Raw genomic sequence first — 55,632 nt, 5'->3', positions numbered from 1 at the left:
TAAATAAACCTTGCGCATATTTGCTCATTGGTTTACTAAACATTGGATTAGCCTTTTCCCACATATCTGGATTATCAACTTCTTTAGGATCATCTAACTTACATATAAATGGGAATATTCTATCGTCTGTTGTTTCACCTTTTAACAGTGATAATGAACGTTCCTTCATTTTATCTAGGAAACCTTCACGAACATATCCGTCTGTTCCTATAAAGAATTCACGTGGGTGTTCTACTTTACCTAAACCAGAACTAAATACATCCACCGTTTCACTATTTTCATATCGGTGTACCTCATCATATATAACGCAACCTTCACGTCCACCATCTTTAGTACCAGCGTTTGAAGTTCTAAATCTGAATCTCGATTTAGTTTCCTTATCTGTTATAACTAATTTAGTAAGATAAAACATATCTTCTAATTCGTTTCGTTCAATCATGTTATAAGCTTCTTCAAAGGAAGTTTTTGCTTGGTCTTCCGAATTAGCTACAACTGATATGTCATAGTTTGGTATACCATGTAAATATGATATGAAATAGTTAGATAAAGCAGTAATTAAACCGTTTTTACCTCCACCACGTCCTAAAGTAATAAAAAACTGCTCGAAATATAAGAAGTTTCCTTCTTTTTCGAACAGAAATACAAAAGGTATTATGAATTTTTGGAATGGTTGCAATGGGAAGTACCATTTTTCGGTGAACTTGATAAAGTTTTCGATTTGTCTTTCATCAAAATATAGATCATCATTTGTTAAAACATGTTTTTTGATATATTCTATTAATAAAATACGTTCTTTATTTAACTTTATTTTTCCTGTTTCCCATAAATCTATATATTCATCAATATATTTATTATTGATCATTCTAATAAGTCACGACGAATGACAATTTCGTCTTGTTCCTTATCAAAACCAAACGATTTTTCAATCGCTAGTAATGAACCGTTAATTTTATTCTTCTCTGCTACAGCTGGATTAGCTTTCAGAAACGTTTGGGAGGCATTAACGGTTTCAACCATTGTTCCATGTTCCTTGATGTTATCATCCAGCTTATAAAATATTTTCAATAAATTTATATATCTATCCACTTTTTCTAATTGAATAGGGTTTTCTTGCTCTATTTTACCGAGTAAATACTCTTTGAGTGCTTTTTCGTTTTTCATTAGTACCCCCCTAACGTATATTCATTTTTAATTAATCTACGGAGTCGACTACCCTCCACCGGTTCCCACTCAAATTATTTCTCAATCCTTCGAGACCCGGGGGGTGTCACCAAGTTTCGTCTTTCCATTTTTGTTCTCGATATTTAAAATTTGTTTTAAAATTTCTGCCATGAATTTTATTATGACAATCAACACAAAGTGTTTCTAAATTATTTTCATCAAGTGAAAGTTCTGGATAATCTTTCAACTCTTTAATATGATGAACCACAAGCTTTATCTTCTTCCTGTCATTCTTATTCTTCTCATATATATCGAGTGACACCTTACCATTTCTCTTACACTCTTGGCATTCATAGTTATCTCTATCCTTTATATAACTATTCATGTTGCGCCATTCCATACCATTGTAGAAGATTCTACATTCTTGTTTACTTAACACATACATCAACCACCTTATGAGTTAGGCTCATCAGTCCAGATATGTTATCAACATAACGGATCACAATCCCTTCAGCTTCAGTAAGCAAAACAAAAGGACCATACTCGAATGAGTACAGCCCTTGTGATTGACTATAGATAATCTGATTAAATAATATTAGAAAGGAGTAAGTAATTGTTTGGTTAATTGTTATCTATAATCTTTTCTACACTATCATAATAACACCGATTAGGTATCAAAAACTGCCACATAACTGCCACTTACCATTCTCCTAGTTCCTCTGCTAACTTCTTTATAACCTTAGCTTTGATTCTATGTCCTGTTCTTTCTCCTATGAATATGTCATTACATACTTGTATGTGTGAACGTCCACGCTGGTCGAAGTAATAGTTCTTTATGAAGTCTTTCTCTTTAGTAGATGAAGTGTTGTATACTCTCTCTATTGCAATGGACAACTCTTTAAGTCTAGCTATTCTTATATCAGTTAAGTAATTGGTAACTCTCATCTCTGTTATAGATGCGTTACTTGGTTTATGTTCTCCACCTGTATTTGTATCAGTTGGTATCCATGGATTGAATATGTCTTCTCTTAAAACATTTAGTCTTTTGTCATAGTTCTTATAATCATATAGTTCATCCTCTAACTTTCTAACTGTTGATAATCTTAAGCCATACTTCATCTTAGTCATTCGTTGTCCTCCTTGTTCCTTATATCTTTCTCTAACATTACATAGTCGTGTAAGCTATCTACCAATCTATTTAATAATCCTTCATTAGTTCTTACCAAATCTTTATTAACCTTTATCAACCACATACATGTTATCGCTAATAGTATTGTTAGAATTATCCACATATTATTCACACTCCTTTTAAATTTCAGCAGTACGTTAGTACGTATCTGGTACGTTTCTCTAAAAAGTTACGTACCGTGTCAATCCCTTTAGTATCAAGCGTTTCAAGAGTTGAGTACGTAAGTACGTTTGTAAACCCACTCTCTCTTTAAACTTGTGTTACTTTATTGTTGTGATTGTAATAATACACTCTTATATATTATATTTACTTAAAACTCCTTAAGAGTAGAAAAGTAATAGTACTTACGTACCGTAAGCCACAAAACCTTTCATATCAATGGTTACAGCGGTACGTTTCTTTTTTTACTTACGTACTACTTACGTACTTACGTACCGATTTACGTTCTAAAATGCATATTTTTTCTAAATTTAGTAGGTTCGTTTCCAATTAATTAATGTTAGGTACAAAAATATATTTACCTTTATATTCTCCACCAGTTACTCTTTCAGTATCATAACCATATTTTTTAATAGTTGTGGTAAACTTTCTTTGCGTTAAGTTAAATCTATGACCTTCACTTTCGCACCAAGCTAGATAATCTTCGAATACTTCAAATGTTTTTCTTCCTACTATCCCACGCTGTCCTTCTTCATTCATGAATTCTATGAAATTAAGTAATGGATCATTATCTTTCTTGAACTCTGTCATAATAGATTCAGCTGTATCTGGAACAGACATATAACGTTTGTTAATCAATTGTTTTAATGCTTTAATACCTATATTAAGTAAATAACTTCTAGCTTCTTCTGTAGTAATTTTTTCTTCTAAGAACACATCTTGTTTCTTAGTGCCACGTAGTCGTGCAGTCAAAGGCACAATGACTAATCTGTCGAATATACCATCACTATTTTCTAACCATCTTGGTAGATCGTTTGCACTAAATATAAGTTTGGCGTAGTTTCTAAATTCGAAACTGTTCTCACCTTTAAATTCAGCGTTGTTACGTTCGCCAGTTGTGAATTTTTTAAAATCTGATGCATCTTTAACTGATTTCAATGGGATATCATCGCCTGCGTTTAAAAACTTTTGATAGAGTGATGCCTTACTGAAACGCTCTGACAAGTCTTGTAGTGGTACGCTTGATACGTTTTCTTGCCCAACAAACGCACTTAGCATATTGATGAAAGTTGACTTACCGTTACCACCTGGACCAACTAAAAGGAATGACTTCCCTAAAAAGTTTCTTCTATATAAAAGGTAACCAATGATTTCAGTAAATAAATTCATAACTTGAACATCTTCGTTTGCGATGGTAATAAGTGTATCGTTAACTACTTCACTATATGCATCTGGGTTGTAATCAGCATTGATTTTAGATGTAAAAACATGCTTAGGTGAGTAGTTTAAAAATTCATCTGTTTTAATGTTATAGACACCATTTTTTACTGCGATTAAATCGGGATGTTCTCTTTCTTTAAGTGGTGCTGAACTTCTCAAGTATTCTAATACTTCTGATTGTTCTCTGCGTTTAATTGATTTGATTTCTTTAACCATCGCACGTTTGATTAGGCGTTCTTTATCTTCATATATACCGTCTTGATAAATGTGTAGCCTATCATCTAAGTTGATAATATTATATTGATCAATAAGGTAGTCACCAAACACGTCGTGATGGAATTTTTTGGCGCCGTTAGATGAACTTGTATAATACTGTTCTTCTTTTTGTTTTTCTAACTGTTGTTCTAATTTTATTGAGAAATCTAAAGTATTGCTTTCCTTCTCACTATCTTTTGTCTCTGTGTCCGTCATTGCTATGCCTCCTTCCTTACTTTATTGGTGTATACTGCCAACCACGTTTTCCCATTTCTTTTTTTAATATCCCGTTGAAGTCACGCTTTAAATCTTTTTCTTTAATAGGTGGGTTGTTTTTATGTTCATTCCACAAACATGTAAGTTCATAAGCAACGACTGTTGGTATTCTTTTGCCCAGTAAAAGCCCTGCAATTTGTGTGGCTGAATTTGTTCTCATGCCATTGTCTACACCTTGTATGAGGTCTAACCAATATTCATCTTCTTTGGTGTTAGCACGCTTCGTTTTAGTTTTGCTTAAGCTTTCTTTAATTTGTGGCACAATATTCGACACGTCTAAAAACGGTGCGTCTTGATAATAAAACTCATAATGCTCACCATTATCTGGTACTGCTGGTAATGCCATTTGTTGAGATGGTACTCTTGTTTGTGGATCTAAATAAATTGTATGAGGTTTTAATTTTTGATTAGGTTGTTTAATTTTAATACCAAACACCCCACACATTAATTTAACGAGTTCACCATACACATCTCGTTCTACTGGTGATGCTAAAGGTATGCAAACTCTATATTTTGGTGTTTGTTTATTGTGTGAATAAGTTGAGTACATAACAAATGCATATTGAAATTGGTCTTTAAACAATTGGTATAAGTCAGTATTTTCTGGTATATCGTCTATATCAAAGGTAATCATTGTTCGATTAATAATATTCTCATCTTCACGTCTATCTCTTACGATGCCTCCTACAAATCCACCAGCACCATAGCGTTTTGCATTAGTTAATGGTTTTGATAATGTAACAACAAAGTCTTGGTAAGTTATGTGGTGAACTTGTGGGTTATCTACATCGTATAAATCTTTAAAGTATGTGATAGATGTATCTTGGTTGTGTTGGAGATTAATCATTAGAAATCTTCCACCAATACAGTAGTTGCTCTATAACCTTTGTGATTACCAGTAATGAGGTACATGTTGTTAATCGGTTCATTATCTTCAATAGACATTGGTGTATCGTAATACTCTGACCAGCCGTACTCTACTACAAAATTGTTAGCTCTAATACCACAAAAGTAATCATCTTCTTTTGTTACATGATATACTTCTCTAGCATGGAAACCACTTAAAATTTGTGTCTGTTCTTCTGTGAATGGATCATGTACCAAATCACCCATGAAAAACTTATTACCTTTTCTATATAATGTTTCCAAGTATTTTTCCAAAAATTTGTCCATTGTTATTAACTCCTTTTAATTTATTGTGACGTTGAAACTATAATATGTGACGTGTTTCTTCTATATAATTACTCCCCCACAGCTACTATGACTAGATATATAATAATCACGGTTAATAGTGTCATGAATATGGTCATCAACATCTCCCCATTCCACTGAACCACGGCTCATTGTCTTTATATGCTTGTGTACTCTCATAATCTATTGGTGCTTCCACTTCATCGTTCACGCTTGCATACTTATATGTGCGTTTAATGAATGCGTATAGTGTTAATGCTGCTAGTGATAATGTGATTAAATATTTCATTCCTTATTCCTCCTCTAGTAAGTGTGGGTGTTCAAATTTGTTTCCAATTACTTCTATTGAACAATGTGGGTCTAATACATACTCTGTTAATGGCGTGTCAACAAAACCAAGTTTAAGTTTTTCTGAAAATAACCAACCATCTAACCCGTATTGGATATATTCATAATCTAGATATCTACCAAATTTCACTATTCCAACCATACTGTTTTCTTTCAAGATATCCCCCTCGTATATTTCCTTACCATTCTTATCGAATAGTCCTGTTGATTGTAGGAGTACCCAAGCTTTTCCTAAGTCTTCTTTAAAATAAGGAGGGTCTATGTCTTTAAAGTTTTCATCTAAACCTTGCAAGTACCATAATTCTCCTTTTTCACATAGGACTATTCTTCCTAAATTAATCCATTCATTTTCAGTTAAATCATAAGCCTTAAATTTTGGTATCATCTTCCCAGCACCTCTCTCACTCGTTCTAGGATGTCTGGGTGACTTTCGCCACCCTTATCCCTAATATCCACTTGATCCAAAACCTTGAGAACCACGTTCACTTTCACTCTCAAATTCCTCCACTACATTTACTTCTGGTGTGACTATAGGTGTAATCACAAGTTGAGCTATTTTGTCGCCTTTGTTGATTTTGTATGTTCTCAAGAAAACATGATTATTTGTAGTTTCTATCGGCTTGCCATCTACACCATTGAAATGTAACCCTATTTCATTTCTTTGTTGTTCATCATTCTTAATATTCACTTTCACATGACCGTTATATCCTGCGTCTATCTTGCCTGTTTCAATGACTAAATGCGTCTTACTACTTACACCACTTCTGCTAGTCAATAGCCCTACATAACCTTCTGGGATGTCTACTGCTATATCTGTAGCAAGTAATATCTTTTTTTGTGGTTCAATCACAACTGTTTCAGCTGCGTATATATCAAGTCCTGCACTCACACCATATGCACGTGTTGGTACAGTTGCGTTGTCTGATAGTAATTTGATGTTTAGGTTTTTCATATTATTTGTCCTCTCTATTCATATCATCTAGTAAATTACTAAACTCATGTGTGCCGTCTAGTTCACATATTCTTTCAAATACTATCCCGTATGCTTCGTTCATATATTTACTAGGCGTACCTTCTTCTAATAGATATCCGTAAATAAACATTTCACGAATTTCATCTTTTAACTCATTCCATATATCTCTATCTTTCATCAGTATCACGCTCCAACTCATCTATTACATGCACTAGATCAATGTATCTATGAACACCAGGATTGTGTATCGCTTTATCTTTGATGTGTTCTGTGAGGTTGGTGTATTTACTGTTTACTATTCTGTAATCTTCTTTCATTTCCTGTAATTTAAGTTCTAATAAGTCGTTTTCAACTTTCGTATCATGCCACTCTTCAAACCACTTATCCACTTGTTGTTTCAAGTCACTATCTACTGCTAATTCAAGTTCATAGTTATACTTTTTCAGCTCTTCTATTTCCTCTCGCAACTTCTCCACATCTTTGATAAGTGAGTCACGTTGTTTGGTCATGTCGTGTAATTGACCCTCTAACTTATAATTGTCATTACATTCTTTATCTAGCTTATTGCTTAGTTCATCACGTTCTGCTTTATATTGATCTCGTTCATTCTCTAACCTAGTTATATCTTCTCTTGTGTATTTTATTGTTGGCAATCTACTCCACCTCCACATATTCATCATCTAACTTTGCACCATTCTCAATTTGTTTCATCACTTCTCGTAACAACTCTTTACCAAACGAATCTGTCATATTATCTATGTGTAAGTTACCTGTTTTATTTTTGTTCAAGTTATTATTTGCTACTCTTAACTCATCTATTATTGTCGGCATTTTGTTACCTCCTAAAATAATTCCATTTGTTGTTCCTGCCCGTATATCCTTTTGATATAATTTCTAGCACTTTCTTTCTTCTTGGTAGCTATGTTGCAAATTGAAACTACATTGATAGCATATTTTTGACCTTCATCAATCAATATCTCTATTCCATATGTGAACTTGTTTACTTTGAACGCTTTATCAAGGTATTCCATTAATTCATCAAATGTAGGTTTTAAATTGTGTATAATAATTTGACCATTTTTGTATGTCTTGTGTTTCCAGTCATCATGTCTATATGATTTATAGCAATCTATCATTTCAACATGCTCCATATGTCTATCTGCCCATCAGCTACTGGTTCATCATCATGTTCAACCACATAATCATTGTGAGTGAAACCATGAAATACGATTATCTTGTCGTTCTCATCTGCTATTCTGTATATATCGACTGTATCTTTACCAACCGACCATTCTGTAATGTAACCAACGTTGTTCACGCCTACTTGGTATGTGTCGTCTTTGTCAGATATTTTAGTTATCATTGATCAATCACTCCACTTCTGATAAGCACGCTCAATGTACCAACGAGCTTTTTCGATATCTTCTTTGCCATTCTTATGTGGTGCTCTACTTAAATATTTAATAGCGTTCGCAATGTGTACTGCCACAACTGGGTTATAATGTTCTGATACTTGGTCGATGAAATCTATAATCTCAATCTCACCATAGTTATAATGGTCTGGATGGTTGACTGGGTCTGTTGTGTGTTGAACAACTGGCTCTTCCGTATCTTCTTCATCTTCTGCTAGGACGTAGTAGTCCCACCTATTTAATCCGACTTCCCCTGTGTTTGGTTTGAATACAGAACAACATTCAAATCTTCCGTCACTACAATTACTTAAGATAAAAGGGTGTCCATCATTATAATCTTTTAAAGTCGCATAAAAATCTACTTCATTAGTATTCAACCTCGTCACATGCACTCTATCGCCTGCTTTGAATTCCATCAGCATATACCTTCTTTCTTCAATTTCTCTGCAAACTCTGTATTACTTTCAATGTATTTAAGTTGTCTAGGGTTAAGTGGCAAGTCATTTTTAAGGAAGCGTATGATATCTTCTTCTGTTTCGTTATCCACTTCTCTTTTAGCTGCATATCTTTTTTTCATGGATTCGGAATGTCTTTTACCTTTCACACGTTGTGCTTCTTTCTTACTAAGTGTTAACGCATCCCATTTATCAAATCGGCAATAATAGTAACGATAGTAAAACGTTTTGAATGGTACTTTCGCTTGTTCTTTATACAACTCGTAATAGTATGTGTAGCTATCGTGTATTTTCGGTAAACAGTATTCTTCTAACATTTCAAATATTTCTTGTTCATCAGCATGTCTTTTCTTCTTTGCTAAACGAATATACATATAAATTAATTCTTCTCTCGAACTGTTATTCGCCATCATTCCCACCCCTTAAAACATGAATAAAATAATATGTTATAGTATTTATCTCTCACTACTGGTTTAATTTCTGCCTTCTTATATTTAACGGACTTTGTTTTCTTCTCTTGCCAGTCAATGACTGGTGCGTAATGTCTGTATAAACTCATGATTTATCCTCCTAATCAATCCAAAGAATATCTGGATCAAGTTCTTTAATTTTGCCTTCAATCAAATCTGACATTTTATTCTGTGCTAAATTTTCGATGTACTTCTCTGCCTCTTCATCGCTAGTTGCTGGCACATACATTTCCACTCTGATTTTTGCTGTAACGTCCATACCAATATGTCGTTCAGTCTTTTTCACTTAATCACTCCTAAAATTGATATAAAGATAGCGCTAGACTTATATATTGCTAGCGCTTGTATTAAACTATTAGAAAGGCAAATCATCATCATCGATATCAATTGGTCCATTAGCATTAGCAAATGGGTTACCACTGTTATTAGCAGGTTGACTATTACCATTTAATTTCGCTTTCTCATCATCAGTTAAAGGTTCTGGTTTATTTACTACTTCGTCGCCTTTTTCCCATGTTTTAAAGTAACTTAAGCGAGTAAAGAATTTACCTTCATCATCGTTCCACTTTCTTTTAATAACTGCAGTTGCTGCTTTATTTTTTAAATCATTCGTATCAAAAGTTAGATCTGGTAAATCTAATTTAATACCTAATCTACTTAGTAATTGAATGTACTGTTTCTCTTGCCAATCTTGGTTGAATGGTGGTACGAACACGTTATGTTTAAGTTGTTTGTTCTCTTCATTTTCAAGAACAATTGTGAAAAATCTATTTTCTTTATCGTTAAATTCAACATCTACTACTTTGACTGTGAATTCTCCAGCGCCTAAGAAGTTACCTCCACCCATGAATTTCTCTTGATTTGTTTCTTTTGTATGTGTTGCTTGTCCTGTAATTTTCATAATTTAATCATCCTTTTAGTTTATTTTTTAGTTTCCGTTTCGAATTGCGTCTACAACCGTACTTAGTGTGGCGTTCTCAAATCTTTTATTATTAATCGTTACGTTTGGCGAGTGTCTAACTTTCGTTTCAAATAAGTCTGATGGTTCTACCGAAAAGATATATTTAAAATCTTTCTCTCCATTCTGTTCTGTCACTTCAATTAACGTTCTCGCTAACACATCAGATTGACTTACTACTGCTTTTTTAATCTGTTCTTGTGCTTCAATCGTTACAGTTGGATTAAGTGTTGCACCGTCTGTGTCCTTTTCTTTGTTCATAGACTCATGACCCGTTACTGCAAAATGAAATTTATGTTTTTGTTGCAACTTACCAATCAATCTGTACATGCTAACTATTCTTGTAGCTGCTGCGCCCCAGTCATTAAATGACGGTTTACTTGATTTACCTTTCATAATGTCGTCCATTGTGATGTCACGTAACTTTTGAAGTGTTTCAATAACCACGATGTCGATTTGTTTACCTTGCTCCCGTAATGCCTCTAATACTTGTGGTAGGTTGTTAATAACGTATTGCAAATGTTCGAAGTTTTTAATCTCTACAACTGCCCCATCTTCTGTAACAGTCGTACCATCTTCGTTTATATCTAATATTAGTGCGTTGTTTTCTCGTGTAAGGGCTGTTGTCTTACCAGTACCAAAACGACCATATACAACGAATTTGTAATACTTATCTGTGTTACGTTTTGATATATCTTGTATACGTAACTTGCTTAAAATGTCACTCATGTGGTACCTCCTTATATTCAGTTGTTTCCGTTACTATTTTCATAATTGCGATATGATCACTCATATCAATACTTGCGTTATCTAAACCATTAAACTCTCGTGCTCTACTAAAGTTAGTTGAGTAATTTATCTCTGATGTATTGTCTGATGGTTTATTTGTTATATATGCGTCTAACAATTTGTGCTTAATAATATAAGTGGTTGTTTGTTTCACTTACTCCACCTCTTTTACATACTCACTGAACAAATCATCAGTGAAGTCCTTTTTATTTTTCAATGCTTGATATACTTTCATATCAACTGTGCCTTTAACTTTTAATTCATATACAGTTAATCGTTTCTTCATACCTACACGTTGCGCTCGTCCTAATGCTTGTGTGTAATCTTGGTAACTGTATGTTGGTGTGTACATGACACAAAGTGAGTTGTATTGAAGTTCTATCCCAGCACCACCAGCTTGGTATTGAACGATGGTTACACTGTTTTGTAACTTATCCCAATCTTTCTTGTTAGGTAGTGACTTTTGTTGACCACTTACTTCATATACGGTCTTGCCTAACTTTTCAGCTAACTTAACCATTTCTTCTTTCTCTTTTGTGAAATGATAGAAAATCAGTACATTCTCTTTTGTGCCTTCCAGTAACATTTCTAACCAGTTCAACTTTGCTTGTGGATTACCGTAGTATCTTAGTGCTGCTTGTAACTTAGGTTGTGTATCGTACTGAATAATGGTTTGTGTATCTAAGTCGATTAATGCTCTGTCTTTTAATATCTTTTTATAGTCCGTTGACTTAGGTAGTTTAATTTCTTCGAACTGCATTTCGGGCAAGTCGTGGAAATAATCTGTGTCACGACTAACACTGAATGAGTCAAACCATTTCTTTAACGTTCGTTCGTTGATATATCCAGTAATAACTGGGTACTGTTTACCGTCCTTACGTTGTTTCATTTCTTTAATAGCGTACTCACGTTCAAATTGCGTTTTGTTTTTAACGTAACCATTGATGATGAAGTAGTTGATACAATCGCCCCAACCATTACTTGCTGGCGTAGCTGATAACATACACCAACCTGTACTTACATCAATTAACTTTCGAGCAAACTTACCTTGATTACTTGTAGGGTTTTTAATACCTTGACACTCGTCAAATATCACGTAGTAACCTTTATATTGTTTCCATACGTCCTTTTGTCTTAACTTTCCGTAACTCAACATTTCATATGGTATGTCAATGTTGTATCTACTGTTCACAAAATCAATCTCGTGTGACCAACCACCTTCTAAAATCTTGGCAGGTGGTGCAACGATCAATAATTTTTCTCCGTCATTATGCTTCATAAAGTGATGCAACCCCATGAGGCTTTTACCACTAGACGTTCCTAATGCCATCAATGTGTTCTTGGGTAATCCTTTGAGTACTTCTACTTGCGTAGGCTTGAGGATTAGGTTTGTAGATACCATGCTCACTAAGTCCTTGTTTAACTTCATCGAGTGACTTTGCGACAATGCCTATTCCTCCTGTCATGTTAATTTTTATTAAGTTAATAATTTGGTTTGTGCTTAATTCACCTTTGCCATCTGGTCTTTTAACTTCAATTGCTACGAAGTGACCAAAATAACTACATAAGATATCCGGTATGCCAGACTTCTGAAATTGACTACCTCCATGTATTTTGTAAACGACTGTGTGATATGGTGGACCATCTATACCGTTGTATGACTCCAACCACTTAATAATGGTTTGTTCTACCTTCTTCTCTGGACCAGCCATTACGACATCACTCTTTCATAACGTCCTGGTTCATTTAAAAATCGTTCATCAATACGTGCTTTAAAAAATGCGTATTCTTTTTCATCAAGTATGAAACCGTCTTTGTATGTTTCATCTTGGAAATCAATTCTTAAATTGATAGTCATATCTGAATAGCAGTTATCAATCGTGTATTCGAACGTGTATCCATGTAAGTGCAAGTATTGAAACACTTCTTTATTCACACGTTGCAACACATTTAATGGATGCATACTTGATAACCTCCTTGATTAGTTGTATTATTAAAGTTGAATATATTGTTAATCCTTTTACTCTTACTGTCTGCCAACAGTGAGAGTTTTTTTATTTTGATAAATCATGTTCTCACTCCTTTTATTTGGTACAATTAAATTAATTTGTTATGAAAGTGTGGTGAGAAAAATATGGGTAAAAATAAGGACATTAATAAATTTTTCAAAAACATTGAAAAAGATATGAAATCTCATGTGAATAAAGAATTATTAAATACCACTCACGAAATTGAATGTCCAGAATGCAAAAAGAAACGAAAAATAAAATTTAAAAATGGTAAAGGGAAATGTAAATATTGTGGTTCAACTATTAACTTAGACTTAAACTTCAAGAAGTAAGATAATCATTTACAATTTCTTTTAATTTATGCTTATCTAAATCCATTTTTATAAAATATTTTGGTTTCCTAACACTCTTAATCTCCTCCGCCAAGATGATAATTAGGAGTGTTATTTTTATTAGTTGTAACTTTCTCATCCTACTTCCCCTCCACTTCTTTTAATTTTTCGTCCTCAATCATGTCGAAGAATGAATCCCATACGTGATAGATAAGGAATGTCGCCATTACTGTTAGCAGTCCAGCTAAGAAAATATTATCGAATATCCATATGGCTATTAGTGCTATGACAAACTCACTCATCAGAGTTGCTGTGTACCTCATTTAGTCGCCTCCATTTCAAATATTTCTTTGAAATTATCTTCTAAGAACTTTCGCATTTCAGAACCTACGAAACGATATTGATCATTATTGTTTATTGGATAATGTGCGAACTTTTCAATTTCTTTTCTGAATTTAGGTACTTTTAAAATATTATCTTTAACCCAATTTCTAGTACGACCCGTTTCATTCATTAAATCTTCCATGCTCCACCAAGTTTTTGTATACATTGGTTATTCACCTACCTTATTTCTCATTTTTGAGAAATTATTGTTAAAAAAATATTCATCCATACTAATTCTAAGAACAGAACAAATAGCACTTGCTTCTTCAATCGTAAAATCACTTTTATTTCTATTGATTTTCTGACTAAATCTAGAGGGCTTCATTCCTATCATCTTAGCTACTTCAGCATGCTTGATACCTTTTTTGGTTAAGTAAACCTTTAAATTAATATATCGGGTATCTTTCATTTCTTAACTCACCACCTTGTTTTTATTTCCCATTTATGAGATTACACATTGAATGATAAAGCATAAAAAAAGCCAAGTCAACAATTAAATTTCATTTTTGAGAAAAAAGTTTGTAAATTGTGTTGCATTTTTGGGAACAAACTTATATAATAAGTTTGTAAATAACAAACAAGGAGCAAATAAAAATGACAAACTTCCCAGAAAATTTAAGCAGATTAAGAAAATCATACGGCCTGACTCTTACGGAATTAGCGAATAGATTAAATAATAAGTATGATATCAAATTCTCAAAAGCTTCAATCGATAGATGGGAAAAAGGTACAACTAGTCCTTCGATGTCACATGCAAGTGCTCTAGCTGATTACTTTGAAGTAACATTAGATCAATTAAGCGGAAGAGATAAAATAGAAATAAAAAGACCGAACACTATGGCATCACATCTTGAGGGAGAACTAGATGAGGAAGACGTTGAATACATCTTAGGACTGATTGAGCGTCTTAAAAAAGAAAATAAAGGGGATTGATATTTTTGAATCGCTACGAAAATTTAATGAGCAATCATGATGATTTATTAATATTCGAAACTGATAAAATGCCAAATAGTCACAAAGGTTTTTATTCTGATGGCGTGGTATTAATTGATGATAGATTAAATCCGAGAAAAAAGACTGAAGTTTTAGCTGAGGAAATAGCTCATCATAAAATTACTTATGGTGATATTTTAGATGATAAATCTATATATAAAAGAAAATTTGAATTAAAAGCCCGTCGATGTGGTTATGAGTTATTGATTACATTAGACGGTATTATTTCTGCTTATAAAAATGGTGTACACAATCTATATGAACTTGCAAATTATTTTGAAGTTACAGAATCGTACGTAATTGAAACACTAAAACATTATAAAATGAAGTTTGGTTTATCCACCTATCATAAAGGTTGCGTTATTAAATTCGAACCTTTACAGGTGTTTGAATATATAAATTTTAATTAAGAAAGGAAGTTTTTTTATGGGAAGTGTTATTTTTGGGTTACTATGGTTTTTGATTTCAATTGCATTCATAACAATGTTTATTATCACCATTGTTAGAATTGCTAAAAAAGGAAAAATCGTCATTCCTTTAATTAGTTCAATAGTTTTATTTATAATAGGTTTAGTTTGTTTCATAGGTATATTTGTAGCTATACCAGAAAGTGATGACTATAGTGTTAGCGAAAATGATACAGAAACAACAGATAGTGTAGATGATGTTTCAGAAGATGAAAATGAAGATGAAAAAGTAGTAAATGAAAAGAAAACTCTAAAATTGGGTGAAACATTAACTGTAGGAAAAGTTGATGTAACTGTTGAGAAAGCTGAATTTGTTCAACCAGATGATGAATATTCTACTCCAGACAATGACAGTATTTTAAAAGTGTATTATAAGTTTAAAAATAATAGTGAAGATCAAGTTTTTGTTACTGATTCAGACTTTACATTAACTGTTGATGGAGAAACTCAGAATGAATTTTATTTAATGGATGACTTGAATAGTGGCTTTGATCATCAATTAAATAAAAATAACACTGGTAGTGGTTACCTTTATTATGATGTGCCGAATGCCGATGAATATAAAGTAGAAATGGACTTTATGCCATTTTTAACTACTTACAAAGCTGATTGGTCAATTGAAAAGTCTGATATTCAATAAATTCTAACCTCACATCTTGTGAGGTTTTATCAAATAAAAACGCCTAACTAAGTTAGACGTTGAAGGTTGATGATTTAAACGAAGACGAAATGCAAAAAGTATTAGAATATGTGAAATTCTTAAAATCACAACACAAATAGTTAATCGCACCACTTCGGTGGTGCTTAATATAAATATATATAAAAAGGAGAATGTGGAATGGAAGAAAATAAGCCAGAAGAGAATAAATTAGAGAAAAAAGACTGGCTGTTCGGATGTGGTGGATGTTTAGGAATTATATTCATTTTAGGATTAGTATTATTCTTATTCATGGGTTGCATGGCTGATATGACAGAAGAACAAAAGAAAGATGATAACAAACAATTAAGTGAACAAGAAAAAATTGAAGAAACAAATAAACGTTTAGAAGAAAAATCTAAGGAAACTGAAAAAGCACAAGAAAAAGAAGAAACAAAGAAAAAAGAGAAGAAAGAAAAGGATAACGAAAAAATTAAACATAACAAGCAAGATGGATTTGATGTGTATGAAAGAGATGGTGGAATGGCCTTCAGCGAAAATTCTTCTATAAAACATTTTTCTATGGAAATGAGTAACAGACTTAAAAAAGACCACAAAAAAATAGATAACGGCGCAATTTTTAAAGATGTTATGGAATTCGAAGATAAAAAAGGAAATGAAGAAAAAATTGTTGCAATAGTTACTTACGTTTCCAAAGAAACTATAGATGAGATTAATTTCGATAACTGGCCAAATAATCCGGAATCTTTATATGATGTATCAGATGGTGTTGTATTCCATTATTATATAAATGACAATAAAATTGCTAAAACAAGAAATCAAGATGAAATACCTCAACAATTTTACGATATGTTAGGTGAAGAAAAATAATTTTTATAAAGGAGAGTATCGAGTGAAGAAAGTATTATTTTTATTATTCGCAAGTTTATTAGTATTAGGGGCATGTGGACAAAAAGAAGAAAGTACATCTAAAGAAGAAACTACAAAAAAGACAGAAAGAAAAGATACGAAGAAAGAAACTAAAAAAGAAGATAAGGAAACTACTGAAAAATCAGAGCAGAAAACTGAAGAAGAATCAACAGAAGAAAATACGACAGAAGAGCCACAATCAGTTGAAGAAGAAACAGCAGAAGAACAAACACAAGAGCAACAACCTGTGCAAGAAGAAGTAAATACTTCAAATATTACTGATGAAGTACAGTTGCAAAACGTTTTAAACGGTAACTTTAGTGAAGAACAAAAGGTTCAAGCATATAACAGTGCAGTTTCTAACGGTGTAATACCACAAGGAACAGTATCAGAAGGTTCAGCACAAGCTGCATATGAAAGTTCTAAAGGAATCCAAAATGGTGAAACTAAAAAAGACCAAATGGCAGAGAGATACCAATCGTGGATAGATGCTGGTTTAATGACTGAAGAAGAAATGGAAGAAGAATTAGCAAAAATAGATTAATAAACCACCTCACCTAACACGTGAGGTTTTATTATAAGGAGGGGTAATTATGAAAAAGATACCAAAGCTAAAACAAAAGGTTCGAGTATTTAACAAATATGGTGAACAGATAGATCCAGCTACTTATCCTGTACCAGACCATATTAAGGAAGCAGTACAAGTTGTACTAAGAAAGGGTGGCGTGAAATGACTGTAAAAAAATACAAAAATGGGAACTGGGGATATTATTTCGGACACGAAGGTAAACGATACAGAAAACAAGGTTATAAAACTAAACGTGAAGCAGTAGAAGCTGAAACAAAGGCTAAGAATGATTTACTAGATGGTTTTCAATTTGACAATAACGTAACTTTGCACAATTATTTCAAAGAATGGGCTGAAACATACAAGGAACCAAATGTGAGTAAAAAAACGTATGTATCGTACACAACAATAATGAACCATTTAGAGAATGCTACTATTGGTAGAACACCTTTAAAAGATATTACCAAAGTGAAATATCAAAAATTTATAAATGAATTCGCTAAAACACATACAGATGAATCAGTTAGAAAATTGAATGGTAAAATAAGAAGTTCAATCGATGATGCTATATATGAAGGAATACTAAAAAAGAACTTCACATATAAAATAAAATATGTTGGTAAAAATCAATCACAACATGAAGATGATAAATTTATAACCTTGAAACAGTATTCAGATCTAAAGAAGGAATTGAAAACAAAATATACTGATTCGTCTTTAGTACTATTCATCATGGTTGCCACTGGTTGCAGAATTTCAGGTGCTATCAATCTGAAATATGATTATATAGATAGATTTAAAAGAACAATTTATATTAACGAACAGAAAACAACTACTTCACCTAGAACAGTCGAGGTATCTAAAGAAGATATGGACCATATATATAAAGTGTTGGAACATAGACCAGCTACAATGGACGGTTATGTATTCAGTAATGGTATAAGTACTAACGCAGTAAACAAGGCTTTAAAAGGATATTGTGAGCGATTAGGTATTAAGCAAATTACAACACATGCTATAAGACACACTCACTGCTCTTATTTGTTATCCAAAGACGTATCTATACATTATATTTCTAAGCGATTAGGTCATAAAAATATAAAAGTAACATTAGAAGTATATTCACACCTACTAGAAGAAAGTTTCGAAGAAGAGAATAAAAAGGCAGTAGAAGCCTTAAAAGCTTTATAATCTCGTTGGCGTACCGTTGGCGTAAAAGTTTAATTACCGAATATAACGAGGTATATCCATATATAAAGAAATCCCGTCATATCAACGTTTATAGACACGAGATACAACGGGAAATAGGCAAATTACGTCCTGAGAGGGATTCGAACCCCCGACCGACGGCTTAGAAGGCCGTTGCTCTATCCTACTGAGCTACCAGGACATTTATTAACTCATTTATTAACACAAGAATAATTATATCTAATTGCTGCAGTTTAATCAATACTTTTTAAAAAGAAAAAGGTTTATTAAATCGCTTTCGAGGTATTATTACACTCTTTTTGTGAAATTTTGATTTTTTTATTAATCTGTTAGTACGATATCATTTATTTTAACTGTATTTTCTTTATCTGCTCTGCAAATTGATTGATCTTCAAAGATTTCTACTATACTTGCATGTACAAGTCCATAAGCGCTTAATACGTATATATTTTCATTACGATGTACTTCATCTTCTTCACCTTTATTTATACAAAATTTTTCATTGTTTATAAGTGATGTTACACGCGTTCTTTCCATTTATACCCGCTCCCGATTTTGATTAATTGTAAATCTTTTAAATTTACTGTGAATTAATAGTCATATTATAAAACATTTATTTTACAAATGAAAGTTTATTCTTTAATTGTAATTAAAATGAGATATTCTCTTGAATATCTCATGTTTTATTTATAACTATTCATTTATACTTAATTTTTACAAATCATATTATATCTTTTTAAAGTATATTACAGAGCTAGTGATTGTTTTTCTAGTTCTTTATGATCTCTATTTAAGAATGATAAATTTACATTTTCTCTTTTTTCATCGAATTCTAAAATCGCATATGTTTCTTCCCAATCTCCTCTAGTTTGCGATATACTACCAGGATTAATACAATATACTCCATTTATAGATTCACATAATGCAACATGACTATGACCATAAAATGCAAATTGAGCACCTTCATTTGCTGCATGTGCACTTAAAACTTCTCTATTTGATTTAATATCATATCTGTGCCCGTGTGTATAGAAATATTTAATATTCTCTATTTCTCCACTATTTTCTATTGGAAATTGAGGGTCAAAGTCACAATTCCCTTTTACACGCTTGAATAAACTTAATTCACTGTCATCATAATTAAATTCAGAATCTCCTAAGTGTAAAAATAAATCTGCATCTTTATGATAGTCATATAATTCATGAAGTATACCTTGTTCTCCGTGATTATCACTAACAATTATCCATTTCATTGAAATCGCTCCCTTATATCTTCATTCATAAGTTTAATAGCATTTCCTCTATGGCTAATTGCACTTTTCTCAGCTGCAGTTAACTCTGCCATAGTTTTATCTAACGATGGCACAAAGAATATTGGATCATAACCAAATCCATTCTCTCCTCTTTGTTCATCTATTATTTCTCCTTGTACTTTTCCTACATAAGTTACTGTATCTTTTCCTGGTTCACTTACAGCAATAGCACATATAAATTCAGCATTTTTATTTTCTTTATCTTTTAAGTTAGATAATAATTTTTCAATATTAGCTTGGTCATCTTTAGGTTCACCAGCGTAACGTGCTGAGTATATACCTGGCTCACCGTATAAAGCTTCAACGGACAATCCACTATCATCTGCTATCACAATTTTATTTAATGCTTTAGAAGCTGTTTCTGATTTTAAGATAGCATTCTCTTCAAAAGTTGTACCTGTTTCTTCTACATCAAAATCTGGTGCAATTTCTGATATACCTATCACATTTGCTTTAGGAAATATCGCTTTAAAATCTTCAATTTTACCTTTATTATTTGATGCAATTATAATGTCTTTCATAGTAGTCTCCCCTTACAATGTTATTCTTTCTACTTCTACATTTTCTATATGTAACCATTCTGTTATCGTTCGTGTAATGTGCTCAACATCACCATTGGCAAAGAATTTGTGCTGTGGGTTTGGCGTATAATAAGAATGTTCATTGCTAAAAGTTAACAACGCACTTACTTCCCTTGCTGTTTCTAAACCAGATGATATAACAGACTTTTCACCATCAAAATATTGATTGATTTGATTATAAATTAATGGATAATGTGTACAACCTAGAATTACTGTATCTGAATCATCATATCTCCATTGTTTCAATGTCTGATGGATAACGATACTTGTAATCGTCGGGTCTTTATATCTCATCTGTTCAACTAATGGTACAAATCCAGGACAAGCAATGCCTTTCACCTCTACTTGAGGGTTTATAGTCTTAATACTTCTTCTGTATGCTTCAGATTTAATAGTACCTTCAGTACCTAATACAAGAACACGATTATTTTTTGTTGTCATTATAGCAGTTCTTGAACCAGGGTCTATTACACCTACAACTGGTATAGACAGTAATTCCTGTAAAGGTTTTAATGCTACAGCTGTAGCTGTATTACACGCTATAACTAACATTTTAATATCTTTTTTAACTAAAAAATTAGCAAGCTGTATAGTAAACTCTTTGACTTCTTCTCTCGACCTCGGACCATAAGGACATCTACCAATATCACCTAAATAATATATTGTTTCATTTGGTAATTGTCTCATAATTTCCTTAGCTACTGTCAAGCCTCCGACTCCTGAATCTATTACGCCTATTGGTTTGTTCATTGGTCTTCACTTCTCATTCTTTTTAACATGATATCTAAAGCTTCATTAAATTTGATTTTATCCTCGTCATTCATAACAGACAATAATTCTTCAGTATATCTTTGTCTTGCGTGAATCACTTCGTCAATTAAATGCTCGCCTTTTTCTAGTAATTTAACATGGAAAACTCTTTTATCTTCAACAGATTGAATCCTCATTGCTAACTCTTTCTTTTCTAATTTATCAATGATGTCTGTTGTCGTAGAATATGCTAAAAATAATTTTTTAGATAATTCACCTATAGTAAGATTTTCATTTTCATATAACCATTGCAATGTTATAAATTGTGGTGGTGAAATATCATAAAGTTTTAATTGTGTTCTCGCTGTATATTTTGTTCTTTCTACAATATGTCTTAGAGAATATTCAATCTGTTTCGTAATATCTTCCATAATCGATGGTACCTCTTTTCAACTTCTTACTTATACACTTTATAATAACATATCAAATAACTTGAAGTTAATGAAATGCGTTGATTAAGCCTTATTAGTATAGATAAACATCCTTATATTAAAGCATAAAAAGAGCCAGTAAAAATTCAAAAATACAAGAATTTTTACTGGCTTATATAAACTGGACAATGATGTCACAGCACTAATATATAATATTAATATACTTGGTGATCTGAACCAAAGAATGATTTAAACATTTGGAATGTTGCTTCTCTGTTCATTGAAGCAATTGATGTAGTTAATGGGATACCTTTCGGACAAGCATTCACACAGTTTTGTGAACTACCACATTCTTGAATACCACCGTCAGACATCAACGCTTTAATTCTTTCGTCTTTTGTCATACTACCTGTTGGATGTAAGTTGAAAAGACGTACTTGAGAAATAGCTTGTGCCCCCATAAAATTATTATTTACGTTTATGTTAGGACATACTTCTAAACAAACACCACATGTCATACATTTTGATAATTCATATGCTGTTTGTCGTTTTTTCTCAGGCATACGAGGTCCAGGACCTAAATCGTAAGTACCATCGATTGGAACCCAAGCTTGTACTTTTTTCAAGTTATCAAACATACGAGAACGATCTACTTGTAAATCACGAACTACTGGGAATGCTTTCATTGGCTCAAGCTTTATAGGTTGTTCCAATTGATCAATTATTGAAGAACATGATTGACGCGCTTTACCGTTAATAACCATGGAACATGCACCACATACTTCTTCAAGACAGTTCATATCCCATGTCACAGGTGTCGTTTTCTCACCTTTTGAGTTAACAGGATTTCTTTGGATTTCCATCAATGCTGCAATCACGTTCATGTTTGGTCTATATGGAATCACAAACTTTTCGTCATATGACTGTGATTTGTCATTTTCTTGACGAGTTATGATTAATGTAATTGTTTTGTCTTCTTGATTTTGTCCTTGTGCATTTTGTTCAACTGTTTGAGAGTCTGCCATTATCATTTACCTCCTTTAGATTTCTGTGAGTAATCTCGTTTACGAGGTTCAATGTGACTAATATCAACATCTTCATATGAAAATTCAGGTGCCTCTTCAGCTCCTCTGAATTGTGCTATTGTAGTTTTTAACCATTCTTCATCATTACGGTCAGGGAATTCTGGTTTGTAATGTGCACCACGAGATTCATTACGATTGTATGCACCAATTGTAATAACCCTAGCAAGCACTAACATGTTCCATAATTGACGCGTAAAGAATACAGCTTGGTTACTCCAAGTTGACGTATCTTCCATATCAATATCTTGATATCTTTCCATTAATTCTACTATTTTCTTATCTGTTTCTAACAGTTTGTCGTTATGACGTACAACTGTTACATTCGCCGTCATAATTTCGCCTAGCTCTTTGTGTAATTTATATGCGTTTTCAGTACCTTTTAGATTTAATAAGTGATCGAATTTTTCTTGTTCTTCGTCAATACGTTTTTGATATAATTCTTCATCTAACTCTGTATATGAAGTTTCGATATTTTTAACGTATTCCATTGCGTTAGGACCAGCTACCATACCGCCATAAATTGCAGATAATAACGAGTTAGCGCCTAATCTGTTACCACCATGCTGAGAAAAGTCACATTCTCCTGCAGCGAAAAGACCTTTAATATTGGTCATTTGATCAAAGTCTACCCATATGCCACCCATTGAATAGTGAACAGCTGGGAATATTTTCATTGGGACTTTACGAGGGTCGTCACCAGTGAATTTTTCATATATTTCAATTATACCACCAAGTTTAACATCTAACTCATGAGCATCTTTATGTGATAAATCTAGGTATACCATGTTTTCGCCATTAATACCTAATTTTTGGTTTACACATACATCAAATATTTCACGAGTTGCGATATCACGTGGTACTAAGTTACCATAGTCAGGATATTTTTCTTCTAAGAAATACCAAGGTTTACCGTCTTTATAAGTCCAAATACGGCCACCTTCACCACGAGCTGACTCACTCATTAATCTTAATTTATCATCGCCCGGAATTGCTGTAGGGTGAATTTGGATAAATTCACCATTCGCGTATTTAGCACCTTGTTGATAAACAACAGATGCAGCTGAACCAGTATTAATCATTGAGTTTGTTGACTTACCAAAGATAATACCAGGTCCACCTGTTGCCATAATAACAGCGTCTGAACCAAATGATTCTATTTTAGCAGTTTTTAAGTTTTGAGCTATAATACCGCGAGCTGCATCTTCGTCATCTTTAACAATGCCTAAAAACTCCCAGCCTTCGTATTTAGTTACTAAACCTTGTACTTCGAATCTTCTAACTTGTTCATCTAATGCATATAGTAATTGTTGTCCTGTAGTTGCACCAGCAAAAGCTGTTCTATGATATAATGTTCCACCAAATCTACGGAAGTCTAAAAGACCTTCAGGTGTACGGTTAAACATTACGCCCATTCTATCTAATAAGTGGATAATACTTGGTGCTGCTTCAGTCATTCTTTTAACCGGTGTTTGGTTAGCAAGGAAGTCCCCACCATATACAGTATCATCGAAGTGAATAGATGTAGAGTCACCTTCACCCTTAGTATTAACTGCACCATTAATACCACCTTGAGCACAAACAGAGTGTGAACGTTTAACTGGTACTAATGAGAACAAGTCAACATGTGCACCTTTTTCCGCAGCTTTAATTGTTGCCATTAAACCAGCTAAACCACCACCGACAACAATAATTTTGTTGTTTGCCATAAAAATTGTCACTCCCCTAAAAAGTATAAATCTTATACGAACGCGAATATAGCTCTTAAGCCAATAATACTAATAACGATAAATACGAATAATGTTACATAAGTCATATAGCGTTGTGACTTAGGCGATTGTGTGATCCCCCAAGTGATACAGAATGACCATAAACCATTTGAGAAATGGAATATAACACTTAATACGCCGATAACATATAACGTTACTGAAATAGGATTAGATAATATATCTGAAACCATATCAAAATCAATATGATGTCCTAATGCTGCCTGTATACGCGTTTGATAAACGTGTACAGCAATGAATATAAACGAGATAACACCTGTTATACGTTGGAATAAAAACATCCAGTTTCTAAATAATGATTGTCTGCCTACATTTTCTTTAGCTGTAAACGCTATGTATAATCCATATATAGCGTGGAATAATATAGGAATATAAATTATTACCACTTCTAAAACGATTTTGAATGGTAAATGCCACATAAAGTCTGAAGCTTTATTAAATGCCTCTGGACTAATAGTTGCAAAATGGTTAATTACCAAATGCTGAATCAAAAATATTCCTATAGGAATTACACCTAACATTGAATGGATACGACGTAAAATAAACTGATTTTCGCTTGACGCCAAAAGAAGTCCCCCCTAACTTTAATCTATAACTCGATTGTGTCTATATTTTCTTTTATAACTGAAAACGATTACATGTATATTAAAAAAAACACAATGAGCATTACATGTATATTGTAACATTATTACATAAGATTTTGGGTATGAGAATTATTCTCATACCCATATAATTGGATTTCCTATTGTAATATTACTCTTTACTATCAAGTTTTACTTTTAGGTTGTGGGCGACTTTCTGAGGCAATCCAATTTTCATAAATTCTTCTTCATTCGATTCTCTCATTTTTTTAATTGAACCAAAATGTTTTAATAAATTTTGTTTTCGTTTTGGTCCTATACCTTCTATTTCATCTAATACAGATTTTAAAGAAGTTTTTTGTCTTGTTGATCGATGGAATGTAATAGCAAATCTATGAACTTCATCTTGAATTCTTTGTAATAAATAAAAAGCTTGAGAATTTTTCTTTAGTGGTATAATTTCTGCTTGAGTACCATATAATAACTCAGAAGTTTGATGTTTATCATTTTTGCTAAGCCCTGCTATTGGAATATCTAAGCCTAGTTCATTTTCTAAAACTTCTCTTACTGAAGACATGTGTCCTTTACCACCATCGACTATAATTAAATCAGGAATTGGTAAACCTTCTTTTAATACTCTCGTATAACGTCTTCGAACTGCTTCTTGCATTGATTTATAATCATCGGGTCCATCAACTGTTTTAATTTTATACTTTCGATAATCTTTCTTGCTTGGTTTTCCATCTACGAAAGCAATCATAACAGAAACAGGATGAACACCTTGTATATTAGAATTATCAAAAGCTTCTATTCTAATAGGTGTTTGTATCCCCATTGAATCTCCTAAATCCTCAATAGCTTTAATTGTTCTAGATTCATCTTTAGCAATTAATTCGAATTTATTATTTAATGAAATATTAGCATTTTTAATTGCTAAATCTACCATTTCTTTCTTCTTACCTCTTTGTGGTTGAATAACTTTTGAATCAACAACAGACTCTACTGTTTTTTTGTCTAGATTTTTTGGAATGTGAATTTCTTTCGGTGTTAAATGTTGATTCAACGTATAAAATTGACCAATAAATGTATAGAATTCTTCTTCAGCAGTTTGAATAATTGGAATCATAGAAGCCTGTCTTTCAATTAGCTTACCTTGTCTAATGAAAAATACTTGGATACATATCCAACCTTTATCTACTGAATAACCGAAGATATCTCGCATTGTCATGTCAGCTGACATCATATTTTGTTTATAATTCAACATTTCAATATGCTTAATTAAATCTCTATATTCTTTTGCTTCTTCAAATTTTAATGCTTCACTTGCTGCATTCATTTTATCGTGTAGATCATTCACTATCGTTTTATCATCACCGTTTAAAAAGTCAGTAATTTCTTTAATCATTTGTTGATATTGAGCTTGTTCAACCGGATAAACACATGGACCTAGACATTGACCGATATGATAATAAAGACAAACTTTATTAGGCATTGTAACGCATTTTCTAAGTGGATATATTCTGTCTAATAACTTTTTAGTTTCTTGTGCTGCATATGCGTTTGGATAAGGGCCAAAATATTTACCTGAATTTTTCTTTACTGTGCGTGTTACGAGTAAACGTGGATGTTCTTCATTTGTTATTTTAATAAATGGATAACTCTTGTCATCTTTTAATAAAATATTATATCGTGGTTGATGCTTCTTAATTAAGTTTAATTCTAGTAATAAAGACTCTATTTCACTAGAAGTTACGATAAACTCGAAATCTCTTATTTCCCCGACTAAACGTGTTGTTTTTTCATCATGTGCTCCCGTAAAATAGCTTCTAACCCTATTTCTTAAACGTTTAGCTTTACCAACATATATTACTGAGTTGTGTCTATCTTTCATAATATAACAACCAGGTTCTGTAGGTATAACTTCTAGTTTTTGTTTAATTTTCTTTTGGTAGTCTTCCACAAAATTCACCTACCTTTATAACTTTTTAATATTATTATATCAATAAATTGTCTGCCTACCAAAACATACGTTCTATTTACAATGTAAAAAGAGTAGGATAAAAATCTAATTTTTTAAATAAGATTTCATAGTCCCACTCTAGCAATTCTAACTAGTATTGATAAAACGTTAATGGAACGCATTAGTAAGCCAGCCAGTCATCTATTACCAATATAACAAATCAGGCTGAGACATTGATTAATGTCCCAGCCTGATGATTGGATTTAAGATTAATAATGTTTAGCTAAAACTTGCTCTAGTTGTTCTTTAGGTTGGAAACCTACAACTTTATCAACAGGTTCGCCGTCTTTAAATACGATTAATGTAGGAATACTCATCACTTCATATTTAGCTGCTGTTTCTTGGTTTTCATCAACATCTAATTTAACTATATTTGCTTTACCTTCAACGTCTTTAGCTAAATCTTCTAATACTGGTGCAATCATTTTACAAGGTCCACACCAAGGTGCCCAGAAATCTACTAAATTAACGCCTTCTTTAATTTGTTCGTCAAAGTTTGAATCAGTTGCTTTTACTAATGCCATAGGAAATATCCTCCTTGATAATTAATGATATAGTAAGTATAGCACGGTTCATAGACCGATGCATGTTGTTTGCTCACACTGTATTGTACTTCATGATGTACTGTTAATCAATCACTTAAAATTAGGTGTTCTTTTTGAAATAAAAGCGTCAATTCCTTCTTGAGCATTTTCTGTTTCAATGATATCTACGAAATGTCTTTCCTCAATTTGATCACTTTCTAATGATATATCCAGATTAGACATTTGCTTAATTACTTTAATAGAATCTGATGATTTACTCGCTATGTTAAAGGCTAACTCTTTCGTTACATTATCTAATTCATTTTGTTCAACAATATCATTAAATAAATGTGATACATCTTCAGGCTTTATCATATCTCCAGTTAATGCGATTTGAAGAGCTTTATGTTGACCTATCATTGCGGATAGCCTTCTCACACCACCAAATCCAGGAAAAATACCTAAATTAACTTCTGGTAACCCTACTTTAGTGTCATTCGTTATAATTCTCATATCACATGCTAAAGCCAATTCTAAACCTCCGCCTAAGCATACGCCGTGAATAGAACTAATTACTGGTTTGTGACATGTTTTAATCAATCTAAATAGTTTTGCACTTGTCGAAGCTAAATTTAACCTTTCATGCTTGGATAGTTCAAGGAATGATTTGATATCTGCTCCAGCTGAAAAACATTTCTCATTCCCTTTAATTACTATTACTTTAACATCATTGCCAAATCCTATTTCTTCTATAGCTCCTATAATTTGATTTAAAACCGCTTCGTTCAAAACATTTACAGGACCATTATTAAGTTCAATAAACAAAACATTTTGTTCTATATTAGTTTTTATCATGACACTTCTCCTTATAAGAAAATTAAATAAGCGATACCTGCTATAAATGTTAAAGCAGAAATAACGATTAATACTTTAGCAAGCTTATACATATCAAAATTATCCAATATGTTTCCTCCTTATTTCAATGTCACTACAGTAACACCAAATCCACCTTCTGAAGGCATACCTGTCCTAAAGCTGTCGACTGAACGATGTCGTTTCAAATGTTCTGTCACACCTTTTTGTAACGCACCAGTACCTTTACCATGAATAATATTTACTGTACCATAATTTGATAAAACTGCTTGATCAAGATATTGGTCTAATTCTATCATAGCTTCTTCGTAACGATAACCACGTAAGTCTAAATCCATTTTTATAGTAGATCTATTGGTTCTTGGCACGACTTTTTGTGGTTGTTGTTTTTTCTTATCTAGTTTCTCTAAATCTTTAATTTCTATTTTCATTTTGAGAATACCCATCTGAACAATGGCTTCCTCATCACTAGCAATATCAATGACTTCACCTTTTTGTCCATACGATAATACTTTAACATCGTCACCTACTTCTATTTTATCATGACGTTCTTTCTGTACATTCTGTTTAATGGATTCTGCTGTATATTGGTTATCTAAACGTTTTTTGCGTTCAATTAATTCATGTTCTTTTACTTCAGCGCCAGATTTATCTCTCATATCTCGCAATTCTTGTAAAATATTTTCTGCTTCTCTAGTTTTTTGTTTCACTTCTTGATTTGCTTTATTGCGTGCCTCATCCATTAATTGAGTCTTGAATTTTTCAAAACGTTGTAACTCTTGAGATAGTGATTGATGTAGTTCTTGTGATTCTTGTTTTAATTTTTCCACTTCAATTCTATCGTTTTCCACTGTTTTAGCATTCTTTTCTAACGACTCAATCATGACATTAATTTCTTTCTCATCTTGACCAATTAGCGATTTAGCATGATTAATTAACTCATTTTTTAATCCTAGTTTTTTCGAAATTTCAAACGCATTAGATCTTCCCGGTATACCCATTAATAATTTATAAGTTGGTTTTAGAGTCTCTACATCAAATTCCACACTTGCATTCATCACTTTATCTCTATTGTAACTATAAGCTTTAAGTTCTGGATAATGTGTTGTAGCCATTATTAATGCATCTCTTTCAATTGTATAATCTAATATACTCATCGCTAATGCAGCACCCTCACTTGGATCAGTACCTGCCCCAAGCTCATCAAATAAGATTAATGAATCTTTATCTGCGTGCTCGATAATATTAACAATATTCTTCATATGTGATGAAAAAGTAGATAGAGATTGCTCTATAGATTGTTCGTCACCAATATCACAAAATACATTTTTAAATATTGTAATGATTGAACCGTCTAAAGTTGGAATTAATAAACCAGATTGCGCCATTAATGTGATCAAACCAACTGTTTTTAAAGTTACTGTCTTACCGCCTGTATTAGGACCAGTTATAATAACAGCATTTATATCTTCCTTAAATTCAATCGTATTGCTAACCACTTCATTTTCATTGATTAGTGGATGTCTTGCTTTAGGTAAATATATAGCTCTATCTTCAGAAAGAATAGGTTTTGTTGCTTTTATAGTCGTACCAAATTTGGCTTTAGCAGTTATAAAATCTAAATGACCCATTATTTCTGTGCTTGTTAGTAATTCATAAGATACACCGTTAACTAGTTCTGTAAGAATATATAGCAATCTATCTCTTTCTTCTTTTTCTTTCACTTTAACTTGTGCAATCTGATTATGCATTTCAACAATTGCACTAGGTTCTATATATAAAGTTTGGCCGGATGCAGATTGATCATGTACGATACCACTGAAATCTTGACGGTATTCAGCTTTAACAGGTAATACATGTCGATCATTTCTCACTGTAACAATCGAATCTGATAATTTCTTCTGATTCGATTGAGATCTTACCATTTGTTCCAATCTTGATTTAATACGATCGTTCGTTTTTTTAATTTGATATCTCAATTCCGCTAATTTAGGACTAGCCGTATCAAATAAGTCATGTTCATCACATTGTTCATTTATTTGATTTAACAATTCACTGAGCACTGGTAATCGAGAAACTTGTTCGTCTATTATTGGATACAGAATATCTTCATCTTCTTCTACAATGCTTGCATAAAATGTTTTAAATCTATTTTGAACTTGTATATTTCTTTTAATTTGATTAAGTTCTTCGACATTTAATAAACTTCCTATTTCAGACCTTCTTACAAGAGATTTAATATCTTGTAATCCTGAATATCCTGGCACCCTATGTTTATTATATATTTGTGTCATTTCATCCGTTTCATTTAAACTATGTTGAACAGATGCATAATCATCACTTGGTTTAAGCTCTTCAATTAAGCGTGTCGCAATGTCACTTGTAGCATGAGCTGACAATTTTTGAATAATTAAGGGATATTCAAGAACTTTTAATGTTTTTTCATTCATTTTATCTTCCCTCTTCTATTTGTACATTATTTATTAGAACGAATCCATTCTTTAAATGAATCACGATCTTTAGTATTTATAACTTGGTCTTTTTTGACCCATCCTTTTTGTGCAGTACCGACGCCATATTTCATAAAATCAAAGTGATCGATATGATGAGCGTCTGTATTAATAGTAATCATTAAATCAGGATGTTTTTTTAATACTTCTGCATTTAAATCCAATCTTTGTGGATTTGCATTTAATTCTAAAACAGTATTTGTTTTTTTAGCCATCTCAATAAGTTGTTCAATATTAACTTTATAACCATCTCTTCTACCTATAATACGGCCTGTAGGATGAGCTATATGTCTTACATATGGGTTCTCACATGCATTTCTTAACCTATTCATAATTTCTTCTTCAGTTTGATTAAAGCTTTGATGAATGGCAGCAATTACATAATCTAATTCTTTTAATACTTCGTTAGGATAATCTAAAGTACCATCTGGTTTAATGTCCATTTCTGTACCACTATAGATATCAATTTCTTTATATTTTTCGTTTAATTGTTTGATTTTTTCATTTTGTTCTAAAAGTCGATCTATAGATAATCCGTTAGCTACTGCAAGGCTTCTAGAATGATCAGTTATACATATGAATTGATAACCTTTCTCTATCGCAGCTTCTATCATCTCTTCTAATTTAAAGGCACCATCACTATAAGTTGTATGCATATGGATATCACCATTGATATCACTTAATTGAACAATATTACTAATATCTTTATCAAATTCTGTACCATCTTCACGCATAGTTGGAGGAACATACGGTACATTGAAGTGATCATAAATAGCTTTTTCATTATCATAAGTAATTATATTACCGTTACTTTCTTCAATACCATATTCACTTACTTTTTCATTTCTTTCTTTAGCCAATTGCCTAATTCTTATATTATGATCTTTTGAACCTGTAAAATGTTGCAAAGTATGGTAGAAAGCTTCAGGCTTAATCATTCTGAAGTCTACACCTATTACATCATCTTCAATTAATATATCTAATGAGACTTTAGTTTTACCTACAGCAATTTGTTCTTGTATGTCTGGGAATTGTAAAAGCGCTTGTTGAACATCCATCTCATTTTCAGTAGAAATAATATAGTCTAAATCTTTGCTCGTTTCTTTCATTCTTCTAAAACTACCCGCAACATGATATTCAATTATGCCGTCAATATCATCTAAAAAGCGATTAATCACTTCGTGTGCTTTAATCATTGTATTGATTGGATAACGTTCAGGTCTTTGTCCTAGAACTTTAGCTTCTTCTAGTAACTTCTGTTCCGTTTTTTTAGCAAAACCTGGTAAAGCTGAGACTTCATTATTTTCACAAGCTTTTATTAAATCTTCTTTATTTTTTATATTTAATTCTTTGTATAATTTTGCGACTTTTTTACTGCCGAGACCTGGAATTTTCAAAAGCGGAATCAAGCCTTCCGGTATTTCTTCTTTAAGTTCATCTAAATAACTTTGTTTACCTGTTTCTAAATATTCATTAATTACATCTCCAACACCTTTACCTATTCCTTTCAGTGTTGTGACATCGTCAATTTCTTGTATCGTTCTTTCATCAGTTTCTAAGGATTGACTAGCTTTTCTATATGCTGATACTTTAAAAGGATTCTCCCCTTTAATTTCCATATATACTGCAATTGTCTCAAGCATTTTCACTATATCTTTTTTCGTTAACATATCTATTCCTCCGTAAAAAAAGTCATAGGTTAGCCCATGACTTAGTTCAATATGATTCAATTAATTTGAAAGCCAATTTACTAACAAATCAGATAAGAATGGTGTTTTTGTTAATACAAGATTCCCTACAGAAGATTGGTGTAAAGCTTCTATAAACATAGGTATAGGTATCACTGCAACAGTAGCAAGTATTATAATCACGATAATATATGTTTCTATAAAACCAAGTACCATAGCAAAGTATTGCGCATACTTACCACCGAATTCCATTTGATGATAAAAATCAAATACAGTAGAAATTACTTGTAAAATTATTTTAGTCAAAACAAATAAAATGAGAATTGCCATAATATTATAAAATGCATCCTCATTATTAATATTTTTAAATATTGCATTAGTACCTTCAGTAGATGCACTTGGATAAGGAAGTAAAAGATGTAATTGCTTACTAAATGGCGCATAGCAAATTACTGCTACTACAAGTGCAGAAATTGTACTTATAGCATGTAAAGACTCTAATACCAAACTTCTTCTATAACCAATGATGACACCTAATATTAAACATATAATAACTAGTAATGTAATCATTCTAAATTTCCTTTATTTTTTAATTGTTTTATTTCTTCTTGGAGCTTTTCATTCTCTTCTTCCAATTTAACATACTCGTGCATCACATTTACAGCAGTGAGAACTGATTTACGTGTTGTATCCAACCCAGCATTTAATTGACCCAATGCTTTAATCTTCTCATCTACTCTACCAGCTACATAACGAATATGAGATGGATCGTCTTCTCCAATTATTGTATAATGTTGATCATTTATAACTACTGTTACTCTGTTTTTGTTTTCACTCATTATACTACCCCTGTTCAAATTATAAATGGATTATTCTATACTTAATCATAATATATTATACATGACATATGTTCATTTGTGTATGATAATCCACTAACTTCCCAATAGAATATTCGTTTTAACCAAAAAATTATGATAATCTTAACTAAGAAAATATATTAAAGGCAGGATATACATTGTGGGAAATATCGTTAAAGTAATAGACACGCAAACCATCAATCATTTAATTAATCAATATAACATGGAAACAACTGGTCTTCCTAATGGTACCATTGCACGAAAAAAAATTAAAAGTACTCAAGTACAAATTTATTGTTCTAAAAAAATTATGTTTCAAGGTAAAGATGCAGAACAAGTAGCTTCACAACTACTTGGAATTAAAATCGAATCATCTCAACCCCAAAAAACTAGTACATCTAATAAAGTTTATAATTTCGACAAGCATAATACTATAGGCAGCGATGAGGCAGGCAGTGGTGATTATTTTGGGCCATTAACAGTTTGTGCAGCTTATGTTTCTAAGAAAAATGCAGAAATTTTAAAAACTATAGGTGTTATGGATTCTAAATCACTGACTGATGCTAAAATTGTACAGTTAGCAGAGCAAATCATTGAAATTTGTCCTCATTCGCTCATAGTTCTTGATAATGATAACTATAATAAAAAGCAACTTGACGGTTGGAGTCAAGTAAAAATGAAAGCTGTATTACATAACCAAGCTATTACTAATGTTATATCACGTATAGATGAAAATGAATTAGAACAGATTGTCATTGACCAGTTTGTTCAAGCTAGTACATATGAACGCTATACAGCAAGCCCTATGCCTAGAAAAGATATTACATTTTTTGAAACAAAAGGTGAATCAAAATCAATTGCTATAGCTGCAGCAAGCATTATCGCTAGATATGCTTTCGTAAAACATATGGATAAAATCGCGAAAGATTTAAATATGATTATACCTAAAGGCGCTAGTAGTAAAGTCGATTTAGAAGCTGCTAAAATCGCTCAAAAATATGATATGCATCAACTCGATAAAATTTCGAAAAAACATTTTAAAAATAGAGAAAAAGTTTTAGATTTAATTAACCGTAAAAGGAGAAATTAATATGCTGCTCATAACTATAGGTTGGCAAGTTATCTTAGCCATTCTTATTATGTGTTATTTAATATGGTTTATCGGAAAACAAATTACAAAAATGAGTAAACGTAAAAAGAAATAATAATTCTCATGTAAACATTCAATATTATAAATATCGAAATGAAAAACGCCAATCCGTGAATTGTAAACTCATGGATTGGCGTTTTTGTTTTGTTAATTATGATCTCAACGTGGCACCTTGTTGTTCTAGTGCTTTTAGTATTTGATTGTGTACAGCTGTAACTTTTTCTTCAGTTAGTGTGTCATTAACATCTAAGTAATCTATACGGATAGCTACTGATTTCTTGCCTTCTTCCATATGTTCACCTTCATAAACGTCAAATACTTCTGTATGATTTAAGATTTCTTCACCATTTTCATTAATAGTATTAATTAATGAAGAAGCTGAAACTTCAGTACCTACAACTAAAGCAACATCTCTTGATACACCTGGGAATCTTGGTATAGGTGCATATTCAATTTTACCTACTGGATGCTCTAATATTCTAGTGAAGTTTAGTTCAAAAACATACGTGCGGTCTAAATCATTTTCTTTCTCTACAGTTGGATGCAGCTCTGCAATTAAGCCGATTACTTCATCATCTAATTTTACATATGCTGTTCTACCTGGGTGTAATAAATCTACTTTAGTAGTTTCAAATGTAAAACGTACATTTAATTGTTCCGCAATACGTTCCACGATGCCTTTTACTAAATAAAAGTCTACTGGTTCATCTTTTTGTTGCCAACGGTTACCTGAATATTGTCCTGTTAGTATTCCACTTAAGAACTCCACTTCAGTTGGCAACTCATCTTGACCATTACCATAAAAGACTTTACCTAATTCATATAATGCTACATTTTTATTCTTTCTAGCAACGTTATAACGTGTTGCATCAATCAATCTTGGTAATATGCTTTGACGTAAAACAGCTTGATCTTCACTCATAGGCATCATCAACTCAACGACATCATGTTGATTGATTGTAAATTGAGTAGCTATATCTTTACTCACTAAAGAGTATGTTATCGCTTGGTCTAAACCTGCACCTTCTAGAATTTCTTTTACTTTACGTGTTTTTAGTTGATTATCTGTTAAATAACCTGCTGTAGCATTTTCAAAGTTTGGTAAAGTTGATGGCAATTGGTCGTAACCGTAAATTCTCGCTACTTCTTCGATTAAATCAGCTTTAATTGTAATATCATTACGTCTTGAAGGAACAGTTACTTCAAAGTCTTCACCTGTAATATTAGTAGTGAAACCTAAACGATTGAAAATTGTATCAATCTCGTCTGTCGATAAATTAAATCCGATTAACTCATTCACATCGTGTGTTGAAATACTGATTACTTTAGAAGTTGCAGGTAAAGTTCCGTCCGATACAACTTCGTTTAACACTTTTGCTCCTGCGATTTCTTGTAATAAATAAGCTGCTCTATTTAATGCCTCAAGTACTCTTTCACTTGCAACACCTTTTTCGAATCGATTTGATGCTTCACTACGTAGACCTAATCTTCTAGATGTTTGACGAATATTAGTTGCATTGAATAATGCACTTTCAATTACAACGTTCACAGTGTTTTCTGTTACTTCAGAAAAATCTCCACCCATCACACCAGCTATTGCGATTGGTTCTTTACCGTTAGTAATTACAATGTCCGAAGTTTTTAAAGTTCTTTCAACATCATCAAGTGTTGTCATTTTTTCTTCCTCTTTAGCATAACGAGCAACAATTTCTTTAGAACCAATTTGATCTTGATCAAACATATGAAGTGGTTGACCGTATTCAAGCAATACATAGTTTGAAACATCAACTACATTATTGATTGGACGAATACCTGATTTCATTAATCTTGATTGTAGCCAAGTTGGTGATGGTTCTATCGTGACATTTTTAACTATTCTAGCTGAATAAAACGGCACCGCTTCTGTATCTTCAACAGTAATTGATAGTTCATCAGAAGCTTTTGCAGTGGTTTCATTAACGTTTGTATTTGGATACTTAATATCTTGACCATACAAAGCACTAACTTCATGTGCAGCACCTAGCATACTTAAGCAGTCAGCTCTATTAGGTGTTAAATCAAAGTCCATTACTTGATCATCTAATAATAAAGCTTCTAACGCTTCATTTCCTGGTGTTGGCTCATTTGAAAATACATAAATACCGTCTGCATACTTTTTAGGTAAGACGTTTTGATCTATACCAATTTCTTGTAGAGAACAAATCATGCCTTCAGAAACTTCGCCTCTTAATTTAGCTCTTTTAATTTTAACCCCGCCAGGCAATCTTCCACCGACTTTAACAACAATAACATGTTGGCCTTCATCGACATTTGGTGCACCACAAACAATTTGTACATGTTCTTCTTCACCAACATCTACTTTACAAATATTTAATTTATCTGCTTCTGGATGTTTTTCTTTAGAAACGACGTGACCTACGACTAATTTCTTAATATCTTTACTATAGTCCGTAATGCTATCTACTTCTATACCACTTCTTGTTATTTTTTCTGCTAGTTCTTCAATACCAGCATCTATTTTTATAAATTCATTTAACCATTCTTTACTTACTAACATTACGCTTCACCACCATCTTCTACAGGCTTAAATTGTTCTATAAATCTCACATCATTAGTATAGAAGTGTCTTATATCCTCAATTCCATATTTCAACATAGCTAATCTATCTGGCCCTAATCCGAATGCAAATCCAGAATATTTATTTGAGTCAAACCCAGCCATTTCTAATACGTTAGGATGTACCATACCTGAACCTAATACTTCTATCCAACCAGTTTGTTTACACACATTACATCCTTTACCTTTACATTTAAAACAGGATACGTCTACTTCAACTGAAGGTTCTGTAAATGGGAAGAAGCTTGGTCTTAAACGTATTTCTCTATCTTTACCAAATAATTTACGTACTAATAGTTCTAGAGTACCTTTTAAATCACTCATTTTAATGTTCTCTGCAACTACTAATCCTTCGATTTGAGTAAATTGATGACTATGTGTTGCATCATCAGAATCTCGTCTATAAACTTTACCTGGACAAATAATTTTTACTGGACCTTTACCATTTCTTTTTTCTAAAGTTCTAGCTTGAACTGGAGATGTGTGTGTACGCAATAAAACTTCTTCTGAAATATAGAAAGTATCTTGCATATCTCTCGCTGGATGTGATTTAGGTAAATTTAAAGCTTCAAAGTTATAATAGTCCGATTCAACTTCATAACCTTCAACGATTTCATATCCTAATCCAATAAATAAATCTTCTAAATCTTCGTTAATTTTAGTCAGAGGATGTTTTGCTCCTAATGCCACTTTTCTACCGGGCAAAGTTACATCTATTGTTTCATTCTCTAGTTGTTCATTTAACGCTTCTTCTTCTAATAATTCTCTTTTAGATTCAATTTCAACTTCAACAGCGTTACGTACTTCGTTAACTAATTGACCAAATTCTGGTCTTTCTTCTTTAGGTAAATCTTTCATTTCTTTCATCAAACTTGTAATAACGCCTTTTTTACCTAAGTAATTTACTTTAACATCTTGTAATGATCTTTCAGCTTTAGCTTCGTTTATGCGAACAAGCGCTTCTTGTCTTAAATCTGAAAGTTTCTCGCGTAATGACATATATATCCTCCTATTTAGTCGAAAAAAAGACTTCCACCCCTCAATAATAGAGGGACGAAAGTCTTCCGTGGTACCACCCAAATTTATACATACTTATGCATACACTTATATGTTGATAACGGATCTACATTCCGACTTAAATTTCTTTAAGTTGCCAAAAGGATGAAAAAAATTAAGTCACAACATAGGATTTTTCAGTCACGAATCCATTCCCTTTTATGCGCGAACATTAATTTACGTCCTTTTATTAGCTCATATTGATTATGAAATCATTATATAAAATTATACATGAATGGTCAACCTCTCAAATGATAGAGTAAAATACCACTAGATACAGCTACATTTAAGCTTTCAGCTTGGCCATATATAGGTATATTTAAGTTCTGGAATGTTTCTTGCAATAATGATTCATCAACACCACTGCCTTCATTACCCATAATTAAAGCAAAATTGTCTTGTTTTTCAACAGTGTTATATGGCACTGCGTTCTGTAAACTCGTTCCAAATACTTTGCCATCAAACGATTGTATAAATGTTAATAAATCTTCTTCAATGATTGGCAAATGGAACACGCTACCTTGTGATGCTCTTAACACCTTATCTTGATAAGGGTCTGCACTGCCTTTAGAATAAATAACTGCATCCATACCAGACGCATCTGCATTACGAATAAGTGCCCCCATGTTTCCAGGATCTTGTACTCTATCTAAAATAAGCACTTGTTTAAAAACATCTGCTTCGTAATTCGGAATATCAACAACAGCGAATATACCTTGTGGTGTAGTTGTGTCCGACAATGCTTCAGCTACTTTAAAATTTATAATATAAGCATTTTCCGCATAATCTATAATTTGTTCATCTAATCTTGAAAAATCTACTGATAATAAAGAATTTATTTTTAGTTGACTGCGAAATGCTTCTTCAACTAAATGATAACCTTCAATAAGAAATTGCCCTTGTTTTATTCTGTCTTTCTTTTTCTTTAATTTATTAATTTGTTTTATTTTATTATTTTGTGCTGAAGTGATTTCTTCCATATAATCTCCTCGTGTTTACGTAATCTTATGTATCTATTATATATGATAACCACATATTTTCATATAAATAAAAAAACGCCCTTAAAAAGGACGTTGTAATATAACTTATTATTTAGAAACGACTTCTTTACCTTTGTATGATCCACATGCTTTACATACACGGTGAGATAATTTCATTTCTCCACAGTTAGAACATTCTACCATGCCTGGTACTGAGATTTTGAAATGAGTACGACGTTTTCTTTTAGCTGCTTTTGAAGTTCTTCTTTTTGGAACTGCCATGTTTAATTCCTCCTTAAATTTTATAAACACTAGTTCGATTATTTTTCATCATCGAAGAATTGTTGTAATTTTTGAAGTCTTGGATCAACTTTACGTTCACTATCTTCTTGATCTGAAGTTTCAGTTGATTCAATTTGATCTTCGCCAATAACTTCCCAACCATTGCCTGCCATTGAAATATCTTCACTACCTTCAGAAAATACGCGTTGTGGCTTTTCTAAAATAACGAGTTCTTCGATAATCGGTAATAAATTAATCATACCGCCTTCGACTTTATGTCTAAGACCGTCTTCTTCTTCATCACCATCGCTAAACTCATCTAATTCGAATATTTCCGTTGAAGTAGTATCAAATGGTAGATCTACTGGCTTTAAAGTACGGGCACATGGTAACGTCAATACACCGCTAATGTCAAGATTGACAATTATCTCATGCATTCGCACTTGTACGTCTCCTGTTACTTTTATTGGAGATATATCGATAAGTTCATCTACTCGTTCAGTAAGATATTTCATATCGATTTCTTTATCAAAAGTAAATGGTTCGTCTTGGTATTTATTAAGTTGTGTTATTGACCACTTCATCTAGGTTCACCTCTTACAAACACAAAAATTATTGTAACCTTAACGACAACGTTTGTCAAGATTTTTTCTTAACATTCATTATCTGATACAATACTAATGATGAAGTGAAATGAGGGGAATTGCAAATGAAAAGTGTTGCTTTAATTACAGAGTATAATCCGTTTCATAATGGCCATGTTTATCATGCTGAACTATCTAAAAACATAACAAACAGCGATGTATCAGTCGCTGTTATGAGTGGATCGTTTACGATGCGAGGAGAACCAGCAATTTTGAATAAATTTCAACGTGCTAAAATGGCTGTTCAATATGTAGATTTAGTAGTGGAATTACCACTTATTTATGCAATATCTTCCGGAGAACTTTTTGCTCAAGGTGGTGTTGATATAGCAGAACAATTTAAATGTAATTATTTATCTTTTGGTAGCGAGTCAGGAAACGTTAATGATATTAAAGAGACTATTAGTCAAATTGAAGATATAAAAAATGATATACGATATAAGGAAATGATTAAAGAAGGAAAATCTCACCCTAGAATCATCTCTGAATTAATTCAAGATTCAAAGTTATTATCAGGCTCTAATAATTTATTGGCTATAGAATACGTCAGACACATAATAAACAACGACCTTAATATCGAACCAGTGACTATACAACGAAAAGACAACTTATTTCTAGATTCAAGCTTAAATCAACGCTCACACATTTCCAGTGCAACCTCAATAAGAAATGCATACTTTTCAAATGATGAGCAATATAAACTAAGTTTACCTGAATTTAGCTCTAACTTATTAAGTTCACATAAAGGTGTAAACTGGGATGATTTTTTCCCATTATTAAAATGGACTATTTTGAGATCAAGTACAAAAGAATTACAAGAAATTTATATGATGACTGAAGGGTTAGAATATAAACTAAAGAAAGAAATAGAAGATAGTCAGACTTTCGATGAATTCGTATCGCGCATTAAATCAAAAAGATATACTTGGACGCGTATTCAAAGATTACTAACTGCTACATTACTCAACATCAAAAATATAGATGTAAACTCTTATAAACCACAAGCAATTCGTGTATTAGCAATGTCCGAACAAGGTAGAAAATACATTAAAGAAATACAAGAGTCATGCCCATTACCAATTATTACTAATGTTAACAAAAAGTCTGCTCCGTATTTTGAACATGAGATTAAAGCCACATCTTTATACCAGTATGTATCTGGAGAATCAGAAACAGACTTTAATCAACATGTTTATATAAAAAAATAGTGAAACTTATTTAATGGAAATAAACTTCGTGCTTTAGTATATATCGCACGAAGTTTATTTGTTGTTCTCTCGTTTTTCTTTTAAAGCTTTATTTACATTGGCGGGAACAAACTCCGAAACATCTCTATCGTATTGCGCTACTTCTTTTACAACACTAGAACTAATAAATGAATACTTATTATTAGTCATCATATATAATGTTTCTATATCATCATCTAATTTTTTATTCATAGATGTTAATTGCATTTCATATTCGAAATCACTCACAGCTCTCAATCCTCGAACAATTGTTGTCGCATTGATTTCCCTACAAAAATCAACGAGTAAGCCGTGGAATGTATGTACTACGATATTAGGTACATCTTCTACCGCTTCTTTTATTAATGCCACTCTTTCTTCATTTGTAAATAAACCTTTTTTCGAAGAATTTTTTAATACCGAGACATGTACTTCATCAAATATTTTAGCGCTTCTTTTTATAATATCTATATGTCCTAAAGTAATTGGATCGAAACTACCTGGGACTACTGCTATTTTTTTAGACATCGTTCTCTCCTTTTGTCAGCAACATAACATGTGTAAGACCATATTCATACTTTTTAAAGATTTCAAACTGACGTGTATTTATATTTTCTGATTTATCAAATTCACAAACAATTGTACCATTAGCACTTAATAAATTAAATTCTTCAATTTTTTCTAATGATTTATTTATAAGGTCTTTATTATAAGGTGGATCTAAAAATATATAATCAAATTGAATTTCTCTTTTATTCAATGCTTTTAAAGCTCTAATAGCATCATTTTTATACACTTCATACTCTGAAGATGGGATTTTGAGTAAATCCAAGTTTTCTTTTATCATTTTTGTCGCTTTAAAATTGCCATCTACAAAAATAACTTTGTTTAATCCTCTTGATAATGCTTCAATACCTAACCCACCACTTCCTGCAAACAAATCTAAGCCAAGCCCGTCAACGTCTTGTAAACTATTGAAGATACTTTCTTTTACTTTATCGGTAGTTGGTCTTGTAGATTGGCCTTCAATTGTATTTATATGTAACCTTTTATATTTTCCACCAATAACTCTCAATTGAATCAACTCTTTCTTTATTTTAAATTATTAACTATACTAATTATATATTATATGAAAACGAGGTTTACCATATGAAGCAATCATTTATTGTCATTGGACATGGATTAACGGATTTATTTGAATTTCAAACAATCATTGAATACAATCACGAACGTATTTCTGATATTTTGATGCTCCACACGCCTTTATCTGAGGAGAAGCTATCAACAGCTTGCATAATTATGAAACCGACTAAAGAGAACCATTTTCAAGCTATCTATACAATATTAGAAGGCATAAGATATCCGTATCCAGAATCTAACAAAAAATTCGATTTAATTAATCAATGGGCAAATGAATATGACATAAAAGTAAAAGGTCTAGACGTAAAGTCACGGTCTGAATTCGCAGAAGATGAACTTTACTTCACTTACTTAAAAGGTGTATTAAGACTAGAACGTTACTTGCCACCGTTACAATAAATTAAAAGTTCAAATATTCTTTTTTCTCAACATTTTTATTTGAATAATCTCTCTTAACACTCTTAAATGGTGACACTTTCACATCTTTAACATATTTTAATTTCATTAGATGTTGGATAGTGTCATCTATTTTATCTTCATTTGTATAAAGCATGACATATTGTTCTTTTTTATGAGAATAATAAATATTCCCGAATTTACGTAATTGTCTTTCATGTTTCATATTTTTTAAATAGACAATAATACTAATGCGCTCTACTAGCTCCATGACAATATCTCCCTTCATGTTTTATTTTTATATTAGCATTTTATATATGATGTTGAAAGAAGATAATCTTGCACTCATAACTTACATGCTTTTATATCACATACCAATTTGATAGAATATATATAAGTCTTTAATTGCATTTCGAAAGGATTGGATAAAATGTCAAAAATTAATTTAATGAAAGCAACAGGTCTTATCGGAGGCATAGCTGCAGGTTCTTGGCTTATTACAAAAGCTACTAGTGAAGTTAGACCTCGCAAAATCAAACCATTCTTTACTCAACCAGCACCTTATATTTTCGCTCATCGAGGTGGGATGGCTTTAAGACCAGAACATACCCGTCTAGCTTTTGACCATGCATTAAAATACAATGTAACTGGTTTTGAAATTGATGTTCGTTTAACAAAAGATGAAGTCTTAGTTGTTACACATGACGAAACGGTAGATCGAACAAGTAATGGTTCTGGCTTAGTAGCTGATCACACTTTAGAAGAGTTACGTCAGTTTGACTTTGGATATCACTATAAAGATATCAACCATGAACATCCTTATAGAGGCGATGAAAAAGCCAAAATCGTTACGCTTAAAGAATTATTAACAAAATACCAAGATGTGTTAGTAAACATCGATATCAAGGACCATCCTGAATCTTATGCTGGAAGTTTAGCACCTTCACACTTATTCCGATTAATATCAGAATTAAAAGTTGAAGATCGTGTAAATATTACAAGTTTTTATGATGAACAAATAGAAAGATTTAATTTATACGCTCAAGATACTATTTCATTAGGTACAGGACAAAACGAAGTAACAAAAGCATATACTGCTTATCATTCTGGTTATGGACATGTTTACCAACCTAAAACTGATACATTCCAAATTCCTGTAAATGCAAAAGGTCTTCCACTTGATTCAGAAGGCTTTATTCAATATTTAACTTCACTGAATATTGCCGTTGGTTATTGGGTTATTAATCAAATAGATATTATGGATGACTTAATTCAAAAAGGTGCACATACTATCGTTACAGATAGACCAGATACAGCGCACTTTTTAATTAAAAAACAATATTAAACATAAAACAGTCCGAGACATTTATATATGTCTCGGACTGTTTTATTAAGAACAACCGCATGAACCGCCTGTTGAACATCCTCCACCGTGACTCTCACTAGTAAAGAATGGATTACCTGTATCTACTTTAACATTGTTTGATATAGAATAAGATACAATGCTTACAACTTCATCCAATAAATTCTGTAATTCTGTTTCTTTAGTTTTAAAGTTGGAAACGACTGGGTGCATTTCGTATTCTCTCTTCTGCTGTCTTGTTTCTTTCATTACTCTATTATAATCAGGATGATATCTTCCAAACCTTAAACAATCATCATAGTGTGACTTGATTTGATCAAATTTCTTTCTTAAAATCTTTACTTCTAAATCTGTTTCTAATTTATATTTAGCTTCTCGATAAGCTTGGTAAATTTCTGATTCCATAATACAAGCACTTAGTTCATCGGATTGATCTAAAATATTAGCTGTTTCAACTGTGAACATCCCAATGACCTCCTTATTATTTATTATCTTTGAAGACAAGTGAATAATATTCTCGAGAATTACCTGCACCAAATTCATCGTATTGACTTCCAAGTAATTTCTCTCTATAACTGTTGTTGTTCAACCAACTATTAACAAGTGTTGGCATATCATAAAAATTATATGCTAAGTTTTGGTTGATAGCGTTATATTCAATTTTTTTATCATTGATATGTTTCATTATACCATCTTCTAAAGTTTTTACAGCCTCTTCTTCATCAACGTCACTATCAATCAAATCCGCTTCCATTTGAGTAATATAAGTTAATTGATCATTTATATCTAAAGGTGTTATTCCTTTTAATTCTCTATACTCATTTACAATTTCTAATAAAGTTAAATCTTTATTAATATGTGTTTGGAAATCTTGTTGATCTGCACGTTTTAATTTTTTATCTTTATTTGAAACTTTAGACATAGAAAATGGCGCTTGCTCAACAATTATGTCTGAATCCATAAATTGAACACCCATAACCTCATTTGTTTCGCTATCAATTAATACCTGTGCATAAACATCACCATATTTAACTAATAATTGAGTTTTGATGTCCCTTTCTGATAATTCAATTTGATAATCACCATACGAACTATTTATGTTTGGTTCCATATCTATGTTAGTACCATTAAATAATTTAGTAGCATCTTGTTTAATTTTAATTGGTGATACATCTACTTTTTCACCAGTTGCAAAAACAGATGACACTTTATTATTTTTGGTTGAAACTAAATAATAATGTTCCTTATTTTTAAAGACATAATTCTTTCTATCGTGCTCTGCCTTATATACCCTATCTGGTTGACCTAAATCTTTAATGACATCATCTATACTACCATAGACATAAGTCCCTACGCCCTCTTTCAGCTTAGCATTACCTGTGGACTTTTCAGCTTGTTTTTCATAGTAATTTTCACTTGCTTTATCATGTGAGTAGTTTGGGTTCTTTAAGACATCAAATTCTAATTTAGGAGAATAGAATAAATAAAAGAGTACAATGATTAAAATAGCGATTGCTATTACTTTAATGATAATATTCTTCAACTATTTACCTCCTCTTTTTACTCCTAATAATGATTATATCATTTTACAGTAAAGTTTTTAGTTAAATCAATTGAAATGTGAATATTTATGTTAAATTTAAATGTACATTGCAACATTGAAGCTTTTATCATAAAATAAACTTAAAGGTACTTAGAGGGAGGAAAATTACATGGTATTTGATAATACAGGTCTTGAAAAGGTTATCATCGAACAAGAACTATTGCAAGATGTTATGAATAAACATGGTTTTGTTGCAGGCGGACACTGGGACTATGAACGTATTACTTATGATTTTAAATATGAATTAAGTGAAGGCATATATTATTTAAGAGTTCCAAGTTATGCACTTAAAGGGGACGTTGGTGCAAAAAGTGCAACACTCCAATTGATGGATCCTTATTTAGGTAAACATTATTATCCAACTGGCGTTGAGTACGGTGATGATGAAGTTTATCCAGATAACTTAGTTGCTCATTGCAACTTACTAATTGAACGAATTACGTCAGATATTAAAGCTTTAAACACATTAAGTACACAATAGAAAACAACTTTGAACAGTAAATTAAGAGACGTGATTTTTTCACGTCTCTTAATTTATATCTACATCTAAAATTGAGAGGTACATTTATGAAAAAATGGATTAATAAACGGAATATAAGTATATTTATCATCGCAATATTAACAATTTTATTTATTTATTTTATCATCCCGATTTCTATACCTTTAATCACAGCGTTCATTATAGCGCTAGCTTTTATCCCACTCATTAAAAGACTAACTAACAAGATTAATAGTCGTAAATGGAGCGTTATAATTATATATACATCCCTACCAACAATAAGCGGGTTCATAATCTATTTATTTTTAACAAAACTAATAGACCAAATTGTACTATTCATTAAAGATTTACCTAATAAAATAAATAAATTAATAAAAGTAATCGAACAATATAACGACAAAATGAAAGCAGTATTACCTGATGAAATGGCAACTACCATTAACAAAGAATTACAAAATTTTGTCGCGTCTATGAGAGATTCTATTTCTCATTATTTTAGTGTTGAAAATATTACTGAAGTCGTTTCCTCCTTACCAGGATTCATAATTAGTCTAGTTGTCTTTCTCGTTGCATTATTTTTATTTATGCTAGAAATACCTAATATTCACAAATTCATAAAGAAGCATTTATACCCAAATACTTATACTCAAGTTATAACAATCTATAATAAAATAAGTCATTCAATACTTGGTATGATTACAGCCACAGTTATACTAAGTTTTATTACTTGGGTATTCACATATATAGGACTATTAATTATAGGTGTAGATTCTGCATTCATTATAAGTTTATTAATCTGGTTTATAGATATATTACCTATTGTAGGTGCTACAGGATTTACAATACCATGGGCAGCATACGCTTATATTGTAGGTGACCCTACTCTTGGCATACAACTCATTATTCTATCCATTGTACTACTCGTCCAAAGAAAAGTACTGGAACCTAAAATATTTGGTACAGGTGTTGGATTAACTCCTTTACCAACACTTATTTCTATGTTTATAGGATTAAAATTAATGGGATTCCTAGGATTCTTTATCGGCCCACTCATTTTAATTGTTATAAAAACAATATTAGAATCCGGTTTAATAAAAACAGACTTTAAAATATAAATTATAAAAGAGTGGGAAAGAAATCTCATTTTATTAAAAAGATTTCGTAGTCCCACCCCCGCAATGATGACTAGGTTAAAAAATTCGATATAAGTGCATTTTCACCCTAGTCAGCTACTGCCATTATAATGAATGAGGCTGAGACATGTATTTATGTCCCAGCCTCTTTGTTTTAATGGATTTATTGCTTAATCCCTTTTAGTTTACATATCAATATTCAATTTCTAGACTTATACTAAATTTAAGAACCAAGTATTGCTTTAATCATTGATGTCGTTTCTCCACCATGATAGAAAACATATAATAATAGATATACAGCTACGCCTGTAATTGCTGTAGAGAACCATATAATGGATGTTACTGGTCCAAATTTTCGATGAAGATCTAATTTATCTTTTAAGCCAAGATAAATTGTAATAATCCCCATGATTGCTCCAATCGTAGCTAAAGTAATATGGAATATTAAAAATAAAGTGTAGTAAATTTTAATATTGTCTGGACCACCAAAAGAGGTATTTCCAATAAATATTGTTCTACTAGCATAAATAGTAAAGAAAATTACTGCTGCTACTGCTGCTGAAAGCATGAATTTTTTATGTGTTTCAATTTTTCTTTGTGCAATAAAATACCAGCCAATAGCTACTAAAATTGCGCTCAATACTATAAATGTTGTACTAATTGTTGGTAATATAGGTAAATTCATGTTTTTACATCCTATCTAAATTGATTGTATAACGCTTTTTGTTCTTCTAATTTTCTTAAGCTATCTTCTGTAATTTGACTTTCATTTTTGCGTTCATATCTGAACCATCTTACAAAGATAACGTATAAATAAATACCAAATACAATTTCTTGCATCACCTTCATAATAACCCCACCAGTTTGTTGGTCTTCTAATGGTGAGAAGTTTGTAAAGTATTCAGGCCCTGAAATACCAGCCCCTTGAACAACACTGTTTAAAGTATCTGCTGGTACACATAGAGTCATAGCTCCTAACCATGCTTCTCCTGAAGTATATGTGTCATACATAGCACTATTACTAAATATAATTAAACCACATGACGGTGTCAATAGAACGCCTATAAAGAATATATATAGAATCTTTTTGATGTTAGTCATATGCTGTGCATCTGGTATATGCTTGTTGAAAATTGGATGCCACATAAACCAAGCACTTATAAATAGCAAAATAGTATACATGTCATGTAAAACGATATTTTGCTTTAATGTATCTAAAACAAGTGGAATATGATAGACAGAGAACAACCCGTTAAATAAGAAAATAGCTAACAAAGGCTTCGTAAATAAACTTACAATTTTATTTACTACAGGTAATTCTTCCACATATTTCACAATATACTCAGGTATTGCATAAAACATTAATGGTGCAATAATTAAAAATAATATGGCCATTTGAAGCATATGGAAACTAAAAATAATATGTGATAGTAAATCTATTGGCCCACCTTCAAGTAGATAGATTGCTAACATAAGTACAACAAATAATGTTGCTTCACCCTTTTTTAAAGGTCTTCCCCCTGGAATATCTTTATACCATTTACCACAAATCAAAAAGTATAAGATAATTACACATAATACGCCTATAAAAAAGAATGGTGTCCAATTCGCCCAAAAACCAAACATTGATATTGAAGTTAAACCACCCATCTTTAATACACTTCCTCATTAAGTCATTATCTTTATTATATGATTTAATAACCGCTTAAACAACCCAACTCAAAAATTAGTTATGACAATGATATGACCAATATAATACTTTTTACTATAAAATAAAGACCCAAAACTTATATAACAAAGTTTTGGGTCTTTAAATATTATTTATTTTTAACGAAAATAGGATCGCCTATCCAAACAATATAAATGAATGTTACAACGAATGATAATCCAAAGAATAAACCTACAACCATAAACAGTTTAGATACACCATGTTTTTCAGCTTTCATATGCATGAAATAATAGAATTGTAATACTACTTGAAGTACAGCTAATCCTAGTATTACAGGGATAACAAATTCTTTTGGTAATTCTGCAGCTACTAAAGCGAAGGCAACAAATGTAACAAAAATCATTATTGCAAAGTTAGTAACTTGCATACGCATTTCTTGAGTACTTTTACGTCTCTTGTATGATCTTAGCGCTTCTGCGTCATGATTAACTTGTTGATTCATATTATCCTAACGCTCCCATCAAGTATACTACTGTGAAGATGAACACCCATACTACGTCAATAAAGTGCCAATACAAAGCAGCAGTATTAAATTTGTGTGCATTATAAATACTTAATCCTCTTGCTCTGTTTCTAAGTACAAGTGCTGTTAACCACACTAAACCAATTATTACGTGGAAACCGTGTGTTCCTACTAAGAAATAGAATGCGCTACCGAAAGCACTTGAACGGAATGTATGACCTTGTTGAACATACTCAACAAACTCATAAATTTCTAAACCTAAGAAACCTAAACCTAAAAGGACAGTAATACCAATCCAGATAAATACACCTTTAGCATTAAAGTTTCTTAAATGATACAAAGCATAAACACTAGTTAATGAAGACGTTAATAATAACATCGTCATTACGAACGCTAATGGAAGATGGAACAAATCTTTAGCTAATAAGTGATCTTCACTTGGCACAGCATCTTTCAAAGCTAAGTAGGTTGCGAATAATGAAGCGAATAATGCGACCTCACCACCAAGGAATACCCAAAAACCAACTATTTTATTCTTACCTTCCATTGATGCTGTTTCAGGATGATCTGGCCAATTTTCAGCTGTAAATTTTACTTCTTCATGTGCCATTAACGCTCACCCCTTTCATACTCAATTAACTCTTGTTTAGTTATATGATGACCGTGGTCATCTTTAAGTGATCTGTAAATCATGCTGCCTGCAGTAATTGCCAGACCGAAGATTAACACGTAAACTGCCCATGGTTTTTCGTTTAATCCTTTTACTGCTTCTAATGCCCATTCTTTACCATCAGCAAAGTACATTGCACCAAATGCAGCTACGAATAAACCGAAAGCTTGTAAAAATGGTATGAATGAGTTGTTAGGCATGTGAATATCATCCAATGATTCAGCAGGTAATATTTTTCCATCGCCTTGTTTTTTCTCAATCCAAAGAGCATCTAAACCACGAACTAAAGGTACTTGCGCAAAATTATAATGTGGTGTCGGAAGTGGTAAAGCCCATTCTAGTGTACGTCCGTCGCCCCAAGGATCTCTTCCAACTTTTTCACCTTTAGCTAATGTCGTAATAACGTTTATTGTTTCAACAATTACAGCGATTGCCATTAGCAAAGCACCTATTGAAGAAACTAAGTTAGGAATATCATATCCTTGTCCTGGTAAGTATGTAAATACTCGACGAGGCATTCCCCATAGTCCTAAGAAGTGCTGAATTAAGAATGTTAAGTGGAACCCAGTGAAGAAGAACCAGAATCCAATTTTACCTAATGTTTCATTTAACATCTTTCCAGCTATTAATGGGAACCAATAGTGTAAAGCTGCTAATATGGCAAACACGACACCACCAACAATTACGTAGTGGAAGTGAGCAACAATAAAGTATGAGTCATGTAATTGATAGTCAGCAGGAGCTGATGCTTGCATGACACCTGTTACCCCACCCATAACGAATGATGGAATAAAGAATAATGCATATAGCATTGGCGTTGTAAATTCAACACTACCACCCCAAACAGTTAATAGCCAGTTGAATATTTTAACACCGGTTGGTACGGCAATTGCCATTGTTGCAACTGCGAATATAGCGTTAGCTACTGGTCCTAGGCCTACTGTAAACATATGGTGAGCCCAAACCATGAATCCTAAGAAACCGATTAAAACAGTAGCAAATACCATTGCAGAATAACCGAATAAACGTTTCCTAGCAAATACAGGTATAATCTCTGAGAATATACCGAAAGCTGGTAATACTAAAATATATACTTCTGGGTGTCCAAATATCCAGAATAAATGTTCCCAAATTATTGTGTTACCACCTTGTGAAGCAATAAAGAATGACGTTCCAAACATTCTATCGAATATTAATAAGAATATACCGATAGTTAACGGTGGGAATGCGAATACGATTAATGTTGAAGCAACAAATGTTGTCCATGTCATTAGTGGCATACGCATATATGTCATGCCAGGCGCTCTCATATTAACAATTGTAGCAACAAAGTTAATACCAGCGATTAAAGTACCTGCACCAGAAATTTGAAGTCCTAGTGCATAGAAGTTAATACCATGTCCTGCAGATTCAAGTGACAAACTTGCATAAGATGTCCAACCTGCATCTGGAGCTCCACCTAAAATCCATGATAAGTTTAAGAATATTCCTCCAAATAAGAATAGCCAGAAACCTAATGCATTTAAGAATGGAAACGCAACATCTCGAGCACCAATTTGTAATGGAACAACTGCGTTCATATAACCGAATAGTAATGGCATTGCGGCCAAGAATATCATAGTTGTACCGTGCATCGTAATGATTTCATTAAACAGTCCAGCTGAAACAAAGTCGTTCTCTGGCACTGCTAACTGGATACGAATCAACATTGCTTCTATACCACCGATAGCAAAGAATAATCCTCCAGCTAATAAATATAAAATAGCAATTTTTTTGTGGTCGACTGTTGTTAAATAGTCCCAAATAGTCGATCCAAACCCCTTTTTACTTTGAGTAGACACTAGAGTAACCTCCCTTTCAATTCTTACTTATCAACTTTTCGTTCAATTAAGTAGGCAGATAAAGCATCGATATCTTCATCAGAAACTTTATATTGATCAGTCATTTTATTACCAGGCTTAATGCTTTCAGGGTCTTTAATCCATTTTTTAAGGTTCTTTTCATCATGGTCTAAATATCCAGCAATTAGATCACGGTCACCAAAGTTTGTAAGGTTAGGACCTTTAGCTTTCTCACCTGTTGGCGTAACAGCATGACATCCAGCACATGATTTATTAAATACCTTTTCACCTTCTTTAGCTTGACTAGATGTCGCAGCTACAGGTTTCTCAACAGATTTCATATCTTTAACCCATTTATCAAAATCATCTTTAGGTAGAGCTTTAACTTTAAAGTCCATTAAAGCATGTGAAGGTCCACATAACTCAGCACATTTACCGTAGAATAGATTTTTAACTTCTTTTGCTTTATCATTATTAAATTCTAAGTAGAATTTATTAACGCCTTCTACGTTAGTATCTAATTTACCACCAACTGCTGGCACCCAGAATGAGTGTTTTACGTCAGCTGAATGTAATCTGAAGTAAACTTTTTGATCAGTTGGAACAACAAGCTCTTGACTGGTAACAATTTTTTCATTTGGATAACTAAATTCCCACCAATAAAGATTAGCAGTTACATCAATAACAAGCTCTTTACTCTTACCTTTTTCGTCGACTTTATCAATCGCTTTAGTATCACCTAGTGAGAATGTAAGCATCACTGTAGGTATAGCTAAGATAATAAGTAAAATAACAGGAATGATTGTCCATACTAATTCTAATTTGTGATTACCTTCTACGTCTTTAGGAACAAAATCTTCACCTAATTTTTTACGACGGAATTTAATCATCGCAAGTAAGAAAATAATAACGACTACAATAATAACAAGTAACATAATGCCTATTGAAAGCATTAATAAAAAGAATTGTTTATCAGCGACTTCCCCTGCCGGGCGAAGAACTGATAAATGTGGTTGACCACAACCTGCTAGAACAAACAGCAGGGCGATAAGTAAACCGAACATTTTCGTGTTTTTTAAACGTGTCTTCATTCGTTTAACCCCTCTTTCATGCATTCATTCATATTTAATTATATTAATTGTACGACAGTAACAATGACTGTCATAACAAAGAAAATAACAAGGTAATTTAAAGAAAAAACAAACATACTCGTAGCCCATTTTGATTTGTTAATTTCTTTTTTAAATCCAGATAAAGCTAATAGTAACCAAGCTATATTAAGTAATGAAGCAATAACTACAAAAACAGTACCTAATTGCGCCATTAAGAATGGTAAAGGTAATAATAGCACTACCCATAACAACATACTTAAGCGTGTTCTAGTAAAGCTTTTGACTGCTGGTAGCATTGGTATTTTCGCTAAAGCATATTCGTCTTTTCGACGATAAGCTAATGCATAGAAGTGCGCTGGTTGCCAAGCAAATAATACTAAAAATAGCGTCCAAGCAAGTGGACTTAATGTTTGATCAATGCTTGCCCAACCAATCAATGGTGGTATCGCGCCAGGAAAACTACCTATTACAGTATTCCAAACTGTGTGTCTTTTAGACCAAATTGAGTATAAGACAACGTATCCGAAAATCCCCAGTAATCCAATAATACCTGTAGGAATGTTAATCATAAATAATAAGATCTCACCTACTATCATTAAGCCAAAGCTTAATTTAAGTAAATTATTGTTACTAATTCGTCCATTAACAGTTGGTCTTTTTTGTTTAGATGGCATGATGGAGTCGATATCTTGGTCGTAGTAATTATTGATCGCACAAGCGCCACCCATAATGAGTGTAGAACCTACAATCATTAATAACACAACTGGCAAGCTGTGGAAGAAGTTGAAACCACCAAATACAATCGCAAGCCAAGCACCCGCAAACGCAGGTATTAAATTCCCTTGAACAAGTCCCATTTTAATGATGGCTTTAATTTCATATAACGTTAGACGACTTTTATCTATATCTTTTTCGGACGTCACACTATATTGATTTTGTTGCAATTTTGACCCTCCTTCCATTATCTCTCACATATATATTCAATGATATATGAAAATTGTCACATAATCTATACATTTTTGAAACAAAATTTTGACATTTTTATACTTCCCTAAAATTTGAGTTCATTAAAAAGTCATTATTGTGTAACATTTACAATGGGTATTCATTGTTATACTATAGATATTAGTGTTTAAATTAGAATCGTATTAATATAATAATTATTGTTAATACGTCTTTCTCTTAAATTCTATCATATTTTTTAATATAAATAAGGTTTATTTTAGAATAAAGCCCATTTTATATTAGTTTAAATATGGATTATAATTTTATTAGAGGTGTTCTTATTGTTTAATGACAAATTTTTAAAATGGCTAGCTACATTAGCAACAATTGTTATGCTGTTTGTGCAGTTAGGTGGCGCTTTAGTAACCAAGACTGGTTCTGAAGATGGTTGTGGAAGTTCTTGGCCATTATGTCATGGATCTGTTATACCATCGGACTGGCCAATTGAAACGATAATTGAATTAGCCCATAGAGGTGTATCAGGTTTAGCACTTATTCTTGTCGCTTTATTAGCTATTATTAGTTGGATAAAATTAGGACATATTAAAGAAGTAAGACCTTTATGTATCACAAGTATAGCTTTTATATTATTACAAGCACTTATTGGAGCTGCCGCTGTAATATGGCAACAAAATGATTTTATACTTTCATTACATTTCGGAATATCTTTAATCAGTTTCGCATCCGTCCTATTACTAACACTAATTATTTATGAAGTAGATAAAAAATTCGAAGCAACTAGTTTAGTGATAGATAAACACTTAAAAATACACACGTATGCCGTAACTTTCTTTATATACTTTGTTATTTATTCAGGTGCGCTTGTTAGACATGCTAATGCTAGTCTTTCATGCTTAAGTTGGCCACTGTGTCATAGCGGTAGCACTGGATTACCACAAACATTTTATGAGTGGGTTCAAATGTCTCACCGAGCCCTAGCATTTTTCATATTTATATGGATACTGTATATATTCATTTACGCTTTCAGAAATTATGCTAAATATCGTGTAATTAAGTACGGTTGGACTTTAGCATTTATACTAATTTGCTTACAGGTTACAACAGGAGCGTTGTCTATATTTACAAGAGTTAATATATTTATAGCATTGTTCCATGCATTGTTCATCACAATGTTGTTTGGATTACTATGTTACTTCATAATGTTGATACTTCGTTCTAAACGACGAAATCAATAAATAATAGAATTTGCTTTATATTTTAAGCAAACAAAAAAGCACGTACCTATGAAATGAAGTGAACCCTGTCAAGTAGACAACTAAATAATAAAAATGTCTTTTTGGTCAAATTCATAGCTAAGCTATGGATTTGGCCATTTTTAAT

76 protein-coding genes and 1 tRNA gene (1 of these 77 only partly in view) are annotated in these 55,632 nt (G+C 32.2%); 15 read left to right on the top strand and 62 right to left on the bottom strand.

Going from position 1 to position 55,632, the window contains the following annotated elements; translation table 11 throughout:
- The 26 genes from LQ688_RS11920 to LQ688_RS11795 form a co-directional block, all read right to left on the bottom strand.
- Positions 1–862, bottom strand: partial view of a terminase large subunit domain-containing protein gene (locus tag LQ688_RS11920; protein ID WP_239752792.1) — the 5' portion only. 779 nt of this gene lie to the left of the window's left edge; only the first 862 of its 1,641 coding nucleotides appear in the window; its start codon is at positions 860–862; the stop codon falls past the left edge of the window.
- Positions 859–1,161 (bottom strand): P27 family phage terminase small subunit, encoded by a 303-nt coding sequence (locus LQ688_RS11915; RefSeq protein WP_135020837.1) that lies wholly within the window; start codon positions 1,159–1,161, stop codon positions 859–861. Before LQ688_RS11915 ends, LQ688_RS11920 begins: the two co-directional genes overlap by 4 nt.
- 106 nt (positions 1,162–1,267) lie before the next feature.
- Positions 1,268–1,606: an HNH endonuclease gene (locus tag LQ688_RS11910; RefSeq protein WP_239752791.1), complete on the bottom strand. Its 339-nt coding sequence runs from the start codon at positions 1,604–1,606 to the stop codon at positions 1,268–1,270.
- A 254-nt stretch (positions 1,607–1,860) separates the two neighbouring features.
- Positions 1,861–2,289, bottom strand: coding sequence for a transcriptional regulator (locus LQ688_RS11905; protein ID WP_135020830.1), 429 nt, complete (start codon positions 2,287–2,289; stop codon positions 1,861–1,863).
- Complete coding sequence (locus LQ688_RS11900; RefSeq protein WP_239752790.1) at positions 2,286–2,453, bottom strand: hypothetical protein; 168 nt, start codon at positions 2,451–2,453, stop codon at positions 2,286–2,288. The genes LQ688_RS11905 and LQ688_RS11900 overlap by 4 nt, the downstream gene beginning before the upstream one ends.
- A 386-nt stretch (positions 2,454–2,839) precedes the next feature.
- Positions 2,840–4,201, bottom strand: coding sequence for a DNA primase family protein (locus LQ688_RS11895; RefSeq protein ID WP_239752789.1), 1,362 nt, complete (start codon positions 4,199–4,201; stop codon positions 2,840–2,842).
- Between the two features lie 16 nt (positions 4,202–4,217).
- On the bottom strand, positions 4,218–5,108 hold the full coding sequence (locus LQ688_RS11890) for a hypothetical protein (protein ID WP_239752788.1): 891 nt from the start codon (positions 5,106–5,108) through the stop codon (positions 4,218–4,220).
- Entirely contained in the window at positions 5,108–5,434 is a 327-nt protein-coding gene (locus tag LQ688_RS11885) for a hypothetical protein (RefSeq protein WP_218688485.1), read from the bottom strand. The genes LQ688_RS11890 and LQ688_RS11885 overlap by 1 nt, the downstream gene beginning before the upstream one ends.
- Positions 5,435–5,570: 136 nt before the next feature.
- The gene (locus tag LQ688_RS11880) at positions 5,571–5,741 is read right to left on the bottom strand and encodes a hypothetical protein (protein ID WP_239752787.1); all 171 of its coding nucleotides are present in this window, start codon (positions 5,739–5,741) and stop codon (positions 5,571–5,573) included.
- Positions 5,742–5,744: 3 nt separating this feature from the next.
- Positions 5,745–6,185, bottom strand: coding sequence for a YopX family protein (locus tag LQ688_RS11875; protein WP_239752786.1), 441 nt, complete (start codon positions 6,183–6,185; stop codon positions 5,745–5,747).
- Between the two features lie 60 nt (positions 6,186–6,245).
- On the bottom strand, positions 6,246–6,752 hold the full coding sequence (locus LQ688_RS11870) for a dCTP deaminase/dUTPase family protein (protein ID WP_239752785.1): 507 nt from the start codon (positions 6,750–6,752) through the stop codon (positions 6,246–6,248).
- A 1-nt stretch (position 6,753) separates the two neighbouring features.
- Positions 6,754–6,951, bottom strand: coding sequence for a hypothetical protein (locus LQ688_RS11865; protein WP_239724699.1), 198 nt, complete (start codon positions 6,949–6,951; stop codon positions 6,754–6,756).
- On the bottom strand, positions 6,941–7,426 hold the full coding sequence (locus LQ688_RS11860) for a hypothetical protein (RefSeq protein WP_239752784.1): 486 nt from the start codon (positions 7,424–7,426) through the stop codon (positions 6,941–6,943). Before LQ688_RS11860 ends, LQ688_RS11865 begins: the two co-directional genes overlap by 11 nt.
- 1 nt (position 7,427) lies before the next feature.
- Positions 7,428–7,604, bottom strand: a complete 177-nt coding sequence (locus tag LQ688_RS11855) for a hypothetical protein (RefSeq protein WP_239752783.1) — start codon at positions 7,602–7,604, stop codon at positions 7,428–7,430.
- An 11-nt stretch (positions 7,605–7,615) separates the two neighbouring features.
- Positions 7,616–7,909 carry a hypothetical protein gene (locus LQ688_RS11850; RefSeq protein WP_239752782.1) on the bottom strand — a complete coding sequence of 98 codons (294 nt, stop codon included), beginning with the start codon at positions 7,907–7,909 and terminating at the stop codon, positions 7,616–7,618.
- Positions 7,906–8,136, bottom strand: a complete 231-nt coding sequence (locus LQ688_RS11845) for a hypothetical protein (RefSeq protein ID WP_239705167.1) — start codon at positions 8,134–8,136, stop codon at positions 7,906–7,908. The genes LQ688_RS11850 and LQ688_RS11845 overlap by 4 nt, the downstream gene beginning before the upstream one ends.
- Positions 8,137–8,139: 3 nt before the next feature.
- A complete protein-coding gene (locus tag LQ688_RS11840) occupies positions 8,140–8,601 on the bottom strand; it encodes a DUF3310 domain-containing protein (protein WP_239752781.1) in 462 nt (153 codons plus the stop codon).
- Positions 8,601–9,050, bottom strand: a complete 450-nt coding sequence (locus tag LQ688_RS11835; RefSeq protein ID WP_239752780.1) for a hypothetical protein — start codon at positions 9,048–9,050, stop codon at positions 8,601–8,603. Before LQ688_RS11835 ends, LQ688_RS11840 begins: the two co-directional genes overlap by 1 nt.
- On the bottom strand, positions 9,050–9,199 hold the full coding sequence (locus LQ688_RS11830; protein ID WP_239752779.1) for a hypothetical protein: 150 nt from the start codon (positions 9,197–9,199) through the stop codon (positions 9,050–9,052). The genes LQ688_RS11835 and LQ688_RS11830 overlap by 1 nt, the downstream gene beginning before the upstream one ends.
- 11 nt (positions 9,200–9,210) lie before the next feature.
- Positions 9,211–9,396: a hypothetical protein gene (locus LQ688_RS11825; RefSeq protein WP_239706116.1), complete on the bottom strand. Its 186-nt coding sequence runs from the start codon at positions 9,394–9,396 to the stop codon at positions 9,211–9,213.
- 69 nt (positions 9,397–9,465) lie between these two features.
- Positions 9,466–10,011, bottom strand: coding sequence for a single-stranded DNA-binding protein (locus LQ688_RS11820; protein ID WP_239706115.1), 546 nt, complete (start codon positions 10,009–10,011; stop codon positions 9,466–9,468).
- Positions 10,012–10,038: 27 nt separating this feature from the next.
- Positions 10,039–10,797, bottom strand: a complete 759-nt coding sequence (locus LQ688_RS11815) for an AAA family ATPase (RefSeq protein WP_239706114.1) — start codon at positions 10,795–10,797, stop codon at positions 10,039–10,041.
- The gene (locus LQ688_RS11810) at positions 10,790–11,011 is read right to left on the bottom strand and encodes a DUF2483 family protein (protein ID WP_218688472.1); all 222 of its coding nucleotides are present in this window, start codon (positions 11,009–11,011) and stop codon (positions 10,790–10,792) included. The genes LQ688_RS11815 and LQ688_RS11810 overlap by 8 nt, the downstream gene beginning before the upstream one ends.
- A complete protein-coding gene (locus tag LQ688_RS11805) occupies positions 11,012–12,136 on the bottom strand; it encodes a helicase-related protein (RefSeq protein WP_239752778.1) in 1,125 nt (374 codons plus the stop codon).
- 31 nt (positions 12,137–12,167) lie between these two features.
- Positions 12,168–12,569, bottom strand: a complete 402-nt coding sequence (locus tag LQ688_RS11800; RefSeq protein WP_194186214.1) for a VRR-NUC domain-containing protein — start codon at positions 12,567–12,569, stop codon at positions 12,168–12,170.
- Positions 12,569–12,820 carry a hypothetical protein gene (locus tag LQ688_RS11795; protein WP_239752777.1) on the bottom strand — a complete coding sequence of 84 codons (252 nt, stop codon included), beginning with the start codon at positions 12,818–12,820 and terminating at the stop codon, positions 12,569–12,571. The genes LQ688_RS11800 and LQ688_RS11795 overlap by 1 nt, the downstream gene beginning before the upstream one ends.
- Positions 12,821–12,991: 171 nt before the next feature.
- Between LQ688_RS11795 and LQ688_RS11790 the strand changes: the two genes are divergently transcribed.
- Positions 12,992–13,198, top strand: coding sequence for a hypothetical protein (locus LQ688_RS11790; RefSeq protein ID WP_147640860.1), 207 nt, complete (start codon positions 12,992–12,994; stop codon positions 13,196–13,198).
- A 140-nt stretch (positions 13,199–13,338) separates the two neighbouring features.
- Here the strand turns inward: LQ688_RS11790 and LQ688_RS11785 are convergent, their stop codons facing one another.
- Genes LQ688_RS11785 through LQ688_RS11775 form a run of 3 tightly spaced genes read right to left on the bottom strand, consistent with a single transcriptional unit; the run spans position 13,339 to position 13,991 of the window.
- Positions 13,339–13,521 carry a hypothetical protein gene (locus LQ688_RS11785; protein WP_239752776.1) on the bottom strand — a complete coding sequence of 61 codons (183 nt, stop codon included), beginning with the start codon at positions 13,519–13,521 and terminating at the stop codon, positions 13,339–13,341.
- Complete coding sequence (locus LQ688_RS11780; RefSeq protein ID WP_135020785.1) at positions 13,518–13,748, bottom strand: DUF771 domain-containing protein; 231 nt, start codon at positions 13,746–13,748, stop codon at positions 13,518–13,520. Before LQ688_RS11780 ends, LQ688_RS11785 begins: the two co-directional genes overlap by 4 nt.
- Before the next feature lie 3 nt (positions 13,749–13,751).
- Positions 13,752–13,991 (bottom strand): helix-turn-helix domain-containing protein, encoded by a 240-nt coding sequence (locus LQ688_RS11775; protein ID WP_239734096.1) that lies wholly within the window; start codon positions 13,989–13,991, stop codon positions 13,752–13,754.
- A gap of 185 nt (positions 13,992–14,176) precedes the next feature.
- Between LQ688_RS11775 and LQ688_RS11770 the strand changes: the two genes are divergently transcribed.
- The 7 genes from LQ688_RS11770 to LQ688_RS11740 all read left to right on the top strand — a co-directional run bounded on the left by LQ688_RS11770 (position 14,177) and on the right by LQ688_RS11740 (position 18,368).
- Positions 14,177–14,515 (top strand): helix-turn-helix domain-containing protein, encoded by a 339-nt coding sequence (locus tag LQ688_RS11770; RefSeq protein ID WP_239703872.1) that lies wholly within the window; start codon positions 14,177–14,179, stop codon positions 14,513–14,515.
- A 5-nt stretch (positions 14,516–14,520) separates the two neighbouring features.
- Positions 14,521–14,985, top strand: a complete 465-nt coding sequence (locus tag LQ688_RS11765) for an ImmA/IrrE family metallo-endopeptidase (protein ID WP_239703873.1) — start codon at positions 14,521–14,523, stop codon at positions 14,983–14,985.
- Between the two features lie 16 nt (positions 14,986–15,001).
- Positions 15,002–15,682: a DUF4352 domain-containing protein gene (locus LQ688_RS11760; RefSeq protein ID WP_239752775.1), complete on the top strand. Its 681-nt coding sequence runs from the start codon at positions 15,002–15,004 to the stop codon at positions 15,680–15,682.
- A gap of 198 nt (positions 15,683–15,880) precedes the next feature.
- Complete coding sequence (locus tag LQ688_RS11755; RefSeq protein ID WP_239752774.1) at positions 15,881–16,570, top strand: hypothetical protein; 690 nt, start codon at positions 15,881–15,883, stop codon at positions 16,568–16,570.
- Positions 16,571–16,592: 22 nt separating this feature from the next.
- Positions 16,593–17,153, top strand: coding sequence for a hypothetical protein (locus LQ688_RS11750; RefSeq protein WP_239752773.1), 561 nt, complete (start codon positions 16,593–16,595; stop codon positions 17,151–17,153).
- A 49-nt stretch (positions 17,154–17,202) separates the two neighbouring features.
- Positions 17,203–17,343 (top strand): hypothetical protein, encoded by a 141-nt coding sequence (locus LQ688_RS11745; RefSeq protein ID WP_239703876.1) that lies wholly within the window; start codon positions 17,203–17,205, stop codon positions 17,341–17,343.
- Entirely contained in the window at positions 17,340–18,368 is a 1,029-nt protein-coding gene (locus tag LQ688_RS11740) for a tyrosine-type recombinase/integrase (protein WP_239752772.1), read from the top strand. Before LQ688_RS11745 ends, LQ688_RS11740 begins: the two co-directional genes overlap by 4 nt.
- Before the next feature lie 125 nt (positions 18,369–18,493).
- On the opposite strand, the gene LQ688_RS11735 is transcribed toward LQ688_RS11740, so the two are convergent.
- From LQ688_RS11735 to zapA, 16 genes are all read right to left on the bottom strand, one after another.
- A tRNA-Arg gene (locus tag LQ688_RS11735) sits at positions 18,494–18,567 on the bottom strand.
- Positions 18,568–18,707: 140 nt separating this feature from the next.
- The gene (locus tag LQ688_RS11730) at positions 18,708–18,923 is read right to left on the bottom strand and encodes a hypothetical protein (RefSeq protein WP_017000532.1); all 216 of its coding nucleotides are present in this window, start codon (positions 18,921–18,923) and stop codon (positions 18,708–18,710) included.
- 209 nt (positions 18,924–19,132) lie between these two features.
- Positions 19,133–19,639, bottom strand: a complete 507-nt coding sequence (locus LQ688_RS11725; RefSeq protein ID WP_182093856.1) for a metallophosphoesterase family protein — start codon at positions 19,637–19,639, stop codon at positions 19,133–19,135.
- Complete coding sequence (locus LQ688_RS11720) at positions 19,636–20,220, bottom strand: XTP/dITP diphosphatase (RefSeq protein WP_017000530.1); 585 nt, start codon at positions 20,218–20,220, stop codon at positions 19,636–19,638. The genes LQ688_RS11725 and LQ688_RS11720 overlap by 4 nt, the downstream gene beginning before the upstream one ends.
- Positions 20,221–20,232: 12 nt before the next feature.
- Positions 20,233–21,030 carry a glutamate racemase gene (racE, locus tag LQ688_RS11715; RefSeq protein ID WP_017000529.1) on the bottom strand — a complete coding sequence of 266 codons (798 nt, stop codon included), beginning with the start codon at positions 21,028–21,030 and terminating at the stop codon, positions 20,233–20,235.
- On the bottom strand, positions 21,027–21,461 hold the full coding sequence (locus LQ688_RS11710) for a MarR family winged helix-turn-helix transcriptional regulator (protein WP_017000528.1): 435 nt from the start codon (positions 21,459–21,461) through the stop codon (positions 21,027–21,029). Before LQ688_RS11710 ends, racE begins: the two co-directional genes overlap by 4 nt.
- Positions 21,462–21,676: 215 nt before the next feature.
- Positions 21,677–22,486, bottom strand: a complete 810-nt coding sequence (sdhB, locus tag LQ688_RS11705) for a succinate dehydrogenase iron-sulfur subunit (protein WP_182093854.1) — start codon at positions 22,484–22,486, stop codon at positions 21,677–21,679.
- Positions 22,487–22,488: 2 nt separating this feature from the next.
- On the bottom strand, positions 22,489–24,252 hold the full coding sequence (sdhA, locus tag LQ688_RS11700; protein ID WP_017000526.1) for a succinate dehydrogenase flavoprotein subunit: 1,764 nt from the start codon (positions 24,250–24,252) through the stop codon (positions 22,489–22,491).
- Positions 24,253–24,284: 32 nt separating this feature from the next.
- Complete coding sequence (locus tag LQ688_RS11695) at positions 24,285–24,896, bottom strand: succinate dehydrogenase cytochrome b558 subunit (RefSeq protein WP_017000525.1); 612 nt, start codon at positions 24,894–24,896, stop codon at positions 24,285–24,287.
- A gap of 187 nt (positions 24,897–25,083) precedes the next feature.
- The gene (gene uvrC, locus LQ688_RS11690) at positions 25,084–26,871 is read right to left on the bottom strand and encodes an excinuclease ABC subunit UvrC (protein WP_064204085.1); all 1,788 of its coding nucleotides are present in this window, start codon (positions 26,869–26,871) and stop codon (positions 25,084–25,086) included.
- A 269-nt stretch (positions 26,872–27,140) separates the two neighbouring features.
- A complete protein-coding gene (gene trxA, locus LQ688_RS11685; protein ID WP_017000523.1) occupies positions 27,141–27,455 on the bottom strand; it encodes a thioredoxin in 315 nt (104 codons plus the stop codon).
- Positions 27,456–27,566: 111 nt separating this feature from the next.
- Positions 27,567–28,310 (bottom strand): enoyl-CoA hydratase/isomerase family protein, encoded by a 744-nt coding sequence (locus tag LQ688_RS11680; RefSeq protein ID WP_135020769.1) that lies wholly within the window; start codon positions 28,308–28,310, stop codon positions 27,567–27,569.
- Between the two features lie 119 nt (positions 28,311–28,429).
- Positions 28,430–30,778 (bottom strand): endonuclease MutS2, encoded by a 2,349-nt coding sequence (locus LQ688_RS11675; RefSeq protein ID WP_182093852.1) that lies wholly within the window; start codon positions 30,776–30,778, stop codon positions 28,430–28,432.
- Between the two features lie 26 nt (positions 30,779–30,804).
- Entirely contained in the window at positions 30,805–32,508 is a 1,704-nt protein-coding gene (polX, locus tag LQ688_RS11670) for a DNA polymerase/3'-5' exonuclease PolX (protein ID WP_064211131.1), read from the bottom strand.
- 60 nt (positions 32,509–32,568) lie between these two features.
- A complete protein-coding gene (locus tag LQ688_RS11665) occupies positions 32,569–33,096 on the bottom strand; it encodes a CvpA family protein (RefSeq protein ID WP_064211130.1) in 528 nt (175 codons plus the stop codon).
- Positions 33,093–33,365 (bottom strand): cell division protein ZapA, encoded by a 273-nt coding sequence (gene zapA, locus LQ688_RS11660; protein ID WP_017000517.1) that lies wholly within the window; start codon positions 33,363–33,365, stop codon positions 33,093–33,095. The genes LQ688_RS11665 and zapA overlap by 4 nt, the downstream gene beginning before the upstream one ends.
- A gap of 178 nt (positions 33,366–33,543) precedes the next feature.
- Here zapA and rnhC point away from each other — a divergent pair, with 178 nt between their 5' ends.
- On the top strand, positions 33,544–34,473 hold the full coding sequence (gene rnhC, locus LQ688_RS11655; protein WP_182093851.1) for a ribonuclease HIII: 930 nt from the start codon (positions 33,544–33,546) through the stop codon (positions 34,471–34,473).
- A gap of 211 nt (positions 34,474–34,684) precedes the next feature.
- On the opposite strand, the gene pheT is transcribed toward rnhC, so the two are convergent.
- From pheT to LQ688_RS11630, 5 genes are all read right to left on the bottom strand, one after another.
- The gene (gene pheT / locus LQ688_RS11650; RefSeq protein WP_239752771.1) at positions 34,685–37,090 is read right to left on the bottom strand and encodes a phenylalanine--tRNA ligase subunit beta; all 2,406 of its coding nucleotides are present in this window, start codon (positions 37,088–37,090) and stop codon (positions 34,685–34,687) included.
- Complete coding sequence (pheS, locus tag LQ688_RS11645) at positions 37,090–38,148, bottom strand: phenylalanine--tRNA ligase subunit alpha (protein WP_064204092.1); 1,059 nt, start codon at positions 38,146–38,148, stop codon at positions 37,090–37,092. Before pheS ends, pheT begins: the two co-directional genes overlap by 1 nt.
- A gap of 296 nt (positions 38,149–38,444) precedes the next feature.
- Entirely contained in the window at positions 38,445–39,185 is a 741-nt protein-coding gene (locus tag LQ688_RS11640) for a TrmH family RNA methyltransferase (protein WP_017000512.1), read from the bottom strand.
- Positions 39,186–39,293: 108 nt separating this feature from the next.
- Complete coding sequence (gene rpmF, locus LQ688_RS11635; RefSeq protein ID WP_017000511.1) at positions 39,294–39,467, bottom strand: 50S ribosomal protein L32; 174 nt, start codon at positions 39,465–39,467, stop codon at positions 39,294–39,296.
- Between the two features lie 38 nt (positions 39,468–39,505).
- Positions 39,506–40,051, bottom strand: a complete 546-nt coding sequence (locus LQ688_RS11630; protein ID WP_103268818.1) for a YceD family protein — start codon at positions 40,049–40,051, stop codon at positions 39,506–39,508.
- A gap of 125 nt (positions 40,052–40,176) precedes the next feature.
- On the opposite strand from LQ688_RS11630, the gene LQ688_RS11625 reads away from it, so the two are divergent.
- Positions 40,177–41,319, top strand: a complete 1,143-nt coding sequence (locus LQ688_RS11625) for a nucleotidyltransferase (RefSeq protein ID WP_017000509.1) — start codon at positions 40,177–40,179, stop codon at positions 41,317–41,319.
- A 54-nt stretch (positions 41,320–41,373) separates the two neighbouring features.
- Here LQ688_RS11625 and coaD read toward each other — a convergent pair whose 3' ends face one another.
- Together coaD and rsmD are read right to left on the bottom strand one after the other, a co-directional pair.
- The gene (coaD, locus tag LQ688_RS11620; protein ID WP_064204094.1) at positions 41,374–41,865 is read right to left on the bottom strand and encodes a pantetheine-phosphate adenylyltransferase; all 492 of its coding nucleotides are present in this window, start codon (positions 41,863–41,865) and stop codon (positions 41,374–41,376) included.
- The gene (rsmD, locus tag LQ688_RS11615; RefSeq protein WP_228064634.1) at positions 41,858–42,421 is read right to left on the bottom strand and encodes a 16S rRNA (guanine(966)-N(2))-methyltransferase RsmD; all 564 of its coding nucleotides are present in this window, start codon (positions 42,419–42,421) and stop codon (positions 41,858–41,860) included. Before rsmD ends, coaD begins: the two co-directional genes overlap by 8 nt.
- 65 nt (positions 42,422–42,486) lie before the next feature.
- Between rsmD and LQ688_RS11610 the strand changes: the two genes are divergently transcribed.
- Positions 42,487–42,876 (top strand): DUF7147 family protein, encoded by a 390-nt coding sequence (locus tag LQ688_RS11610; RefSeq protein WP_017000506.1) that lies wholly within the window; start codon positions 42,487–42,489, stop codon positions 42,874–42,876.
- Position 42,877: 1 nt separating this feature from the next.
- On the opposite strand, the gene LQ688_RS11605 is transcribed toward LQ688_RS11610, so the two are convergent.
- Positions 42,878–43,144 (bottom strand): DUF2129 domain-containing protein, encoded by a 267-nt coding sequence (locus LQ688_RS11605; protein ID WP_017000505.1) that lies wholly within the window; start codon positions 43,142–43,144, stop codon positions 42,878–42,880.
- A 159-nt stretch (positions 43,145–43,303) separates the two neighbouring features.
- Here LQ688_RS11605 and LQ688_RS11600 point away from each other — a divergent pair, with 159 nt between their 5' ends.
- Positions 43,304–44,218, top strand: a complete 915-nt coding sequence (locus tag LQ688_RS11600; RefSeq protein WP_103268819.1) for a glycerophosphodiester phosphodiesterase family protein — start codon at positions 43,304–43,306, stop codon at positions 44,216–44,218.
- 45 nt (positions 44,219–44,263) lie between these two features.
- On the opposite strand, the gene LQ688_RS11595 is transcribed toward LQ688_RS11600, so the two are convergent.
- Together LQ688_RS11595 and LQ688_RS11590 are read right to left on the bottom strand one after the other, a co-directional pair.
- Positions 44,264–44,701: a YlbF/YmcA family competence regulator gene (locus LQ688_RS11595; RefSeq protein ID WP_017000503.1), complete on the bottom strand. Its 438-nt coding sequence runs from the start codon at positions 44,699–44,701 to the stop codon at positions 44,264–44,266.
- Between the two features lie 16 nt (positions 44,702–44,717).
- On the bottom strand, positions 44,718–45,779 hold the full coding sequence (locus LQ688_RS11590; RefSeq protein ID WP_017000502.1) for a CAP-associated domain-containing protein: 1,062 nt from the start codon (positions 45,777–45,779) through the stop codon (positions 44,718–44,720).
- A 169-nt stretch (positions 45,780–45,948) separates the two neighbouring features.
- On the opposite strand from LQ688_RS11590, the gene LQ688_RS11585 reads away from it, so the two are divergent.
- Complete coding sequence (locus LQ688_RS11585; RefSeq protein ID WP_103268820.1) at positions 45,949–46,320, top strand: YugN family protein; 372 nt, start codon at positions 45,949–45,951, stop codon at positions 46,318–46,320.
- 86 nt (positions 46,321–46,406) lie between these two features.
- Positions 46,407–47,453 (top strand): sporulation integral membrane protein YtvI, encoded by a 1,047-nt coding sequence (ytvI, locus tag LQ688_RS11580; protein WP_239752770.1) that lies wholly within the window; start codon positions 46,407–46,409, stop codon positions 47,451–47,453.
- Between the two features lie 241 nt (positions 47,454–47,694).
- Here ytvI and LQ688_RS11575 read toward each other — a convergent pair whose 3' ends face one another.
- The 7 genes from LQ688_RS11575 to cyoE all read right to left on the bottom strand — a co-directional run bounded on the left by LQ688_RS11575 (position 47,695) and on the right by cyoE (position 54,248).
- Complete coding sequence (locus LQ688_RS11575; protein ID WP_017001115.1) at positions 47,695–48,156, bottom strand: DUF420 domain-containing protein; 462 nt, start codon at positions 48,154–48,156, stop codon at positions 47,695–47,697.
- A gap of 11 nt (positions 48,157–48,167) precedes the next feature.
- Entirely contained in the window at positions 48,168–49,121 is a 954-nt protein-coding gene (gene ctaG, locus LQ688_RS11570; RefSeq protein WP_017001116.1) for a cytochrome c oxidase assembly factor CtaG, read from the bottom strand.
- 167 nt (positions 49,122–49,288) lie between these two features.
- Entirely contained in the window at positions 49,289–49,642 is a 354-nt protein-coding gene (locus LQ688_RS11565; protein ID WP_017001117.1) for a cytochrome C oxidase subunit IV family protein, read from the bottom strand.
- 1 nt (position 49,643) lies between these two features.
- Positions 49,644–50,273: a cytochrome c oxidase subunit 3 gene (locus tag LQ688_RS11560; RefSeq protein ID WP_017001118.1), complete on the bottom strand. Its 630-nt coding sequence runs from the start codon at positions 50,271–50,273 to the stop codon at positions 49,644–49,646.
- The gene (gene ctaD, locus LQ688_RS11555) at positions 50,273–52,174 is read right to left on the bottom strand and encodes a cytochrome c oxidase subunit I (protein WP_017001119.1); all 1,902 of its coding nucleotides are present in this window, start codon (positions 52,172–52,174) and stop codon (positions 50,273–50,275) included. Before ctaD ends, LQ688_RS11560 begins: the two co-directional genes overlap by 1 nt.
- Positions 52,175–52,197: 23 nt before the next feature.
- Complete coding sequence (gene coxB / locus LQ688_RS11550; protein WP_239752769.1) at positions 52,198–53,265, bottom strand: cytochrome c oxidase subunit II; 1,068 nt, start codon at positions 53,263–53,265, stop codon at positions 52,198–52,200.
- Positions 53,266–53,303: 38 nt separating this feature from the next.
- Entirely contained in the window at positions 53,304–54,248 is a 945-nt protein-coding gene (gene cyoE / locus LQ688_RS11545; protein WP_275589834.1) for a heme o synthase, read from the bottom strand.
- Positions 54,249–54,572: 324 nt separating this feature from the next.
- Between cyoE and LQ688_RS11540 the strand changes: the two genes are divergently transcribed.
- Positions 54,573–55,487 carry a COX15/CtaA family protein gene (locus tag LQ688_RS11540; protein ID WP_017001122.1) on the top strand — a complete coding sequence of 305 codons (915 nt, stop codon included), beginning with the start codon at positions 54,573–54,575 and terminating at the stop codon, positions 55,485–55,487.
- Positions 55,488–55,632 lie beyond the last annotated feature (145 nt).

Origin of the sequence: Mammaliicoccus sp. J-M40 (assembly GCF_022386395.1) — a bacterium.
Taxonomy (GTDB): Bacteria; Bacillota; Bacilli; order Staphylococcales; family Staphylococcaceae; genus Mammaliicoccus; species Mammaliicoccus lentus.
The sequence above is the reverse complement of the archived record's forward strand: the minus strand, read 5'-3'. Positions and strand labels throughout refer to the sequence as shown.

What these genes read in the sequence shown, in the direction of transcription:
- LQ688_RS11915 (WP_135020837.1), bottom strand. Translation starts at nt 1,161, where the DNA reads ATGAAAAACGAAAAAGCACTCAAAGAGTATTTACTCGGTAAAATAGAG.
- LQ688_RS11910 (WP_239752791.1), bottom strand. Translation starts at nt 1,606, where the DNA reads ATGTATGTGTTAAGTAAACAAGAATGTAGAATCTTCTACAATGGTATG.
- LQ688_RS11905 (WP_135020830.1), bottom strand. Translation starts at nt 2,289, where the DNA reads ATGACTAAGATGAAGTATGGCTTAAGATTATCAACAGTTAGAAAGTTA.
- LQ688_RS11900 (WP_239752790.1), bottom strand. Translation starts at nt 2,453, where the DNA reads ATGTGGATAATTCTAACAATACTATTAGCGATAACATGTATGTGGTTG.
- LQ688_RS11895 (WP_239752789.1), bottom strand. Translation starts at nt 4,201, where the DNA reads ATGACGGACACAGAGACAAAAGATAGTGAGAAGGAAAGCAATACTTTA.
- LQ688_RS11890 (WP_239752788.1), bottom strand. Translation starts at nt 5,108, where the DNA reads ATGATTAATCTCCAACACAACCAAGATACATCTATCACATACTTTAAA.
- LQ688_RS11885 (WP_218688485.1), bottom strand. Translation starts at nt 5,434, where the DNA reads ATGGACAAATTTTTGGAAAAATACTTGGAAACATTATATAGAAAAGGT.
- LQ688_RS11880 (WP_239752787.1), bottom strand. Translation starts at nt 5,741, where the DNA reads ATGAAATATTTAATCACATTATCACTAGCAGCATTAACACTATACGCA.
- LQ688_RS11875 (WP_239752786.1), bottom strand. Translation starts at nt 6,185, where the DNA reads ATGATACCAAAATTTAAGGCTTATGATTTAACTGAAAATGAATGGATT.
- LQ688_RS11870 (WP_239752785.1), bottom strand. Translation starts at nt 6,752, where the DNA reads ATGAAAAACCTAAACATCAAATTACTATCAGACAACGCAACTGTACCA.
- LQ688_RS11865 (WP_239724699.1), bottom strand. Translation starts at nt 6,951, where the DNA reads ATGAAAGATAGAGATATATGGAATGAGTTAAAAGATGAAATTCGTGAA.
- LQ688_RS11855 (WP_239752783.1), bottom strand. Translation starts at nt 7,604, where the DNA reads ATGCCGACAATAATAGATGAGTTAAGAGTAGCAAATAATAACTTGAAC.
- LQ688_RS11850 (WP_239752782.1), bottom strand. Translation starts at nt 7,909, where the DNA reads ATGATAGATTGCTATAAATCATATAGACATGATGACTGGAAACACAAG.
- LQ688_RS11845 (WP_239705167.1), bottom strand. Translation starts at nt 8,136, where the DNA reads ATGATAACTAAAATATCTGACAAAGACGACACATACCAAGTAGGCGTG.
- LQ688_RS11840 (WP_239752781.1), bottom strand. Translation starts at nt 8,601, where the DNA reads ATGGAATTCAAAGCAGGCGATAGAGTGCATGTGACGAGGTTGAATACT.
- LQ688_RS11835 (WP_239752780.1), bottom strand. Translation starts at nt 9,050, where the DNA reads ATGGCGAATAACAGTTCGAGAGAAGAATTAATTTATATGTATATTCGT.
- LQ688_RS11830 (WP_239752779.1), bottom strand. Translation starts at nt 9,199, where the DNA reads ATGAGTTTATACAGACATTACGCACCAGTCATTGACTGGCAAGAGAAG.
- LQ688_RS11820 (WP_239706115.1), bottom strand. Translation starts at nt 10,011, where the DNA reads ATGAAAATTACAGGACAAGCAACACATACAAAAGAAACAAATCAAGAG.
- LQ688_RS11815 (WP_239706114.1), bottom strand. Translation starts at nt 10,797, where the DNA reads ATGAGTGACATTTTAAGCAAGTTACGTATACAAGATATATCAAAACGT.
- LQ688_RS11805 (WP_239752778.1), bottom strand. Translation starts at nt 12,136, where the DNA reads ATGAAGCATAATGACGGAGAAAAATTATTGATCGTTGCACCACCTGCC.
- LQ688_RS11800 (WP_194186214.1), bottom strand. Translation starts at nt 12,569, where the DNA reads ATGGCTGGTCCAGAGAAGAAGGTAGAACAAACCATTATTAAGTGGTTG.
- LQ688_RS11795 (WP_239752777.1), bottom strand. Translation starts at nt 12,820, where the DNA reads ATGCATCCATTAAATGTGTTGCAACGTGTGAATAAAGAAGTGTTTCAA.
- LQ688_RS11790 (WP_147640860.1), top strand. Translation starts at nt 12,992, where the DNA reads ATGGGTAAAAATAAGGACATTAATAAATTTTTCAAAAACATTGAAAAA.
- LQ688_RS11785 (WP_239752776.1), bottom strand. Translation starts at nt 13,521, where the DNA reads ATGAGGTACACAGCAACTCTGATGAGTGAGTTTGTCATAGCACTAATA.
- LQ688_RS11780 (WP_135020785.1), bottom strand. Translation starts at nt 13,748, where the DNA reads ATGTATACAAAAACTTGGTGGAGCATGGAAGATTTAATGAATGAAACG.
- LQ688_RS11775 (WP_239734096.1), bottom strand. Translation starts at nt 13,991, where the DNA reads ATGAAAGATACCCGATATATTAATTTAAAGGTTTACTTAACCAAAAAA.
- LQ688_RS11770 (WP_239703872.1), top strand. Translation starts at nt 14,177, where the DNA reads ATGACAAACTTCCCAGAAAATTTAAGCAGATTAAGAAAATCATACGGC.
- LQ688_RS11760 (WP_239752775.1), top strand. Translation starts at nt 15,002, where the DNA reads ATGGGAAGTGTTATTTTTGGGTTACTATGGTTTTTGATTTCAATTGCA.
- LQ688_RS11755 (WP_239752774.1), top strand. Translation starts at nt 15,881, where the DNA reads ATGGAAGAAAATAAGCCAGAAGAGAATAAATTAGAGAAAAAAGACTGG.
- LQ688_RS11745 (WP_239703876.1), top strand. Translation starts at nt 17,203, where the DNA reads ATGAAAAAGATACCAAAGCTAAAACAAAAGGTTCGAGTATTTAACAAA.
- LQ688_RS11740 (WP_239752772.1), top strand. Translation starts at nt 17,340, where the DNA reads ATGACTGTAAAAAAATACAAAAATGGGAACTGGGGATATTATTTCGGA.
- LQ688_RS11730 (WP_017000532.1), bottom strand. Translation starts at nt 18,923, where the DNA reads ATGGAAAGAACGCGTGTAACATCACTTATAAACAATGAAAAATTTTGT.
- LQ688_RS11725 (WP_182093856.1), bottom strand. Translation starts at nt 19,639, where the DNA reads ATGAAATGGATAATTGTTAGTGATAATCACGGAGAACAAGGTATACTT.
- LQ688_RS11720 (WP_017000530.1), bottom strand. Translation starts at nt 20,220, where the DNA reads ATGAAAGACATTATAATTGCATCAAATAATAAAGGTAAAATTGAAGAT.
- racE (WP_017000529.1), bottom strand. Translation starts at nt 21,030, where the DNA reads ATGAACAAACCAATAGGCGTAATAGATTCAGGAGTCGGAGGCTTGACA.
- LQ688_RS11710 (WP_017000528.1), bottom strand. Translation starts at nt 21,461, where the DNA reads ATGGAAGATATTACGAAACAGATTGAATATTCTCTAAGACATATTGTA.
- sdhB (WP_182093854.1), bottom strand. Translation starts at nt 22,486, where the DNA reads ATGGCAGACTCTCAAACAGTTGAACAAAATGCACAAGGACAAAATCAA.
- sdhA (WP_017000526.1), bottom strand. Translation starts at nt 24,252, where the DNA reads ATGGCAAACAACAAAATTATTGTTGTCGGTGGTGGTTTAGCTGGTTTA.
- trxA (WP_017000523.1), bottom strand. Translation starts at nt 27,455, where the DNA reads ATGGCATTAGTAAAAGCAACTGATTCAAACTTTGACGAACAAATTAAA.
- LQ688_RS11680 (WP_135020769.1), bottom strand. Translation starts at nt 28,310, where the DNA reads ATGATAAAAACTAATATAGAACAAAATGTTTTGTTTATTGAACTTAAT.
- LQ688_RS11675 (WP_182093852.1), bottom strand. Translation starts at nt 30,778, where the DNA reads ATGAATGAAAAAACATTAAAAGTTCTTGAATATCCCTTAATTATTCAA.
- polX (WP_064211131.1), bottom strand. Translation starts at nt 32,508, where the DNA reads ATGTTAACGAAAAAAGATATAGTGAAAATGCTTGAGACAATTGCAGTA.
- LQ688_RS11665 (WP_064211130.1), bottom strand. Translation starts at nt 33,096, where the DNA reads ATGATTACATTACTAGTTATTATATGTTTAATATTAGGTGTCATCATT.
- zapA (WP_017000517.1), bottom strand. Translation starts at nt 33,365, where the DNA reads ATGAGTGAAAACAAAAACAGAGTAACAGTAGTTATAAATGATCAACAT.
- pheT (WP_239752771.1), bottom strand. Translation starts at nt 37,090, where the DNA reads ATGTTAGTAAGTAAAGAATGGTTAAATGAATTTATAAAAATAGATGCT.
- pheS (WP_064204092.1), bottom strand. Translation starts at nt 38,148, where the DNA reads ATGTCATTACGCGAGAAACTTTCAGATTTAAGACAAGAAGCGCTTGTT.
- LQ688_RS11640 (WP_017000512.1), bottom strand. Translation starts at nt 39,185, where the DNA reads ATGGAAGAAATCACTTCAGCACAAAATAATAAAATAAAACAAATTAAT.
- rpmF (WP_017000511.1), bottom strand. Translation starts at nt 39,467, where the DNA reads ATGGCAGTTCCAAAAAGAAGAACTTCAAAAGCAGCTAAAAGAAAACGT.
- LQ688_RS11630 (WP_103268818.1), bottom strand. Translation starts at nt 40,051, where the DNA reads ATGAAGTGGTCAATAACACAACTTAATAAATACCAAGACGAACCATTT.
- LQ688_RS11625 (WP_017000509.1), top strand. Translation starts at nt 40,177, where the DNA reads ATGAAAAGTGTTGCTTTAATTACAGAGTATAATCCGTTTCATAATGGC.
- coaD (WP_064204094.1), bottom strand. Translation starts at nt 41,865, where the DNA reads ATGTCTAAAAAAATAGCAGTAGTCCCAGGTAGTTTCGATCCAATTACT.
- LQ688_RS11610 (WP_017000506.1), top strand. Translation starts at nt 42,487, where the DNA reads ATGAAGCAATCATTTATTGTCATTGGACATGGATTAACGGATTTATTT.
- LQ688_RS11605 (WP_017000505.1), bottom strand. Translation starts at nt 43,144, where the DNA reads ATGGAGCTAGTAGAGCGCATTAGTATTATTGTCTATTTAAAAAATATG.
- LQ688_RS11600 (WP_103268819.1), top strand. Translation starts at nt 43,304, where the DNA reads ATGTCAAAAATTAATTTAATGAAAGCAACAGGTCTTATCGGAGGCATA.
- LQ688_RS11595 (WP_017000503.1), bottom strand. Translation starts at nt 44,701, where the DNA reads ATGTTCACAGTTGAAACAGCTAATATTTTAGATCAATCCGATGAACTA.
- LQ688_RS11585 (WP_103268820.1), top strand. Translation starts at nt 45,949, where the DNA reads ATGGTATTTGATAATACAGGTCTTGAAAAGGTTATCATCGAACAAGAA.
- ytvI (WP_239752770.1), top strand. Translation starts at nt 46,407, where the DNA reads ATGAAAAAATGGATTAATAAACGGAATATAAGTATATTTATCATCGCA.
- LQ688_RS11575 (WP_017001115.1), bottom strand. Translation starts at nt 48,156, where the DNA reads ATGAATTTACCTATATTACCAACAATTAGTACAACATTTATAGTATTG.
- ctaG (WP_017001116.1), bottom strand. Translation starts at nt 49,121, where the DNA reads ATGGGTGGTTTAACTTCAATATCAATGTTTGGTTTTTGGGCGAATTGG.
- LQ688_RS11565 (WP_017001117.1), bottom strand. Translation starts at nt 49,642, where the DNA reads ATGAATCAACAAGTTAATCATGACGCAGAAGCGCTAAGATCATACAAG.
- LQ688_RS11560 (WP_017001118.1), bottom strand. Translation starts at nt 50,273, where the DNA reads ATGGCACATGAAGAAGTAAAATTTACAGCTGAAAATTGGCCAGATCAT.
- coxB (WP_239752769.1), bottom strand. Translation starts at nt 53,265, where the DNA reads ATGAAGACACGTTTAAAAAACACGAAAATGTTCGGTTTACTTATCGCC.
- cyoE (WP_275589834.1), bottom strand. Translation starts at nt 54,248, where the DNA reads ATGGAAGGAGGGTCAAAATTGCAACAAAATCAATATAGTGTGACGTCC.